Source organism: Variovorax sp. 10N412 (assembly GCF_056394985.1).
Window position 1 is genome coordinate 53,736 of the sequence record NZ_JBFTIO010000020.1, and the last position, 55,664, is coordinate 109,399.

Below are 55,664 nucleotides of genomic sequence, written 5' to 3' on the forward strand. Positions count from 1 at the left end.
GCCAGCCGCGCACGTTCGGATAGGTGGCGAGCGACACGCTGCCTTCAGGCGCATGCGCCACATAGGCGTAGTTCGCGATGTCGGCCAGCGTGGCGGCCGGCCCCGCGAGAAAGGCCTGCTGCTGCAGATGCAGCTCCATCACTGACAGCAGCGCATGCGAGCGCGCGACGGTTTCCGTGGGGTCGGTGGCCAGGCCGAACAGCGCCATGATGCGCGCCGCCGCCGGGCCGTACGCCAGCGGGCCGGCGGCCACCGAGAACCAGCGCTGCACGCGCGCCGCGCCCACCGCGTCGCGCGGCATCCAGCGCGCGGGGTCGCTCGCATAGCGTTCGTTGAGGTAGACCAGGATGGCGTTGGAGTCGGCCAGCGTGAGTTCGCCGTCGTCGATCACCGGCACCTGACCGAAGGGATTGCGCGCCAGGAACTCCGGCGCGCGGTGCTCGCCCTTGCGCATGTCGAGCTCGATGTTCTCGAACGGCAGCCCGAGCATCGTGAGGAACAGGCGCACGCGGTGCACGTGCCCTGAAATTGCAGAGCCGTAGAGCTTGATGGGCTGGGCGGGTCGAGCGGCGGCGGCATTCATGGAGGACCTTTCAGGAGTGAGGAGTGCCGGTGGGGGCGTTGTGCCGATTCTTCTCTCTTGCGCCCGATGAATGAATAGCCACTTCTGTATTTGACTGCTGCGTTTTCCGGTCTAATCGCCGCATGGATCGCTTCAAGGCCATGCAGACCTTCGTTCAGATCGCCGACCAGGGCAGCATGACCCGTGCCGCCGAGGCGCTGGGCACCTCGCTGCCCGCGGTGGTGCGCGCGCTGGCCGCGCTCGAGGCGCACTTGGGCGTGCGGCTGTTCCACCGCACCACGCGCCGGCTGTCGCTCACCGAAGAGGGCCGCCACTACCTGCCGAGCGCGCGCGACGTGCTGCTCGCGGCCGACGCCGCCGACCTCGCGCTGAGGGCCGAGGCCAGCGAGCCCGCGGGCCAGCTCACCATCACCGCGCCGGTGCTGTTCGGCCACATGTACGTGGCGCCCGCCATCGTGCGCTTCATGCAGCGCCACGAGAAGGTGCGTTGCAGCGTGCGGCTGTACGACCGCAGCGTGAACCTGCTCGAAGAAGGCATCGACGTGGGCATCCGCATCAGCCCGCTGGAAGACTCGTCGCTGGTGGCGCAGACGCTGGGCACCATCCGCCGCGTGGTGGCCGCGAGCCCGGCCTACCTGGCGCAGCACGGCGTGCCGCGGCATCCGCGCGACCTGGAAGGCGCGCCCTGCGTGCGCGGCCGGGTCGACATGCCGTCGCAGTGGGTGTTCCGCGAGGGCGGCAAGGCCATCGGCGTGACACCGAGCGTCCGGCTGGAGTTCAACCACAACGCGCCGGCCATCGAGGCGTGCGCGGCGGGCATGGGTTTCGGCACCTTCTTCTCGTACCAGGTGATGCCGCACGTGGCGCAGGGACGGCTCGCGCTGGTGCTTGAAGACTTCGAGCCGCCGCCGCGCCCGGTGAGCGTGATCTACCCGAACGCGCGGCTGCTGCCGGCGCGCACGCGGGCGTTCATCGCGTGGATGAAGACGGAGTTCAGCGGGCTCAGGCTCTAGCCGGGGCCAGCGGATGGCAGCAGGAAGGGCGCGAGCCAATCCGGTTGCGGCGGCTCGCGGCTGTCGTGCAGGCAGATTTCGGAATCCTGCTTCAGCAGCGGCCAGCCGTCGTGCGCGAGCTGGTCCGTCAATGCCTGCACGCGCGCGCTGAACTCGGCCCACGGCTCGCGGCTGCACAGCGTCACGAAGCAGGTGTCGGCGTCCTCGCGCAGGCTGTCGCGCGACAACTGCGCGCCATGCACCTCGCACAGGCGCCGCAGGTCGGCCATGTCGTGCAGCTGGCGCAGCTTGCCGCGCCACTCGAAATACCGGCCCGGGTGGCCGAAGCGTTCGGAGTCCTGCACCGGGGCGTCGACCTTCACATCGAGCACGGCCATGCCCGCATGCGCCAGCCACTGCGCCAGCGCCATCGCCTCGGCCCGGGCCTCCTCGAGATCGGCGCGCAGCCAGGCCGTGGCCGAAGGTTGCCGTTGCTGCACGCCGTGGTGGTGGTCAATCAGCAGCGGCCGCAGCCCGACCTGCTCGCACGTCGCGACAAAAAGGGGAATCTGGGAATCGTGCAGCGCGCCGCAGGTCAGGTGCAGCTCCAGCATGCCCTTCATCGCGCCACCGCCGGTTCGGGCAGCGGCTTGCCGTCGCACAGCGCGGCAGCGTCGAGGGCCATGCCGTGCACCGCCTCTTCGAGCCCGAGGTTCAGCACCGACATGAACTCCCCGTTGCCGCTGGCGAAGTTGGTGCGCGTGCCCATGCCGTGGTACTGCCGGCTCGCAGTCTTGCCTTCGGGCAGGCGGAAGCTCACCTGGAGCACGACGTGAGAGACGAGGTTCAGGCCCGCAGACCACGCGTGCGCCAGGCGCAGCGCCACGTCCGCGGTGACCTGCCCCGTGCCGCCGCTCGCGGCGGGTCCGCCGAGCACCGGCTGGAACCCGTAGCGGCGGGTCGACTGCAGCGCGCCGCGCGTCCACGCCGTGGCGTCGCCGCTGCGCAGCGACTGCACCGAGCGGGGCGTGGCATGCACCGTCGGCAGCATCACGGTGAGGTTGCCGGCGTTGGCCTTGTTGCTGCGCAGGTCCTCGACGGCCGGCAGGTACAGCGTGCAGCTGCGCACCAGCCGCTGCGATGCGACCGGCGCGCCGTCGGGCCGCTCGGCCGGTTCGGACGCGGGCTCGAACACCATGGGCAGCGGCTCGCTCTCGGTGACCGCACGCGACAGGCCCGGCAGGGCGCACAGCGCGGCCAGGGCCAAGGCGGTTCCTCGCCCGGCCGTCATGGCGCGGCGCTCCGCACCGAATACAGGGCGCCGTCCTGGTCGCGGAACAGCACGCGCCCGGGTTGTTCGTCGAAGCCGGCGCCGGCCAGCGTCACCCACGAGCCGTTGACGTTGAAGCGTGCGGACTTCACGCCGGCGGCACGGGCGCCGTCGATGTCCCTCGCCACGGCGTGCAGGGTCTGCGTCAGCGACTCGCGCATCACGCCGCGCAGCACCTGGCCGTCGTTGGCCGTGAGCCGGCGGATGACGGCGGCGCGCGCCGTGCCGCCGATGGGCGTCTGGAAGATGACCGCGGTGCGGTAGCTCGGCTCGCTGCGCCCGTCCTGCCACAGCAGGGCGGTGGTGCGCGTGGTGAAGGCGCCCAGGCCGGGCTCCAGCGCGTACTGCAGCAGCAGCACCATGTAGCCGGGACCGTCCCTGGTGGCGGCGATCCGGGCCTCGTGCTCGGCCTTTGGCGGCATGGCTGCCAGCACCTGCGAGGAGCGGACTTTCAGCGGGAACGCGGTCGGCTCGGCCAGCGCCGCATCCAGCGCCTTGCCGGCCTCCACGCGGTAGTCGTAGTCCAGCAGCGGCCCGACGATGGCCTGCACCTCGGCGCTCATGTCCTTCTGGCGCGACTGCTGCACCGACGAGTCGATGATCGCGCCGATGAGCCCGCCGCCCATGGCCGCGCTCACGCCGGGGGCCTGCGCGGAGAACATGAAGCTCTCCTGCGCGACGACCACGCGCACGTCGACCGCCTGGACCTTGCCGCGGTCCGCGGCGGCCAGGGGCCGATGAAAGGGGGCGCAGGCGCCGAGCAGCAGCAACACCGACAGCGCAAGCCAGAAACGCAGCATCGTTGGGCCTCCCGCCGCGAAATGCAAACTGGCGTCGATTGTGCCGCCGGCCGAGGGCCCAGGTTGCGCGACTTGTCCATCGATGCAAGCAAGGGGAACGGCTGTTGCGTGCCTGCGTCAGAATGGCCGCGTGCCGCCCTCCTCACCGTCTTCCCCTCCCCCGCTCTTTCACGTCAGCCACCTGCGCAAGCGCTATGGCGACACCACCGTGGTGGACGACCTGTCGTTCGAGATCGCACCGGGCGAATGCCTGGGCGTGATCGGCCCGAACGGCGCGGGCAAGACCACCACCATCCGCATGTGCCTGGGCCTCACCGCGCCCGACGGCGGCGAGATCTCCGCGCTGGGCCTGCAGATGCCGCGCGACGCGCTGGCCATCAAGGCGCAGCTGGGCGTGGTCACGCAGTTCGACACGCTGGACCCCGACTTCAGCTGCGCCGAGAACCTGGTGGTGTACGGCCGCTACTTCGGCTTCGCCAAGGCCCAGGTGCGTGAGCGCGTGCCGCAGCTGCTGGAGTTCGCGGCGCTCTCGCACAAGGCCGACGCGAAACCGGGCGAGCTGTCGGGCGGCATGCGCCGGCGCCTGTCGCTGGCGCGCGCGCTGGTCAACGACCCCAAGCTGCTGCTGCTCGACGAGCCCACCACCGGCCTCGACCCGCAGGCGCGCCACCTGATGTGGGAGCGGCTGCAGGTGCTGCTGCAGCAGGGCAAGTCGATCCTGCTGACCACGCACTTCATGGACGAGGCCGAGCGCCTGTGCTCGCGCCTGCTGGTGCTCGACCACGGCCGCAAGATCGCCGAGGGCCGGCCGCGCGACCTGATCGCCGAGCACCTGGAGCCCGACGTGGTCGAGGTGTACGGCAACGGCGCGGTGGCGCTGGCCGAGTCGCCCGCGCTGAAGGCGATGGCCGCACGGGTGGAGGTCAGCGGCGAGACCGTGTTCTTCTACACGCAGGATGCGCGGCGCCTGCTGGATGCGCTCACGCAGCACGGCGGGCTGCGCACCTTTCACCGGCCGGCGAACCTGGAAGACCTTTTTCTGAAACTCACGGGTCGGCAAATCCGCGAGGACGGTTAGACCATGAACACGACAACTCCCGCTATCACGCCTTCCACGCCTTCGGTGTGGCGCGCGCCCGAGCTCTCCATGCGCTGGTGGCCCGTGTTCCTGCGCAACCTGCTGGTGTGGCGCAAGCTGGCCATTCCGAGCCTGATCGGCAACATCGCCGAGCCGCTGATCTGGCTGGTGGCCTTCGGCTACGGCATGGGCGCGCTGGTGGGCCAGGTGGCGGTGGACGGCGTGAAGGTGCCCTACATCCTGTTCCTGGCCAGCGGCTCGATCTGCATGAGCGCCATGAACGCGGCCAGCTTCGAGGCGCTGTACTCGGCGTTCTCGCGCATGCATGTGCAAAAGACCTGGGACGGCATCATGAACGCGCCGGTGGGGCTGGACGACATCGTGCTGGCCGAGATGCTGTGGGCGGCGTTCAAGTCGATCTTCACCGTCACGGCCATCCTGTTCGTGATGCTCGGGCTGGGCATCAGCCACAGCCCCAAGCTCGTCGTCGCGTGGCTGGTGCTCATCGGCGCGGGCATCACCTTCTCGTCGATCGCGCTGATCTTCAACGCGCTGGCCAAGGGCTACGACTTTTTCACCTACTACTTCACGCTGTTCATGACGCCGATGATGTTCCTGAGCGGCGTGTTCTTTCCGCTGGAACAACTGCCGTCGGCCGTGAAGGCGGTGGCGGCATGGCTGCCGCTGACCAATGCGGTGGCGCTGGTGCGCCCGCTGTTCATGGACCAGTGGCCGGCCGACTGGTGGCTGCACGCGGGCGTGCTGGCGGTGTATGCGGTGGCGGCGTTCTGGCTCGCGCTGGCGCTCACGCGCAAGCGGTTCAGGGGCTGAAGGGCCGGCGAAACGGGCCGTCCCACCGGCGCGTCAGGGGCTGTAACCGGGGCGGCCGGCGCGGGTCTTCGGTGTAGACTGCCAGGTTTTTCGGACTGCGGTATCTGGCTGTATGGCGCAAGTTTCAGGGCGCACAGGATTCAACGGCTCGGCGCTCGTTCGCTTGCTTTCACGGCTCTCCGAAGTCGACGTTCGCGAACCCCGGCAAGTCACCGCCGACCGGCTGAGCCAATGGTTCGGCTGGACCGACGCCATCTCTCTTTCTGCCGCATTGAACGGCAACCCGGCGGCCTCGCCGTCCGGTACACGCGCGTCCTCCAACGCAGAAGAAAACGAATGTAACCGCGTGCGCGCCGCGCTCACGAGCGCCATCGCGCAGGACAGCACCTTCCTGCCGGCACCGGCCTCCACGCCGTTCACCAGGGCCACGCCGTCCAAGGACACCGCCATCGACACTCCGGCCGCACCGACCGCCCCCCTCGACTTCGCACCCTACCGGCAGCGCTACCTGGCCCGCCAACAGGCGATGGACGCGGCCGTGGGCCCGTTGCGCGGCCGGTTGCGCGCCAGGCTGGCGGGCACGTCCAGCGCCATGGCGCGGCTGGCCGGGGTGGACGTGGTCATGGAGCAGGTGCTCGGTGCGCAGGAGCGCAGCCTGCTGGCCACCGTGCCCACGCTGCTCGAAAAGCATTTCAAGCGCCTGCGCCAGGCCGCGCCCGACGGCTGGCTCGACGCCTTCCACCAGGACGCACGCGACGTGCTGCTGGCCGAACTGGACCTCCGATTTCAACCGGTCGACGGGCTGCTCGAAGCCCTTCGCACCAGGCACAAAGACCTTCCTCCATGAACAGATTCCTTCATCACGCGGTCCTTGCCGCAGGCCTGGCCATCGTGGTCTGGGCCGGCGCGGGCTACATCGGCTCGAACCCGCTGGCGCTGGGCGTCACGGTGCTCGTCGGCGCGTTCTACATCATGGGCGCGCTGGAGCTGCACCGCTTCCACCAGGCCACGTCCACGCTGACGAAGGCCGTGGCCGACCTGTCCGCGCCGCCGGCCCACCTGGGCGCGTGGCTGGCCCAGCTGCACCCTTCGCTGCAGAACGCGGTGCGCCTGCGCGTCGAAGGCGAGCGCGTGGGCCTGCCCGGCCCGGCGATGACGCCGTACCTCGCGGGCTTCCTCGTGCTGCTGGGCATGCTGGGCACCTTCCTGGGCATGGTCGTCACGCTCAAGGGCACGGGCATCGCGCTGGAAAGCTCGACCGACCTGCAGTCGATTCGCGCCTCGCTGTCCGCGCCCGTGAAGGGCCTCGGCCTGGCCTTCGGCACCTCGGTGGCGGGCGTGGCCGCATCGGCCATGCTGGGCTTTGCCTCCGCGCTGAGCCGGCGCGAACGCATGCAGGCCGGGCAGCTGCTCGACACGAAGATTGCGACCACGCTGCGCCCGTACTCGCAGGTTCACCAGCGCGAAGAGTCCTTCAAGCTGCTGCAGCGCCAGGCCGAGGCCATGCCCGAGCTGGTCGGCCAGCTGCAGGCCGTGATGGCGGCCATGGAGCGGCAGAGCCTGGCGCTCAACGAGCGCCTCGCCGTGGGGCAAGACAACTTCCACAGCAGGACCGAGGCCGCCTATGTCGGGCTGGCCGCGTCGGTCGACAAGTCGCTGCAGCACAGCCTGACCGAAAGCGCGCGCATCGCGAGCGCGGCGATCCAGCCGGTGGTCGAGGCCACCATGGCAGGCATCGCGCGCGAGACGGCCTCGCTGCACGACACGCTCGCGCAGACCGTTCAGCAGCAGCTCGACGGGCTTTCCACCCGCTTCGAGGCCACCACCGGCCGTGTGGCCGACACCTGGAAGCTCGCACTCGCCGAGCACCAGCGCACGACCGAGGTGCTGTCCAGCGATGTGCGCGGCGCGCACGACCGCCTGGCCGAGGCCTTCGGCGAGCGTTCGGCCGCGCTGGTCGATAGCGTGGCGGCGCGGCTCGAAGGCACCGTGGCCACCGTGTCCGACACCTGGGGCGGCGCACTCGCACAGCACCGGCTCGCGAGCGAGAAGCTGTCCGCCGACACGCAGCAGGCACTGACGGGCGCGGCCGCCACCTTCGCGCAGCACTCGGCCTCGCTGCTGGGCACGGTGGGCCAGGCGCACACCGACCTTCAGAGTGAACTTGCGTCGCGCGATGAACAGCGGCTCGCCGCATGGACACAGTCGCTGGCGTCGATGGCCGAAACGCTTCAAGAAGAGTGGCAGCAAGCCGGCGCCCGCACGCTGGGCCAGCAGCAGCAACTGCTGGACACCATGGCGCAGACCGCGCGCGACATGTCGGCCCAGACCGAAGCGCACGCGAAGAACACCACCGCGGAAATCGCGCAGCTGCTGCAGGCCGCCGCCGAGGCGCCCCGCGTCGCGGGCGAAGTGATGACCGAACTGCGCCAGAAACTCGCCGACAGCATGGACAGCTGGCAGGCCACGCTGGCCGAGCACCAGCGCACGACCGAGGCGCTGTCCGCCGATGTGCGCGGCGCGCACGACCGCCTGGCGCAGACCTTCGGCGAACGCTCGGGCGCGCTGGTCGACAGCGTTGCGGCGCGGCTCGAAAGCGCCATGGGCGGCGTGGGCCAGGCACACGCCGAACTGCAGACGAAGCTGGCCTCGCACGACGAGCAGCGCCTGTCCGCATGGACGCAATCGCTCGCGTCCATGGCGCAGGCGCTGCAGCACGAATGGCAGCAGGCCGGCGCGAACACGCTCGGCCAGCAACAGCAACTGCTGGAGACCATGGCGCAGACCGCACGCGAGATGTCGGCACAGAACGACGCGCATGCGAAGCGCACCACCGCCGAGATCGCCCAGTTGCTGCAGGCGGCTGCGGAGGCACCGCGCGTCGCGGCCGACGTGGTGGCCGAGCTGCGCCAGAAGCTGTCGGACAGCATGGCGCGCGACAACGTGATGCTGGAAGAACGCAGCCGCATCCTGGACACGCTGTCCACGCTGCTGGACGCCGTGAACCACGCCTCCACCGAGCAGCGTGCGGCGGTCGATTCGCTGGTGGCCGCGTCGGCCGACGTGCTGGAGCGCGTGGGCAGCCGCTTCACCGAGAAGATCGACGAGGAAACGCACAAGATGTCGGCCGTGGCCGCGCAGATCACGGGTGGCGCCGTCGAGGTGGCCAGCATGGGCGAGGCCTTCGGCTTCGCGGTGCAGCTGTTCAGCGAGTCGAACGACAAGATGGCCGCGCAGCTGCAACGCATCGAAGGCGCGCTGGGCAAGTCGATCTCGCGCAGCGACGAGCAGCTGGCCTACTACGTGGCGCAGGCGCGCGAGGTGATCGACCTGAGCATCATGTCGCAGAAGCAGATCGTCGAAGACCTGCAGCGCATCGCCGACCGGCAGGCCGCCGTGGGCAGCGAAGCGTGATGCACGACGAGCTCGACGGCGGCACCCACGGCGTGGACGGCGCAGGGCCCGGCGTGCCGGTGTGGGCGGTGTTCGGCGACCTGATGTCGGGGCTGCTGGGCGCGTTCGTGCTGATCCTGGTGTGCGCGCTGGGCATGCAGCTCGAACTGGCCAGCAAGCTGGAGACCGAGGTGCAGCAGCGCCAGGCCGAGGCCAAGCGCCGGCAGACGCTCGAAGAGGCGCTGGCGGGGCCGCTGGCCGCGGGCCGCGTGACGCTGAACAACGGGCGCATCGGCATCAGCGGCAACGTGCTGTTCGCCTTCAACTCCGCCGACCTGCAGCCCGAAGGCCGGCAACTGCTCAAGAGCCTGGCGGGCCCGCTGGCCGCGTACCTGCGCTCGCGCGACGAGATCCTGATGGTGAGCGGCTTCACCGACGACCGGCAGATGCGCGACAACGCACGCCAGTTCGCGGACAACTGGGAGCTGTCGGCACAGCGCGCGCTGACCGTGACGCGCGCGCTGATCGAATCCGGCGTGCCATCGTCGTCGATCTTTGCCGCGGCTTTCGGCGCCGAGCAGGCGGTGGCCTCGAACGCCGACGCCGACGGCCGCTCGAAGAACCGGCGCGTGGAGATGGCGCCGACGCCCCGGCCCTCGCGCTCCGGCACGGGCACGAAGGCCCGTGAATAAAGACGCCGCACCCGACGCAGGCGCGGCGCTGGCCGCGTGGCGCGAGCGTGGCGACGACCGATTCGACCCTGTGCGCTTTCGCTTCATCGAGGCGATGGCGCGCCGCGCTGACGCACACGATGGCGAAGCACGGCGCATGCTCGACGAGCGGATCGCCCGGCTGCTCGCGGCATATGGCGAGGCGCTCGACAAGCGGCCTGGCGCGATCGCCCCGCCGGAAGACGCATCGCTCGCCCGCAGCGCGTTCGCAGACCTCATCGACCACCTCGCGCAGCATGCGCCGCCCCCCGGCGAAGGCCTTGCCGCGCGCGGTGCCACGCCCGACCTGAAGGCCGTCACCTACTTCCGCAGCACCTGGTCCAAGCTCAGCGCCGACCGGCGCCTCACGCAGTCGCTGGCCAAGGTGCCGGACAACGCCGGCCCGCTGAACTCGCACCACCTGGTGCACCGCGCGCTCATCCTGATGCGCGAGCTGTCGCCGGAGTATCTGAACCGGTTCATGTCCTACGTCGATTGCCTGTTGTGGATCGACCAGGCCAATGGCAGCATGGCAGCCGCGGCGGCGGCGAGCGCGCCGCGCGCCGACCACCCGAAGAAAACCGGCCGAGAGAAAACAGGCCGCGGCAAGCCGGCCTGAACGCGGCGGCGCTGCCGCTGAAACCGACGCTTTCAATTTATATTGCACGCAATTCAATTGCTCACTACAATTCAACCCATGCGCTCCACCCCGGTCACCGCCGACGACATGCTCAAGCTGGACAGCCAGCTGTGCTTTGCGGTCTATTCCGCCTCGCTGGCCATGACGCGCCTGTACAAGCCGCTGCTCGAAAAGCTACAGCTCACCTACCCGCAATACCTCGTCATGCTCGCCCTCTGGGAGCAGGACGGCCACACCGTCTCCGCGCTCGGCGAGCGGCTGTCGCTCGACTCGGGCACGCTCACGCCGCTGCTCAAGCGCCTCGAAGCCAATGGCTACGTGAGCCGCGTGCGCGACGTGGCCGACGAGCGGCGCGTGCACATCACGCTCACCGCCGCGGGCCGCAAGCTGAAAGCCAAGGCCGCCAACGTGCCGGCCTGCCTTCTGGCCGCCACCGAATGCTCGGTGCCGGAACTCATTGCGCTTACGCAGCAGATCCAGACGCTGCGCGACCGCATCAAGAAAGCCGCGTAGCGCCTCCACGCGCGGCGAACGTTCACCCCGTCCCTTCACTTCATCAAAGGAAATCACCATGACCACCAAGCTCGACAAAGTGCTCTACACCGCAGAAGCCCACACCGTCGGCGGCCGTGACGGCGCAGGCAAGTCCAGCGACGGCGCCATCGACGTCAAGCTGAGCTCGCCCGGCTCCGGCAAGCCCGGCACCAACCCCGAACAGCTGTTCGCGGTCGGCTACGCCGCCTGCTTCATCGGTGCGATGAAGGCTGTCGGCCCGAAGATCGGCGTGAAGGTGCCGGAAGACGTCGCCATCGACTCCAGCGTTTCCCTCGGCCCGACGAACGGCGGCGCCGCCTACGGCATTTCCGTGAAGCTGGCGATCACGCTGCCGGGCCTGGATGCCGACGCCAAGCAGAAGCTGGTCGACACCGCGCACCAGGTGTGCCCGTACTCGAACGCGACCCGCGGCAACATCGACGTCGAACTCACCATCGCCTGAGTTCACGCTCGGTGCATGAAGGGCGGCCCGGCAACGGGCCGCCTTTTTTTGTGCCCGCCGATGTCTCACGGGTGACGCCGGAACGCGCCGCACGGTAGCGCCTTTCATCCAGCTTGGCTAACGTCGCGGGCACATCCACCGCCGGAGCTTCATCCATGAGCACGACCAGCCTCCTGATTCGCAAAGACCAGCTCGCCACCACGCGCCTGCACACCGCCGACGACGAAGCCCTGGCCGACGGCCAGGTGCGCGTGCGCATCGACAGCTTTGCGCTCACGTCGAACAACATCACCTACGCCGCCTTCGGTGATGCGATGAGCTACTGGCAGTTCTACCCGACCGGTGAAGAAGGCTGGGGCAGCATCCCCGTGTGGGGCTTCGCGAGCGTGGTGCAGTCGCTGCACCCGGGTGTGGCGGTGGGCGAGCGGCTGTACGGCTACTGGCCCATGGCCTCCAGCGCAGTGCTCAGCCCCGGACGGCTTTCGCCGGAACGCTTTGCCGACATGGCCGAGCACCGCGCGGCATTGCCGGCCGTCTACAACCAGTACTTCCGCTGCGCGAGCGATGCGCTCTACACGGCCGGCACCGAAGACATCCAGGCGCTGCTGCGCCCGCTGTTCATCACCTCGTGGCTCATCGACGACTTCATGGCCGACAACGACTTCTTCGGTGCGAAGACGATGCTGCTGTCGAGCGCTTCGAGCAAGACGGCCTACGGCACCGCATTCCAGCTGCACCAGCGCGAGGGCATCGAGGTGATCGGCCTCACGTCGCCCGCCAACGTTGCCTTCTGCGAAAGCCTGGGCTGCTACGACCGCGTGCTGACCTACGACGCACTGGACAGCATCGCGGCCGACACGCCCTGCGTGTACGTCGACTTCGCGGGCAACGGGGCGCTGCGCAACGCGATCCACGAACGCTTCGTCGACCTGAAATACAGCAGTTCCATCGGCGGCACGCACGTCGAGCAGCTCGCGGCCAAGGGCGCGGGCAAGGACCTGCCCGGCCCGCGCGCCACGCTGTTCTTCGCGCCGGCGCAGATCAAGAAGCGCACCGCCGAATGGGGCGCCGAAGAATTCGGCAAGCGCATGGTCGCGGCCTGGCACGCATTCATCGCCGAGGTCACGGACGCCAAAGGCCCTTGGCTGCACGCCGAACATCACCATGGCGGCGAGGCAGTGGTTGCCGCCTATGCGCAGGTGCTCGCGGGCAAGGGCGACCCGCGCAGCGGCCATGTCCTTTCTCTTTACAAACAACCTGTGGGCGCCTGAGACCGCGGGGCGCCGTGTGGCGACAATCGCCGCATGACCCTTTCCTCTGCAGCGCCCGCGAACACCCATCCTTACGAGAGCCTCACGCCCGACGTGGTGCTCGACGCGCTCGCGACGCTCGGCCTGTACGGCGACGGCCGGCTCACGGGCCTGAACTCCTATGAAAACCGGGTCTACCAGGTGTTTCTGGAAGACCGCAGCGCGGTGGTGGTCAAGTTCTACCGCCCCGGCCGCTGGAGCGAGGCAGAGATTCTCGAAGAGCACGGCTTCTCGCTCGAACTGGCTGCCGGCGAAGTGCCGGCCGTGCCGCCCTTGGCCTTTGACGGCAAGACCCTGCACCACCACGCCGGCTTCGCCTTCAGCGTGAGCCCGTACCGCGGCGGCCGCTCGCCGGAGCTCGACGACTTCGAGGTGCTCGAATGGGTGGGCCGCTTCCTGGCGCGCATCCACACCGTGGGCAGCGCGAAACCTTTCCAAGCCCGCCCCGCGCTCGACCTGCAGACCTTCGGCCTCGATTCGCGCGACTGGCTGCTGGAGAACGACAAGATCCCGCTGGACATGCAGCGCGACTGGGAAAAGACCTGCAACGAGGCGCTGGACATGGTGCGCGCCACGGCCCTTGCGCTGCAGCCGCCGGCCTCCGACTTCAAGCCGCGCAAGCTGCGCCTGCACGGCGACGTGCACCCCGGCAACATCCTGTGGACGCCCACCGACCGTCCCGGCGGCGGCCCGCACTTCGTCGACCTGGACGACGCGCGCACCGGCTTCGCCGTGCAGGACCTGTGGATGCTGCTGTCGGGCGACCGCGCGCAGCGCACCTCGCAGCTGTCGGGCCTGCTCGACGGCTACGAGCAGTTCCGCGAGTTCGACCGGCGCGAGCTGGCGCTGATCGAGCCGCTGCGCACGTTGCGGCTCATTCACTACAGCGCCTGGCTGGCGCGGCGCTGGGAAGACCCGATCTTTCCGATCAACTTCCCTTGGTTCGGCTCCAGCGACTACTGGAAGGGCCAGATCCTGGTGCTGGAAGACCAGTGCGAGCAGATGGCGGAAGAGCCGCTCTACGCCTGAAGCTTCGCGGCGGCCTCGATGCTGCCCGCCACGCCTTGCAGCAGCCGCTCGACCAGCACGTTCGCCGGCCCCGAGCGCCAGATGCCATAGGCCTCCGACTGCGCCACCTCCCGGTCGAGCGGGCGGAACACCGCGCCGCGCAGCGCCGAATGCCGCATCGCCTGCGGCACCAGCGCCACGCCCAGCCCCTGCGACACCAGCGACACCACCGCCAGCCAGTGGCGCACCTCGTGGCGCACCTCGGGCAAAAAGCCCGCGTCCGCGCAGATCGACAGGATGCGCTCGTGGTAGTCGGGTGAGGCCTCGCGCGAGAACAGCACGAAGGGCTGGTCGCGCAGGTCGGCCGGGGCCAGCACCCGCTTGCGCGCCAGCGCATGGCCCGCCGGCAGGCAGGCCACGAAGGGCTCGGACAGCAGCAGCCGGTGCTGCAGCTCCAGCGGCACGCGGCGCGTGTGGGCAAAGCCCAGGTCGAGCCGGTCGTTCAGCAGCTCCGCGATCTGCACGCCGGAGTTGAGTTCGCTCAGGGTGATGCGCACGGCCGGGTGCTTCGCCTGGAACGTGCGCAGCGCCTGCGGCAGGCCTCGGTACAGCATGGCGCCGACGAAGCCGATGCGCAGCCGCCCCGCCGAGCCCAGCGCCACGTCGCGCGCCTCGATGGCGGCTTCTTCGGCCTGCAGCAGCACGCGCCGCGCCGAGATGCGCAGCGCGTCGCCCGCGGGCGTGAGCCGCACCTCCTTGCTGTTGCGCTCGAACAGCCGCGCGCCCACCGACTCCTCGAGTTGCCGGATCGCCACCGACAGCGGCGGCTGCGAGATCGACAGGCGCCGCGCCGCCCGCCCGAAGTGAAGCTCTTCGGCGAGCACGGAGAAATAGCGCAGGTGCCGCAATTCCATGGATAGTCAGATCGAATAGAACAAGACCAAATCGATATTAGACACAGATCGTCGGGGCTTCAACAATGCGGTGAACCCAGGAGACAAAACGCATGTCCGAGAACGCCGCCGCCATCACCGGTGCCGCGCCAGCAGCCGCGCACGCCCATCCGATTCCCGACCGCCACGGCCAGAACCTGTTCAGCACCGACACCGAGCTGCACGCCCTGCTCGCGCTGTACCTGCCCGACGACCTGCGCCGGCACATGCAGCCGCACTTCGAGCGCCTGGGCGGCCTGGCGGGCGGCCTGCTCGACGAGCTGGCCGGCACTGCCGACCGCAACCCGCCCACGCTGAAGCAGCGCACGCGCACCGGGCTGGACGAGCAGAAGGTCGTCAAGCACCCGGCCTACGTGGAAATGGAGCGCCTCGCGCTCAGCGAGTTCGGCCTGGCGGCCATTTCGCACCGCGACGACACGCTGGGCTGGCAGGGCAAGATGCCGCCGCTCGTGAAATACGTGCTGACCTACCTGTTCGTGCAGGCCGAGTTCGGCCTGTGCTGCCCGGTGTCGATGACCGACTCGCTCACGCGCACGCTGAAGAAGTTCGGCACGCCCGAGCTGGTCGCCCGGTACCTGCCGCGCCTGACCTCGCTCGACTTCGACGAACTGGCCCAGGGCGCGATGTTCATGACCGAGCAGGCCGCCGGCTCCGACATTGCCGCCACCGCCACGCTCGCGCACCAGGAAGCCGATGGCAGCTGGCGCCTGACCGGTGACAAGTGGTTCTGCTCCAACCCCGACGCCGACTTTGCGATGGTGCTCGCGCGCGCCGACGATGGCCTGGCGGGCATGAAGGGCGTGTCGCTGTTCCTGCTGCCGCGCCGGCTGGACGACGGCAGCCTGAACCACTACCGCATCATTCGCTTGAAAGACAAGCTGGGCACGCGCTCGATGGCCAGCGGCGAGATTCGCCTCGAAGGCGCGGTCGCGTACCTCGTGGGCGAGGCCGGCCGCGGCTTCGTGCAGATGGCCGACATGGTCAACAACTCGCGCCTGTCGAACGGTGTGCGCGCCGCGGGCCTGATGCGCCGCGCGGTGGCCGAGGCGGAGTTCATCGCTTCGGAGCGCCGCGCCTTCGGCCGCACGCTGGAACAGATGCCGCTGATGCAGCGCCAGCTCGACAAGCTGCGCCTGCCGGCCGAACAGGCGCGCACGATGGTGTGCCAGACGGCGCTGGCGCTGGCCCGCTCCGATGCCGCCGAGCCCGATGCCTACGCGCTGCTGCGCATCCTCACGCCGCTCATCAAGTTCCGCGCCTGCCGCGATGCGCGCAAGGTGACGGGCGACGCGATGGAAGTGCGCGGCGGCTGCGGCTACATCGAGGAGTGGAGCGACGCGCGACTGGTGCGCGATGCGCACCTGGGCTCGATCTGGGAAGGCACCAGCAACATCGTGGCGCTGGACGTGATTCGCGCGGTGAAACGCGAAGGCTCGCTGCCGGTGCTGCGTGCACACTGCGAGAAGCTGCTCGACGACGCGGCGCTCGCGCCCGGCTTCACCCGGGCCTTGCGCGATGCGTTCGCACGCGCCGCGGCCCTGACCGAGACCGCCGCACGCGAAGGCGGCGACGTGCTCGCACGCCAGGCCGCCTCCGCGCTCTACCACTGCACCAGCGCCATCGCGATGGCCTGGGAGGCCGCACACAGCGGCTCCGCGCCGCGCCTGCGCTGGTCGCAGCTGGTGCTGCTGCACCGCGTGCTGCCGCGCGACCCGCTCTCGCCCGACGCCATGCCTGCCGACTGGAACGGCGCCCAGGTTCGACCCGCAAGCGCGCTCGCCTGAGCCGCCTGTCCATCCACAAAAACGGAGACATCCCTTGAAACGCTCGACCTTCCTCCTGGCCGCCTGCGCCGCCACCTTGCTCACCGCATTGCCAGCCGCACAAGCGGCCGATGCCTTCCCTTCCAAGCCGCTGACGCTGGTCATCCCCTTCCCGCCCGGCGGCCCCACCGACGCGATGGCGCGCACGCTGGCCGCCGAGATGAAAGACCGCCTGGGCCAACCCATGATCGTTGAGAACCGCGCGGGCGCGGGCGGCAACATCGGCGCCGAGTACGTGGCCCGTGCCGAGGCCGACGGCCACACGCTGATGTTCGGCACCTCGGGCCCGCTGGCCATCAACAAGAGCCTGTACCGCAAGATCAACTACGACCCGGTGAAAAGCTTCGCGCCCGTCATCCAGGTCGGCTACCTGCCCAACATCCTGGTGGTGAACCCGGCCCTGCCGGTGAAGAACGTGCCCGAACTCGTGGCCTATGCCAAGGCCAACCCGGGCAAGCTCAGCTATGCCTCGTCGGGCAACGGCGCGTCGTCGCACCTGGCGGGCGTGCTGTTCAACTCCGTGGCCGGCACCGACCTGCAGCACATTCCGTACAAGGGCACCGGCCCGGCGCTCAACGACCTGCTGGGCAACCAGGTGAGCATGACCTTCACCGACATCCTCACCGCGCTGCCGTACGTCAAGGCCGGCAAGCTGCGCGCGCTGGGCGTGGCCACCGTCGCGCGCTCGCAGGCGCTGCCCGACGTGCCGACCATTTCCGAGCAGGGCTACAAGGGCTACGACGTGAGCGTGTTCTTCGGCATCGTCGCGCCGGCCGGCACGCCTGCGGACCGCATCGCCAAGCTCAACCACGCGTTTGCGGAGGTGTTGAACTCGCCGAAGGTCAAGCAGATGTTCGCGTCCCAAGGTCTAGAGGCGTCGGCCGATACGTCGCCGCAAAAGCTCGGGCAGTTCATTGCCGCGGAGTCTGTGAAGTGGAAGGACGTGGTGCAGAAGTCTGGCGCGCAGCTCGACTGATTTGCGGCCGCTTACACGGAACACCGAAATGACCCAAGCCCAAGGCGCCCTCGCAGGCATCCGCGTCCTCGACATCTCCCGCATCCTCGGCGGCCCGTACTGCGGCCAGATCCTCGGCGACCACGGTGCCGACGTGCTCAAGGTCGAGCCGCCTCAAGGGGACGACACACGCACCTGGGGCCCGCCCTTCAAGGAGGGCGTGGCCTCGTACTACCACGGCCTGAACCGCAACAAGCGCGTGCAGCACCTCGACTTCTCGACCGAACAAGGCCGCGACGCACTGCTCGCGCTGGTGGCCGAGGCCGACGTGCTGATCGAGAACTTCAAGACCGGCACCATGGAACGCTGGGGCATCGGCTACGAGACGCTGTCGAAGCGCTTTCCGCGCCTCGTGTGGTGCCGCGTGTCGGGCTTCGGCGCCGACGGCCCGCTGGGTGCGCTGCCCGGCTACGACGCCGCCGTGCAGGCCATGACCGGCATCATGAGCATCAACGGCGAGGCCGACGGCGGACCGCTGCGCGTGGGCCTGCCGGTGGTCGACATGGTGACCGGGCTCAACGCGGTGATCGGCGTGCTGCTCGCGCTGCAGGAACGCAACCGCAGCGGCCGCGGGCAGTTCGTGGAGGCGGCGCTGTACGACAGCGGCCTGTCGCTGCTGCACCCGCATGCGGCCAACTGGTTCATGGACGGCACCGAGCCGCGCCGCACCGGCAACGCGCACCCCAACATCTACCCCTACGACGCGCTCGCCACCGGCACCGACCCCGTGTTCGTGGCCGTGGGCAACGACCGCCAGTTCGCCAGCCTGTGCCGCTGCATCGGCCTGCCCGAACTGTCGGACGATCCGCTCTACCGCACGGCCGGCTCCCGCTCCGTGCACCGCGACGGCCTCAAGCAACAGCTCGAGGCCGCGATGGCCGCGTTCGATGGCCGCGCGCTGGTCGACCAGCTCATGGCCGCCGGCGTGCCCGCCGCGCCGGTGCTGCCGGTGGACGCCGCGCTGCAGCATCCGCACACGCTGCACCGCGAGATGGTGGTCGAGATGCCGGGCGGCTACCGCGGCATCGGCGCGCCGGTGAAACTGAGCCGCACACCGGCAAGCTACCGGCATGCGCCGCTCACGCCGGGCGATGCGTTCCTGCCCCCGGACACCGCAGCGGAAGAATCAACGAAACATTGACGACCGGCCGCGCCCGATGCCGTAGTACGCGATGCCTGCGGACTCGGCCTGCGCCGCGTCGTAGAGGTTGCGGCCGTCGAAGAGGGCCGGCGTGCGCAGCGCCTGCGCAATGCGCGCGAAATCGGGCTGGCGGAACTCCGGCCACTCGGTGACCAGCGCCAGCGCATCGGCGCCCTGCAGCGCCTCGTGCGCCGTGGCGCACCAGCGCACGTCGCCGCGCTCGCCGACGATGCCGCGCGCGGCGGACATCGCCGCCGGGTCGTAGACCTGCACGCGCGCGCCGGCCGCCCACAGGCGCTCCAGCAGCACCAGGCTCGGCGCGTCGCGCATGTCGTCGGTGTCGGGCTTGAAGGCCAGCCCCCACACCGCGATCGTCTTGCCCGCGATGCGGCCTTCGAAGTGGTGCGCCATCAGCTCGAAGAGGCGTTCCTTCTGCGCGTGGTTCGTCGCCTCCACCGCCGAGAGGATGCGCAGCGTGTGTCCGTCGCGCTCGGCGATGCGCTTCAACGCCCGCACGTCCTTCGCGAGGCACGAGCCCCCGTAGCCCGCGCCCGCCTGCAGAAAGTCGGGCCCGATGCGCCGGTCCGCACCGATGCCGCGCCGCACGCTGTCGATGTCGGCACCCGCCTGCTCGGCCACGCGCGCCATCTCGTTCATGAAGCTGATGCGCGTGGCCAGCATCGCGTTGGCCGCGTACTTGGTGAGCTCGGCGGAGCGGCGGTCCATCACCAGCAACTGCTTCGGGTCGCGTATGAAAGGTGCGTAGAGCCGGGTCAGCAGGTCGACGGCCCACGGGTCCTGCGAGCCGATCACGATGCGGTCGGGCTGGCGGCAGTCGCGCACCGCCGAGCCTTCGCGCAGGAATTCTGGGTTCACCGCCACCGCGATGCGGTGGTGAGCGCCGCGTTGGGCGAGCTCGCCCGCCAGCACGGCCTCGACCTGGTCGGCCGTGCCCACGGGCAAGGTCGACTTGCACACGACCAGCGCCTCGCGGTCGCGCAGCCGCCCGATGCCGGCGGCCACGGCCATCACATGGCGCAGGTCGACGCGCCCCTGCGCATCGGCCGGCGTGGGGACCACGATGAAGATCACCTCGCCGTGCAGGCCGGCCGCGTGCGCGTCGGCGGTGAAGCGCAGCGTGCCAGCGGCCAGGCCGGCCGCCACCAGCGCATCCAGGTCCGGTTCGTGCAACGGCATCAGGCCGCGCTGCAGGCCCTCGACGCGCGCCAGGTCCGCGTCCGCGCACAGCACCTCGTGGCCCGCCTCGGCCAGGCTGGCGGCGAAGCTCAGGCCCACGTAGCCGGCGCCGAAGAGGCTGACTTTCATGGGCGCGCCCTTGATGTGGCGCAGTGGCCGCTGGCGCGGTTGTGCGATAAAAGCAGGATGGAAACCTTCAAAACCATGTCCGGACAGGAAAATTCGATGATGCCCCATCAAGTTGCCGCGCATTGCGCACTGGTCCTGGAAACCAACAACCTGCGCGGCGGAGCCGATGCCGAAGCCAAGGCAAGCACCAGCCTGCAGCGCCTGGTCGCCCTGCTGGCGAAGCAGAAGCTGCCGCTCACCGCGCTGGCGCAGGTGGTCGTCACGCACGACGGGCTGAGCCCCGCCACCTGCGAGGCCGTGAGCGCGCTCGCGGGCCGCCCGGTCGACTTCGTGCGCATCGACACCACCATCGGCTACTACGACGCCAAGAACGTCGGCTTCGAGGCCACCGATGCGCAGCGCTGCACCCACGTGGTGTTCGCCGACGCCGACTGCCTGCCCGACGACGACTGGCTGCTGCAGATGCTGCTGCCGTTCACGCAGGCCGATGCGCCCGCCGTGGTCGCCGGACGCACCAGCTACGCGGCCAACGTGGTGGGCACCGCGCTGACGACCATCGACTTCATGTACTTTCCCAATGCGGACCACGCCGGCGCCACGAGCAACTTCTATGCGAACAACGTGGCCTTCCGCCGCGAGGTGTTCGCGCAGCACAGCTACCAGGCGCTGGACGGCGTGTACCGCGCGCACTGCCAGGTGCTGGGCATGCGGCTGAAGGCGGCCGGCGTGCCCATTCACTACGCGGCCCGGGCCCACACCGAGCACCGCCTGCCCGACACGCGCGCCGAGGCGCTCAAGCTGCGCTGGATGCGTGGGCAGGACACCTATTCGCTCACGCCGCACCTGCTGCGCAGCTATGTGTCGCCGCGCTGGCAATGGCTGGCCCGGAGCGGGCCTATCGGGCCGCTGGCCGTGCTGTTCACGCGGCTGGGATTCAGCATGAAGGCGCTGAACCATCAAGACCTTCCACCGCTGCGCGGTGTGCGCTGGCTGGCGGGCGTGGCGCTCATCGTGGGCTTCTCGGCGGTCGACATGCTGGGCGCGTTCGCGCGCGGCATCGGCTGGCACACCACCGGGCGCACCCACGCGGACGCACAGGCGCTGTCCTATCACCGCCCCTGAGCGCTGCCTTTCTCCCGCAGAAGAACAACAAGACAAGACCATGCCGATCCGCTCTTCCTTCATCGCCCGGCGCGTCAACCGGCGCATTGCGCTGGGCCTCGCGCTCGCGGGCGCCTGCTCGCTGGCCGGCGCCGCCGACTTCACCGGCCGCGGCATCTTCCACTTCAGGTCCGACGCGGGCTGCCCCTTCGCCGCGCTGGCAGGCGCCGGCAACGACTGCAACCGCCTCGCGCTGGACGACCCCGACACCCGCGCCGCGCTCGACGGCGCGGCGCACACCATTCGCTTCACCAACACGCGCAGCTACGCCGAGAAGACCATCGTCGGCGACGTGCTGCTGCAGGGCTCCGGCCAGGCGCGCAGCGGCCAGCGCGTGCCGCTGACCTTCCATGCGCTGCTCAGCCGCTCGGGCACCGACTGGTCGGTGAGCAGCCATGCGCACTCGCCCATCGGCGACGAGTTCAGCGACATCCGCATCGACCCGTACCAGGTGGCGGTGAACGACGCCGGCGCCGAGCGGGTGGTGCTCACCGCCGACCAGGTCGTCGCCGCGCTCGCCAGGCCCTCGCTCACCGCGCGGCTGGCCAACGTGCTGGTGCAGGTGGACGACAACCGCACCGGCGGCGCGAAGGACGCCGACATCACCATCGGCCTGGGCCTGGGCAAGGCCTCGAAGTCGGTGGCGCGTGCGCGCTTCCGTGCGCCGGCCGCCAGCGGCCGCGCGCTGGCCGATGCGATGCAGCAAGGCAACTGGACGCTGGAGCTGCAGGCGCTGAGCGGCCAGATTCCGCGCCAGGTGGTGCAGCGCGACCTGTTCCTGTACGGGCTCGAGTCGCAGTCGCTGCTGCAGCCGCTGTTGCAGCGCGGCTTCCACAAGAACGAGAAGCTGGTGCTCGGCGCCGCCAACGGCAAGGGCTACGTGCGCTACGACGGGCAGCAGCGCGAGTTCGCGGGCGCCGACGCGGCCGCGCGCGCCTTCCTGCAGGACAGCTTCATCGGGCTGGTGCTGGGCTGGCAGCAACAGCAGCAGCCGCCCGTGCAGGCCGCGAGAGCGAAGGCCGAGAGAGCGAAGGCCGATGGACGCTGACCCTTCCATCGCCGCGCCGGGCTTCGACTGCCTCGTCCCGCCCGCGCTGCGCGGCTGGCCGGCGCTGCAGGCACGGCTGGTGCACCACGTGAAGCGTGCCGCGTTGCGCCAGCTGCACGCGAGCAACGCGGGCGAGATGCTGCTGCTGCGCTTCTACCTGGTGGGTGAAGAATCGTCCGAGCAGGCGCTGCAGCGCGAGCTGCGCATCGCCCCGCCCGACTGGCTGGTGCGCCAGCTCGACCAGCACCTGGCCGACGAGCAACTGCACGCGCGCCTGTTCGCGCAGGCCATCGTCGAGCGCGGCGGCCACGCACAGGCCGCCGCATCGCCCGAAGAGGCGCCGCGGCCCGACTGGCTGAGCCGGCGCAAGCTGGCGCGGTGGCAGGCGCTCATTCGCCGCCATGCGCCGCACTTCGCGCACGGCGGGCTGGTGCCGGCCTATGCCATCGGCCTGTCGGCCGAGCAGATGGCCTCGCGCATCCTGCAGCGGCATTGCGCGCTGATCGGCGGGCAGCATGCGCTGCACCCGCTGCTGACACGCGTGCTGGCCGACGAAGACCGCCACATCCGCCTGTGCAGCCACACGCTGCAGCGCTGCGTGGCGCCGCACGAGCAGGCGCGGCTCGCGCAGCTGATGCGCGAGGTGCGCGACACCGAGCGCGGCTTCGGCATCACCGGCGCGCTGGGCATGTGGCTCGCCGGCGCGGCCCTGCGCCTGCGCCCCGGCGCGGCGCGGCCGATGCACGCCTGAGCGATGCCCCCGCGCATCGTCTACCTCGCGACCGCGGACGCGCGCGGCCACCTGATGCGCGCGCAGTTGCTCACGCACGCGCTGCGCGCGGCCGGCGCGCAGGTGCAGGTACTCACCACCTCCGACGAGGGCGCGCGCTTTCTTGCCGGCTTCGGCATCGACGCGCCGGTGCTCTCGCGCCACTACGCGGTGCAGTTCGACACGCAGCAGAACATGCTGCGCCGCGAGACCGACCGCAACGTGGCGCACTACATGTTCCGCCCCGGGCGCATGCTGCGCGACGTGTGGCGGCTGCGCGCGCATTTCCGCGAGGCCGACCTGGTGGTGAACGACTCGTTCCACCCCGCATTGCTGCTGATGGGCTGGCTGCCGTTCTGGCGGCGCAAGGTGGTGCATGTGTATGGCGCCAGCCTGCGGCGCGCGCTGGAGACGAACTTCCAGGGGCGCATGCCGGGTCCGGTTGCCAAGGTGTTCGGCGGCATCGTGGCCTGGCAGATCGACCGCAGCCGCGCGCGCATCGAGCATGACTTCGCCTACGGCGAGCCGCAGCACGACGGCCGCGGCCGCCACCGGCTGGCCACGCCGGTGGCGGTGGTCGATGCGGTGGACCGCAGCGATGCGGCGCAGCACGTGGCGGCCGTCTACCTCAATCCGCATTTCGAAGACCCGGCGCTGGCCGACGGCCTGGAACAGGGCCTGGACGGCGCGGGCGTGTCGGCGCACCTGGTCGGCGAGGGCTATGCCCGGCGAGCGCACTGGCATGCGCGCGACGAGCACTGGATCGAGGCGGCCGCGCACAGCGCCTTCATCGTTTCCGCGCCGGGCATGGCGGCGCTGTCGATCGCGTCGGTCTACCGCAAGCCCATCCTGCTGCTGCTGACGGACCAGCCCGAGCAGGCGATGAACGCGGGGCGCGCGGCGCAGCTGGGTCTGACGCACCGCGTGGTGGTGTGGCGTGGCGATGCACGGAAGTTCGCGCGTGCCGTAGCTGCGGCGGCGGGCGAATTGCTGGCCTTGCCACAGAGCCCTTCGAATTCCAACGAAGGCAGGCAGGGGGCCATTGAACGGCTCCGGCATTGGACTGTGCTACTGATCCATCTTGCCGCGCAGTCGCGCACTCCGTGACACTGCGTTAACAGTCCGCGCCCGCCGCCAGCACGCAGTGGCTGAGGTCGGCCGCACGATAACGGGTGCTTTCGCAATCAACGCGCGAGCGTTCGTGAAATGGGTCACAGCGCGTCGACCAGGACTCGCCGACGCGCTCCTAAACTCGGCGCCGCTCCTTCCTGTGCCCCTGCGTGCCCGGCCTGATTTGCATCGCAGCCCTTGGGGTTTCAGGGGGGGTGCCAGGGAGGGTGGTCAAGCGCGGCAACGTCGATTGCCTACAAGCGCAGCTGCCCGTGTTCGCGCATTCACACACCGGTAGCCATGACAAGAATCAACCGACCCACGCGGCTTTGGAACAGCCTGCACCGCGTATGAACGATTGCAAGATCTGCGACCACAAAAGGGGCCTTTCGATCCTGCTGGTGCGGCCGAGCGCCATCGCGAGCGATGCGGAATTCGCACCCGCCGAAGCCGAGAGGCTGGAGACCCACGAACCCAGTGTCAAAGCGCTGGGTCTGCCGGCCTTGCAGAAATCGCGCTATGCCTTGCGCATGCTGCGGCGGGGCGGCTTCGTCCATGTCTTCTATACCAAGCAGGCCCCGCACATCCTGAACAGGTGGCAGGTCTACCGGGTGCAGGGCAACGGCGCGCTCATTCCGGAAAGCCAGGTCGCCTGGGCCGCGAGGCCGGATTTCGCCTGCCGCATGAGGGAGTCGCATCCGAACGACGTGCGCACCGTCTGCATCCAGTTTCCCAGGCACGGTCAGGCCGACACCGGCCCCGTGTGGATCGGTTTCAGCATGAACTGGTGGGACGATGCCATGCGAAAGAAGGTCGAGGGCCACCCTGCGGCGGCCGGCATGGTGCGCATCGACCCGATGGCCGACCTGGACGGTGTGCCCCACGCCTTCAAGGCCGACACCGAGCTCATCCACAAGCATGTGGCGGACTTCGCCCTGCGCTCGATGAGCCACGGCGGAATCAAGAAGGGCATCAACTTCACCGAAGGCGGTGTGGCCTCCGCCACGCCGTTCTACGGCGGCACGGACGACGAGACCTACCGAGGCGCAGCCAGGCTGGTCGCCGTCATGCAGAAGCAGGCGGCACAGCACGAACAGACCCGGGGCAAGGAGTTCGTGCTCGTCGTTCCCGACCCCGTGGGCCTGGCCGCGGACCTCAACGGCATCCGCATCGCCCGGGACAAGGCCAACCAGCAGAAATGGGCCAGCACCCCGGATTGGGTGCGCTCAGAGGCTTGCCATACCCTCCTTGAGGGTATGCGCAAGTCGATCACGCTCGCCGGTGTGATCCAGTCGCAGGAATGGGGCACCGCAGCGTCAGAGAAGCAGTGGCGCAGCATCAAGGACCGTGGTGTCCCCTATGAATGGACCCCGGACCCCCGTGGGGTCCATGCCGCAGACGGCAGCCGCGCGGGCCATATGAAGCCCATTGGCCCCGACGCCCGAACCATCGGTGAGCGACTGGACCGGCGCGGCGTGACGCTCGGTGCGCTGCATTGGAAAAAGATCACCGATCAACTGGACATGGGGCGCTACAAAGCCTGGCCCGCCAAACGCGCCGACATCGAAAAACAGCTTGCCGAGGCGCTGGCGCCTTACGAAGCGGACTGGCTGAAGGTGCTCGACAGCAATGCGCTGCGCGACTACTTCAAGCTTCATTTCAACGAAGACGCCAGCTCGGAAATGACAGCGCGCACGTCGCCTGGTTTCATTTATGCCGACGAGAGCCACATCGCCCACTTTCCGCAGCCTTACACCCACCAGCACACCGAACGCTGGACAGGGTTGATTCTCGACCCGGACATCGCAGAACCGCGCGCAATCGCATTGCGCGGGTTCTTCGGCAACCAGCGCAGCGTCATCCAGAAAGTGCGAGCCATCCTGATCGGCAACGCGGATCGCAGTGCAACGCCGGCCAAGGATGGGCAGGGCGAGATCGGCGATATCCGGGACAAGACCTACGACGTGCTCAAGGGTTTGATCACCCATGACATGGGCAAGCGTCTGAACTGGCTGCATCCGCGCCTGATGGCCCTGTCCGCCGGCGGCATGGCCGCCAGCGCAGCGGGTGTGTTCCAGTTGATGGCCATGGCTGCGGGCAGATCCCCCGCCCCCAAGTCGGGCAGCCTCAGGAAGTATGAGGCGATGCTGCCTGCGCTGAGCGCGGCACAACGACAACTGGAGCTTGTCTGTGAAAGCACGCGCCCGGGCGGGGACAAGTCGGCGCTGTCGACGGTGGTGTTGCTCAAGACCCGCGTCAGCAGCGACACGGCCATGCGCATCCTCAGCGGCTACGTCCCGAAAAAAAGTCCGACCATCATCGTCGCGCATGGCGACACGGTGGAACTGCAGGTGCTCACGGACGTGAAGACCGCGCTGGACGTTCGCGAAGGTCGGCTGAAGGCGGAGCACATTCCCGGCCAGCGGGTCGGTGTCGCGCCGACCGGTGGACCGGCGGCCCGAAGTCTGGAGGACCTGCAGCTACAGATGGCAAGGCTCCAGGTCAATCACGCGCTCACACCCGACGATGTGGCGGAGGTGATGCGGCGACAGTCCATGGTGAAAGAACTGAACCTCACCAGCATCGATGGGCGTTTGGCGGTGGGGGCCATGATCGTTCAGTTCCTGGGGCTGTACCAGGCGGTGCCGCAGATGCTGGCCGAACTCGGCAAGAGCCAGCGCGATCAGGGAAAGCTCGTGGAATCGACGTTGAGCGTGGTCGATGGCATGAGCGGATTCATTGGGGCAACGCTGGAGCGCATGGCGGCCGCGCACAAGGCGGCACTGGTCGTGAAAGACGGCGGTGAGCATCTGGTCGAGGCAAGCGGCAGGTTGGCGGCGTACCGCGTGGGGGCGGCTCTGTTCGGGATGCTGAGCGGGGCGATCATGGCGTATTCGATGAAACAGAAGGCAGACGGGGCTCGCAACGAGGAAGACGGGAAGTCATTTTTGGGGTACGCCCTGTCCTCAGCGATGGGTGGTGGCTTGGTTCTGACAGGCGGCATTGCTGCAGCAGATGCAACTACAAAGGGTGCGGTCACTCGTGCAATTGGTAAGCACGTGCTTTTGCGTCTGGCCGGCGTGGTGGCCACAGAGGCCGCTGTCGCCGGCGCGGCGGCGACGGTCGCCAGCATCGTGTCGGGGGTGGGGCTCGTTTTGTTGGCGGCTGGTGTTGCTGCCTACGTCTACGCCGTTGCGACAGAGCGCGACTCCTACATGCGTTGGGCAGGGCGCTGCTACTTCGGGAAGGACATGGTCAAGCGCTTTGAGAGCGCCAGCGCCGAGGAGAATTGGCTCTTGGCCATCGACTACGAAGCTGACACGCAAGAGGATGTCCGGCGCAAAGCGCAGCAGTACCCCGACCCTGGCCGAAGTTCACCGCCACCGAGCAACCCGATGGTTGATGGGCTGGGTGGAGGGCTGATGCTTTGATCGGCTTCAACACACGTGGAATCAGTACGGACGACGCCCGGCAAGCAAGCCTGATCTCCGGGCTGATTCATCGCTATGGAAAATCGATGCCCGGAGGCGGGCAGGCAGGTCATCAAGGGCGCTTGAGCGAGGTGTACCGCAATGCAGTCGAGTTGAACGGCGGCTCGTTGGTGAGCGCGGGTGGATGGGTGACTGCATACGGCTTGATCGCAGGCCTTCTCGGAACATATGTCGGAAACTGTCTCCTCGGGTTATCTCTGCCGCACGACACCGTAATGGACTACATCGGGGACTTTGTTTCTCAGTTGGCGGGGTGGTCGATCTTCTTCATCGGCATCTACTTCGAGATGTTCAGCCCAAGCGAGACGCCGATCTATCTCGATCGCCTTCAGCGCAAGGTCTACTACGTGCATCAGGGCAAGCGAAAGCGTTTTCTCTTTTTCGGCCCCACGAGCGTTGAGGCGCGCGCTGCCGATTGGTCCCTCGTCGACTGCGAACTGCACGCGCTGATGGGCGGTGGCGCCAACAGCGTGCGACGCACGTACCACCTTCTGTTTCTCGTCCGAGCCAGCAAAGCAGACCCCACCATCGTCGATTCCTTCGTGCTGCCCAATGTCGAGTTTCCGGGCGCCATGTGGGAGTACATCCGGGGCTACATGGAACTGGGCATGCCGCCGTTGAAGGCGGGAGAGGTTCCGCCCACCAAGGGCGCCAAAGGCATCAAGGGATTCGACATGGTCGAGGCGCTGCGTCAGCGGCGCATCGACTACTGGCGCGACTGGAAGGAGTTTCCCTGGACGCAGTTCTGGCAACACCTCGTGCTGCCGCTCTTCATCGTGTACTTCGTCGTCAACCGCTTCGTGGTCTGGACCGCGCAAACAGTGATCTGGCCGAACGACATCCTGAGCGCACTGGGTGCGCCGGTCACGGCAGCTGACCTCGACGCCAATGCCGCGCACTCGCTGCGTGCGGCAGCGCCTTGATCACTTGAGGGCGATGCTTTGATCGGTTTCAACACACGTGGAATCAGTACCGACGATGCCCGGCAAGCAAGCCTGATCTCCGGGCTGATTCATCGCTACAGCAAATCGATGCTTGGAGGTGGGCAGGCAGGTCATCAAGGGCGCTTGAGCGAGGTGTACCGCAATGCCGTCGAACTGAACGGCGGCTCTTTGGTCAGCTCGGGTGGATGGGTGACCGCTTACGGGTTGATAGGTGGACTGATAGGCACGTACTGGATATGGCCCCTTACACAGGCTTTTGAAGTGAGGACGATTTCGGATTACTTCTGGAATTACCTGCCCATTTCGCCGATGTGGCCCATCTTCTTCATCGGCATCTACTTCGAGATGTTCAGCCCAAGCGAAACGCCGATCTATCTCGACCGCTTGCAGCGCAAGGTCTACTACGTGCATCAAGGCAAGCGAAAGCGTTTTCTCTTGTTCGGCCCCACGAGCGTGGAGGCGCGCGCTGCCGATTGGTCCCTCGTCGACTGCGAACTGCACGCGCTGATGGGCGGCGGCGCCAACAGCGTTCGACGCACCTATCACCTCCTGTTTCTCGTCCGAGCCAGCAAAGCCGACCCCACCATCGTCGATTCGTTCGTGCTGCCGAATGTCGAGTTTCCAGGCGCCATGTGGGAGTACATCCGGGGCTACATGGAACTGGGCATGCCGCCGTTGAAGGCGGGAGAGGTTCCGCCCACCAAGGGCGCCAGAGGCATCAAAGGCTTCGACATGGTCGAGGCGCTGCGTCAGCGGCGCATCGATTACTGGCGCGACTGGAAGGAGTTTCCCTGGACGCAGTTCTGGCAACACCTCGTGCTGCCGCTCTTCATCGTGTACTTCATCGTCAACCGCTTCGTGGTCTGGACCGCGCAAACAGTGATCTGGCCGAACGACATCCTGGACGCATTGGGTGCGCCGGTCACCGCAGCTGATCTCGACGCCGATGTACTGCACGCACTGCGCGCGGCAGCGCCTTCGTCAGGAAGAGCTTCAACGTCGCCAGAAGCGGTATAGCCTCCGCCAACCGTTGTACGACTGCGCGCACGGCGTATGCGGTCAGTTCAAAGAGTGCTCTGAACGCGCACGCCGATGAGTACCTTGCGCAGCGAAAAAAGAGAAGCAGCGGGACCGAAGCGGGAGACATTCGCGGAGCAAGGAGCCCGCCGACGTGAGCGCGCCCTGAAGGAACGGTACACAGCACACAGAGTGCTACCCCGCAACCCCGCGCGCCGAATCGATCAACGCTCTAAAGGCGCGCGTCATCGCGCGCACCGGATGCATCCCAGACCACGGCTTCGCAGTCGCCTTCGGCGGCGCCGAGACCACGCCACGGCCCATGCGCAGCGACACCTGCAGCTTCCTGATCGTGAGCGCCGGCCGGGTCACGCCGCGCATCAGCAGGCCGCCGCGCACGGTTCCCGCGGCCACCGCGAACTGCACCACCAGGCACTTGCGCCCCGCCGAGGGGTCGACCTCGAACACCAGGCTGCGCCGCCGCGCGCCGGTGCCGCGCTGGCCCTGCAGCACCCTGCCATCGAACATGGCGTGCACGCTGGTGGCCTTGGCGTTGCTGCGGTAGTCGATGCGCACCTCCAGGCGGCAGGGCTGCTGGTGCGCCTGCGCGGGCGGGTGCAGCGAAGGCAGCGGAATCACCAGGCAAGCCAGCTCGCCCTCGCTGCGCGCACCTTCTCCGTCGAAACCCGCCCAGCCGTGGCTGAGCCAGCCCATCGCGGGGCTGCCGGGGTGGAACAGGTAGGGGCGGCCGGTCTGCAGTTCGGCCGTCTCGCACAGGCCCTGCGAGGCATCGTCGAGGCCCCAGCGGGTGAGAAAGGCCTTGTCGAGGGCGGCCGCCGGCCAGGCCGGCAGGCCGGGGGCCGAGGGCACACCGCCGGCGCTGCACACCGCCGCCATGCAGTCCACCGAGCCCAGCGCCGCGCCCATCGGTATCCAGCCCGAGCAGCCCCGCGGCAGCTGCGCCGGTGCGTTGCGGTCGGCGCGGATCAGCGCATGCGCGGGCTTGCGGAAGTAGCGCGCCTCGGTCAGCACGCTCGACGACAGGCTCGCGGCGAAGTGCACGTTGCTGGCCGACAGCAGCGCGTAGGTGTTCTCGCGCGTCCAGGCGACGTTGGGAATGGCGCGCGCAATGGGCGCCAGGTCGTGCAGCGCGCTCTCGTAGGGGTGCGGCTTGACGACCAGCAGGTCGACGCTGCCCGCCAGCTCGCGCAGCGGCGCGATCACGCTGGCCGGGTGCATGGTGCGCCCGCCGCTCACCAGCGACAGGTCGACCAGGCTCTGGCCGAAGAACAGCCCCACGCGCAGGCGCGGGTCGAACAGCGCGGTCGCGCCGTGCCGTGCGAAACGCCCCTTGAGCGCGCTCGCATGGTTCCAGAACAGCTCCTCGTCCACACGGCGCGCCAGCAGCGCGGCCTCGATGACCGGGTCGTTGGTGCGCGCGCAGAAGTGCAGGTGCTCGGTGAAGCGGCGCGGATCGATCTCGATGTCCAGGTAGCTCGCGCCGCCGCGGTCGATGCAGTGCTGCAGCGCGGGCGTCAGGCCCCAGCCGATGACCAGGCACCCGGGCTCGAACGCCGGCAGGCCCTCGCGCCCGGCCAGCGGCACCAGGTCGGCGGTGCAGGCACGCGCCCAGCCGGCCGGCGTGCAGGGCAGCTCCAGCCGATGCATGAGGCGCGCCACGTCGATGCGCCCGCCTTCGGACAACGGCGCGATCTCGCCCATCGGCAGGTCGAGGCGGCCCAGCGCGGCGTCGAAGAAGGCACGCAGGAATCGCCGGTTGGCGACGTGGTACTGCAGCCCGTTGACGGGCGAGCGGAAAAAGTCGTCCGCAAAAACGACATGGTGAAAACGGCGTGTGGTCATCGGTCTCGGGAGGACCGGGCTGCCCGTTGCAGACCGTCCCTCCGGCCTTTCCTGAGCGATGCGCCAATCTAGGCAGCCACTCTTAGCCTCACGTGAGAAAGGTCCGGCACGCGCGCAAAGTTGCCGTAAAGGCCAGGGGTCGGTTCGCCCTAGTCGAGCGTGAGGTTCAGCTCGCGAATCAACGGATGCCAGCGCGCCGACTCGCCCTGCAGCAGCGCGGCGAACTGGCTGGGCGCATCGCCCACGGGCTCCACGCCGAACTCGGCCAGCTTGCGCTGCACGGCCGGGTTGTGGATGGCATCGGCCACCGACTGCTGCAGCCGCGTGACCAGCTCGCCCGGCGTGCTGGCGGGCACCACCAGGCCCATGAGCGCGGCCGCCTCCACCCGGGGCATGCCGAGCTCGGCGAAGCTGGGCACGCCCGGCAACTCTTTCAGGCGCTGGGGGTGCGCCACCGCCAGTGCGCGCAGCTTGCCGCTCTGGATGAAGCGGCGCGACGCGGCCAGGTCGCACATCATCACGGGCAGCTGGCCGCCGGCCACGTCGGCCAGCGCAGGCGCGGCGCCGCGGTAGGGCACATGCACCATCTCCAGCCCGGCCTCGCGTTCGAGCAGTGCCATCGCCAGGTGCTGCGGGCTGCCGGTGCCGGCCGAGGCGAAGCTCACCTTGCCGGGGAAGGCGCGCGCGTCCTCGATGAAGGCCCGCGCGTCCTTCTGGCCGCTGGACGGGCCGACCAGCAGCACCATGGGCAGCCGGCCCAGCAGGGTCACGGGCGCGAAGTCGCGCGAGGGGTTGTAGCTGAGGTTGCGGTACAGCGCGGGGTTGAACACCAGCATGCCGTTGTCGGCCGACAGCAGCGTGTAGCCGTCGGCGGCCGCGCGGGCGGCCTCGATGGCGCCCAGCGCGGTGTTGCCGCCGGCGCGGTTCTCGATGAGCACGGGCTGCCCCGCGTCGATGGCCAGCTGCGTGGCGATGGTGCGCGCGACGATGTCGGCACCGGCACCGGCGGGGTACGGCACGATCCATCGGATGGGCTTGGCGGGGTAGCCGAACTGGGCCTTCGCCGCGCGGGGCAGCGCCGTGGCAGCCAGCGCGGCCAGGGCCAGGAGTCGCAGCAGCAGCGGTCGGCGGGTCATGGTGCGTCGGTCTCCGAAGGAGATTCAGGCGCCATGTTAGGCCGGGTTGCCTGTTCGCGTCGGGCGGCCGCGCTCAGGGCGCGACGGGGTTGCCCGGCGTGCCGGCTTCGCGGGCCGGCACCGCGGCTGCGGCTGCGGCCGGCGTGCGGTAGCTGACGTTCACCGCGGGCGCCTGGGGCTCCGGCGGCGGACGCGTGATCTTGACGAGGGGCGCCCTGGCCGGGACCGGGGCATGCGCCGCCGGCAAGGCGGCAGGCGCCGGGGCCACGGTGGCAATCGGCGTGAAGGGGTCGGCGGGCGTGGAATAGCGCACCAGGGCCGGCGCCGCCGGAGCGACGACAGTGGCAGGGGTCGCCGATGCCACAGCGCCGGTCGGCACTGCGGGTGCGGCCTTCGGGTCGTAGAGCACCGCGCCCTTGCTGACCCCCGTCGCTACCGGCCCCACGCCGACCCCGACACCGGCCGAGCCCGACACCTGCCCGCCGTTGTTCACCGCCACGCCTGCGCCGAGCGGGCCGAAGCCGGTGTTGAGCCCCACCGAGAAATTGCCGTCCTTCGTGGCGCCGAGCCCCAGAGAGAGCCCCGGCACCAGCGGAATGCCGACGTGATAGTGCGAGCAGCCGCCCACCATGAGGAGCAGCAGCGCCGCGGGAATTGCGGCAGCTGTTGTCCGGACGGTGCGCGGCCGGGCGATCACACCAGCAGCGCGTTGACGCGCCTCACATAAGCCGCGGGGTCGGCCGGCAGGCCGCCTTCGGCCAGCAGCGCCTGGTCGAACAGGATGTTCGCCAGGTCGTCGAAATGCGCGGAGCTTTCGAGCTTCTTCACCAACGGATGCTCGGCGTTCACCTCGAGCACCGGCTTGAGCTCGGGCGCGGGCTGGCCGGCCTGCTTGAGAATGCGCGCGAGCTGCGTGCTCATGCCGCCGTCCTGCACCACCAGGCAGGCGGGCGAGTCGACCAGGCGGGTGGTCACGCGCACGTCGTCGGCCTTGTCCTTGAGCGCGGCCTTCAGCCGCTCGAGCAGGGGCTTGAACGACTCGGCGGCTTCCTCGGCGGCCTTCTTCTCGGCTTCGTCCTGCAGCTTGCCCAGGTCGACCGCGCCCTTGGCCACGCTCTGCAGCGGCGTGCCGTCGAACTCGTTGAGGTAGTTCAGCGCCCACTCGTCGACGCGGTCGGTCATGAGCAGCACCTCGATGCCCTTCTTCTTGAAGACCTCGAGCTGCGGGCTGTTCTTCGCGCCGGCCAGGGTGTCGGCCGTGATGTAGTAGATCGCGTCCTGGCCTTCCTTCATGCGCGCCTTGTAGTCGGCGAAGCTCACGCTCACCGTGTCGGTGGTCGTGGAGGCGTAGCGCAGCAGCTTGGCGATGCGGTCGCGGTTGCCCATGTCCTCGCCCAGGCCTTCCTTGAGCACCGCGCCGAACTCGGCGTAGAACTTCGCGTACTTGCCCGATTCGTCGGCGGCCGCGGCGGCCGCTTCAGCGGCGGTGGGCGCGTTCTTGTCGACCACGTCGGTCACTGCGCCGGTCGGCTCCGGCGCGGGCACCGATTCGCCCGAGCCCACGTCGATCAGGCCTTCGCCGCTCTCGGGGCCGGTCTTCTGCTTCTTCGCCAGGTCTTCGAGCATGCCGAGCACGCGCTTGGTGCTGCCCTCGCGGATCGCCTTCACGTCGCGGCTTTCCTGCAGCAGCTCGCGGCTCACGTTCAGCGGCAGGTCGGCCGAGTCGATCACGCCCTTCACGAAGCGCAGGTAGCTGGGCATCAGCGCCTCGGCGTCGTCCATGATGAAGACGCGCTTGACGTACAGCTTCACGCCCGCGCTCTTCTCGCGGTTCCACAGGTCGAAGGGCGCCTTGGCCGGGATGTACAGCAGCTGCGTGTACTCGGTGCTGCCTTCCACGCGGTTGTGGCTCCAGGCGAGCGGGGCCTCGTAGTCGTGGCTGATGCTCTTGTAGAACTCCTCGTACTGCTCGGTGGTGATGTCCTTCTTGGGGCGGCTCCACAGGGCGTTGGCCTTGTTGATGGTTTCCCATTCGCCGGTCTTCACCATGTCGCCGGGCTGGTCGTTCTCGCCTTCCTTCCACTCTTCCTTTTCCATCAGGATAGGCAGCGAGATGTGGTCGGAGTACTTGCCCACGACCTGCTTGATCTTCCAGGCGTTGAGGTACTCGTCGGCGTCGTCGCGCAGGTGCAGCGTGATGCTGGTGCCGCGCGCGGCGCGCGTGATGTCGGCCACGTCGAAGTCGCCGGCGCCGCCGCTGGCCCAGCGCACGCCCTGCTCCGGCGGCACGCCCGCACGGCGCGACTCGACCGTGATGCGGTCGGCCACGATGAAGCCCGAGTAGAAGCCCACGCCGAACTGGCCGATGAGCTGCGCGTCGGCCTTCTGGTCGCCGCTGAGCTTGCTCATGAAGTCCTTGGTACCGCTCTTGGCGATGGTGCCGAGGTTGTCGATCGCTTCCTGGCGCGACAGGCCGATGCCCTTGTCGGTGATGGTGAGCGTGCGCGCGGCCTTGTCGAACGAGATGCGCACGTCGAGCTCGGGCTGGTCTTCGTACAGGTCGGGCTGGTCCAGCGCCTCGAAGCGCAGCTTGTCGCACGCGTCGGACGCGTTCGAGATCAGCTCGCGAAGAAAGATTTCCTTGTTGGAATAAAGCGCGTGCGTGACGAGGTGCAGCAGTTGCGCGACTTCGGCCTGGAAGGGGAGTTTGGTGTTGGAGGAATCAGCCATGGAGAAAAGAAATATCGAATCCAAAAAATTCTAAGCCGGCAGGCGCCTGCCGTGTGACGTTGCGCCTGCTTCTCAAGTGGGGAGGTCCTTCGACTTCATCAAGTCTGCGATGAGGTCGAAAGGCCCATTTTGCGCATTCCTGAAGAACAAAAACCAACGTTCCGCCGAAGTAGAAACCCGCGTTGTCATCAAAAGTTACCGTAGATAACATTTTTGGAAATATCCTGTTCTTGGCTCCACAACACGGCGGCAGCGCCCCGGGAAAACAGGGATGTCGTTTGATGATTCGAGAGGCATTGCGTACCGCGGTCGGTCCCGCCGGCGCACGCCGACGCCCGGCCTGGGCCCCCGTGTGGATCGGATGCGCTGCGGCGCTGGCAGGGCTGCCGTGCGCTCACGGGCAGAGCGCATCACCCCCGAAGAGCAGCAGCAGCATGGCGGCCCCGGCCGGCCCCGACATGGCTGACGCGCGCATCGAACCCGTCGACCGCGCAGAGGTGGAGCAGGCGCGTCTGCGGGCGCTCATGGAGTCCGCGCCCAAGGCTTACGAAGACCGCTTCATGAACGCCACCGACCCCGTGACGAACGAGGTCGATGCCGAGCCCGAGCAGCCGCAGGGCTTTCGGGCCTGGCTGGTGGAAAGCCGCATCGGCCTGGGCGACGCCACCAGCACCGGCTACCGCCGCCAGCGCGCCACCGAGTTCGGCCAGCGCCTCGAGTACCGCCGCGAAACGCTCAACTACGGCGAGTTCGTGCTGCAGGCCGACGCGCGCCACCTGAGTGGCGACAGCTTCCTGGGCGGCGGAGGCATCGGCTCGCTGGGCTATGCGCGAGATCCCACCAGCGCGCGCTTCACGTTGCGCAACCTCGGCTTTCCGCTGACCACGCAGACCTTTGCCGACAGCGCGGTGGGTGACATCTACAGCGAGCTCACCGAAGGGCTGGCGCGCAACTACCGGCTCTCGCTGGGCTCGACCACCGTGCGGGGCGCATCGACACGCATCTTCAACGCCGACCTGGACGTGCGCGCGGGCTTCGGCGAGCGCGGCAACCTCACGGGCGGCCCGTTTCCCGGCTTCGAAAAGAGCCAGGGCACGCTCGGCTGGCTCGGGCTCACCAAGCGCCTGGGCGACCCGTGGTTCACCTCGTTCCAGCTCGAACAGGCGCGCGGCATCCCGGCCTACTACTTCGACCCGGTCACGGCGCAAGGCTTCGGGCGCAAGGACGTCGACAGCTGGGCCACCTCGATCGGCTACGGCGGCCAGCTGCTGCGCGACGGCGACCTGCGCGCGCGCGCCACGCTGGTGGGCAGCCGCACCACCTCGCCGACGCCGGGCGTGGCCACGGGCGCTTCGCAGGGCCTGTTCGTGGAGGCCAGCGCGCACCGGCGCCTACCGGCACGAGCTGGGCGCGTACGCGGCGCGGCCCGACCTGTACTTCGGCGACTACCCGCTGGCCACCGGCACGCGCGGCGCGTACTGGCGCATCGACCGCAGCGACAACCGCCTGAACTGGGGCGCCGGGCTGGACTTCGAGCGCGCCGCGCCGAACGACAGCTTCAACCTCTTCGGCTACCGCCGGGCCGGCGCGAGCGGCAACTTCCAGTACCTGGTGGACCGCAACACCTCGTTCGGCGGCAGCGTGAGCCTGACGCAGACACGCTACGAGCGCGAAGGCACGGGCACCGCGGCCGCGACCTCGGGCCAGGGCGACCGTTTTCGCAGCCTGTACGCCAACGCCTTCTACCAGACGCGTTTCTTCGACTGGCCGCGCAGCCGCTTCAACCTGGCGGTGCGGCGCAACGAGGCCATCGTGCTCGGCGACGGCACGGCCACCGGGCAGGAGCTGCAGTGGGAGCAGGACTGGATCAGCGGGCGCTACGAGACCATGCGCCCCGAACTCACCACCACGCTGGGCTACGCACGCGACCAGAGCAGCGGCGACGTGCGCCATTACCCCACGGCGGGCGCGCAATTCCGCTTCTGGGTGGCCAGCGGCTTCAGCGTGACGGGCAACCTGCGCTACACCTCGCAGCACGGCGGCCTGTACACCAGCCGCGGGCTGTCGGGCACGGTCGGCGCCGAGAAAGACCTGGCGCCCGGCTGGCGCGCGGGCATTTCCGCCAGCCTGAACCAGGCGCGCGCCACCACGGTGCCGGTGGCGCTGAACACACCGGCGCTCTTTCGCACCACCGACAAGACGGTGTACGTCTACCTGCGCTGGGAAGGCTCCGCCGGCACGGCCTACCAGGCCGCGGGCGCTCGCAACGGCAGCGCCGGCGGCGGCAGCGTGGCCGGGCGCGTGTTCTTCGATGCCGACAACGACGGGGAGGCGCAGATCGGCGAAGGCGGCGTCGCCAACGTCGAGGTGCTGCTCGACGGCCGCTACCGCGCCACCACCGACCGCGACGGCCGGTTCGAATTTCCGCTGGTGACCACCGGGCGCCACCAGCTCACCCTCACGCCCGAGACCGTGCCGCTGCCCTGGGGGCCGGCACGCGACGCGGGCGCGAGCGTCGACGTTCCGCTGCGTGGCCAGGCCAGCACCTCGATCCCCGTGATCAAGGTGGGGCAGTGACCACCTTTTTTGTTTGTTCCACCGCAACGCAAAGGAAACCGAGATGAGACACCACCCGAGATTGCTCACCCTGGCCGCAGGCGCGGCCCTGGCGCTGGCCGCCGGCATGGCACTGGCCGAGAGCCAGTACGGCTACGGCACCGGCGTGCCCACCGTGACGGCCCAGGCCCGCCTCAACCTGAGCGTGACGGTGCCCAGGCTGATCCTGCTGCGCGTGGGCGCCCAAGCGGGCAGCGGCGACACGCTGAACTGGACCGCGCCGATCACCTGGGCCACCGCGCCCACCATCACGGCCGGCAACAACCAGGCGGCCAACTGGGACGGCACCGCGCCCACGCTCGGCACCGTGACCAACCCGGCGGCGGTGCCGGTGTCGGCGTGGACCAACAGCAGCGGCGGCGGCTCGCTCACCTACACGGCGGCCGACTTCGCGCCCACCGGCGGCCCCTTGCTCACCAACATCGGCGTGAGCTCCGGCGCGGGCCTGGCGCACCCCGGCGGCGCGACGCTGGTGGCCACCGGCGCGGCGGCGAGCACCTTCGTGCCGTCCACCGTCGCCACCGGCACCTGGACCTTCTCGCTGACCGGCACGGCCCTCACCTGGACGCCGGGCACCTACACGACCGTCATCACCTACACCGCCACCAGTGTCTGAACCGCTGCGCGCGGCGGTGGCCCTCGCGCTCCTCGCCGGCATGGCGCCGCGCGCGGACGCAGTCTTCACCTACGCACCCACCGCTTCCCCCTACGGCATCACGCTGCAGGTGGGCTCGGCCGCGGCCATCGACGAGGTGGTGTTCAACGCGACCGGCACCAACGCGGGCCTGGCGACGGGCACCGCCATTGCAGGCTCGCAGTCGATCACCATCCGCATCAGCCCGGCGCGCCCGGCCAGGCTGCTGGCCGAGACGCGGCCGGTGACGCTCACCGCCACCGTGCCGGCGGGGCTCACCTGCACCACCTCGGCCACTTGCGGCGCCAACGTCATTCCGTTCAGCGACATCAGCTGGGTGTCGACCAACGCGACCAGCCCCGCCGAGGGCGACATCCAGAACGGCAGCTTCGCGGCCGGCTCGACGCAGACGCTCGCCAGCTTCAATGGGGCAACGGCCACCGTGCTGCTGGTCAACAGCGACACCCGCTTCATGTCGAACACGCTGACCTTCAAGTACGCCAACACCACGGTGTACCCGGCCGGCAGCTACAGCGGCACGGTGCGCTTCACCGCCACCATGCTTTGACCATGCAAGCCGCCGCTTCGTGCGCACGCCGCTCGGTGACAGCCGGCCTGCTGGCCTGGCTGGCCGGCGTGCCGGGCGCAGCCCATGCGCGGGTCGAGCGGCTGGACGACTCGACCTCGCCGAGCGCGCAGGTGCGCGCACCGGCGGACGACTCACCCATCGTCGCGCCCGGTGCGACCGCCTCGCCCATCGCGCGCATCGCCTTCGGGCGGGTGCACTACCGGCTGGCCACCGCGCGCTACGTGGGCCGCCAGGCGCGCATCTACTACGTGCTGCCGATGGCGGTGCCGGGCCTGCTCTCGCCCGCCGGCCTGGAGGTCAGCTGGCGCACCAACGGCCTGTTCGCCAGCGGCAGCGGCCGGCCCGGCGACCGCGTGCCGGTGTGGAACGGCGTGGTGCGCGACGCGTGGATGACCGAGGCGCTCGACCTGGTGTGGCAGCTCGACGTGCGCCAGGTGCGGCTCTCGCGCGGCATGCCGCTGGGCTTCGAGGCTTATTTCGAAATAGAGACATTGCCATGACACGACTGCTTTCGACGGGACATTCCCACGGCGCTTGCTTCGCTTCCTTCGCTTCCTACGCGCTGGCCGCCTTCGTCGCGCTGTGCGCGGCGCCGCCCGCAGGGGCCGCACCGTTCGAGATCGCGATCATGCCGTCGCGCTTCGAGCTGTCCGCCAAGAGCGGCGCACGGCTGGGCCAGTCGCTGGACATCCACAACGTGGGCGCCGCCGCCACCGAAGTGTCGGTGCGCACGATCGACTGGAGCTACTCGCCCGAGGGCGAGATCTCGTACCTCGACCCGCTGCAGCCCGGCAGTTGCCGGCCCTGGGTGCTGCTGGAACGCAAGACGGTGAAGGTGCCCGCGCGCGGCAAGGCGTCGTTCCGCTTCCAGATCGAGCCGCCGGCCGATGCGCCGCGCGGCGAATGCCGCTTCATGCTGGCCATCGAGGGCGTGGAGCCGGCTTACCGCGCCGCCATCGGGCAGGGCGGCGCCAGCCTGAGCCTGCCGGTCACCGGGCGCATCGCGGTGGCGGTGTACGTGCTGCTCAACGGTGCCGAGCCCAAGCTGGCGCTCAGCCAGGTCGGCACGCGCGACGTGCACGGCCAGCGCACGCCGTACGTCACGGTGAGCAACACCGGCGACGCGCACGGCCGCCTGGACGGCAGCCTGGACGCAACCGACGCCGCCGGCAAGCGCTTCGAGCTGGTGCCCGAGGGCACGCCGGTGCTGCCGGGACAGACGCGCCAGCTTCCGCTGACGCCCAAGCCCGAAGGCGACGGCAAGGCGGCCGCGCCGGTGTACCCGCTGAAGGCCGCCGGCACGCTCGACTGGGAGAAAGGCGGCTTCAAGGTGAACGCGGAGTTCCGCTGATGCGGCGCGCCGACCCGCCTCGCCGGGTCTGCCCGGTTTGCGTGATGGCCCTCTGCGCTGCAGCGGCCGCCGGAGCCGGCCCGGCACACGCCGACACGGCCACCACCCTCGGCCTCGGCACGCCGGCTTTCGTCGACCTGAAGTTCACCGTCAACATCGACAAGTTCGTGTTCTTCCGGCTGGGCACCGGCGCCTGGCCCACGACCAGCGGCACCGTCGACAGCGCGGCTTTCACGCTCACACCCACCATTCCCGGCGGGCCGACCACGCCGGTCGCAGGCAACAACACGGCGGCCAACTGGAGCGGCGCGGCGCCGGCCTTCGCGGTGGCGCCCGCGGCAGGCGTCAAGCTGGCGGTGGAGGTGCGCAGCAACGGCGGCCAGGTCAGCCTGCGTGCCACCGCGAGCACGCCGCTCACCAGCACCACCAGCGCGAACACCATTCCCATGTCGGAGATCACGGTGGCCAGCGACAACGCCACGCTGCCCGCGCCGGCGATTCCCAACGCCGGGACGGGCGCGGCCGTGAACGTGACGCCCACCGCCTTCGGCACCCTGGTGACGCAGCGCGCCGCGAACTGGACCTTCTCGTACGCCAACCTCACGAGCCGCCCGGCCGGGGTCTACCTCGGGCAGGTCACGTTCACCGCCAGTTCGCCCTGAAACCCGCCGAACCGCCCTGAACGCCTTTGCCCGCGCCAAGTCAGCTGGCGCTGGGATCGATCCCCAAAGCTCCGGCGTGGATCTTTCCCTCACCCTTCAGGAGCTTTGCATGAACAAGAACCCCCGGATGACCTGGATCGCAGCCTGCCTCGGCCTGGCTGCGCTGGGCGCCCAGATGCAGGCCCAGGCCCAGGTGCCCGCCGGTGCGCCCGCCGGCACCACCGTGCAATGCAAGGACGACAGCTACGCCTCGCCCGACACCAAGTCGGGCGCCTGCCGCGGCCACAAGGGCATCAAGACCTGGTACGGCAAGGCCGCCGCCCCGGCCGCACCCGCCGCGGCGGTGCCCGCGGTGGAGACGCAGTCGGCCAGCGTCGACAAGACCGGCGTGGCCCCCACCACCGGCACGGCCACCCGCACGCCCGGCGCGCCCGACCTCACGAAGATGGCGGCCGCGCCCGGCGGCGGCGCGGGCAAGGTGTGGGCCAACGACGAGACCAAGGTCTACCACTGCATGGGCGACCGCTACTACGGCAAGACCAAGAAGGGCGAGTACCTGAGCGAGGCCGACGCCAAGACCAAGGGCATGCACGCCTCCCACAACAAGCCCTGCACGTCCTGAAGACTACTTCCAGGAACACCGCGGAACCGGCTTCGCCGGGCCGCAGGTGTTGCCCCCGGTAGGGGGAAGGAGCAGCGACACGAAGTGCGCGAAGCCTGGGGGCGAGCCAAATGCTCCGGCTTTGCCGGGCCGCAGGTGTTGCCCCCGGTAGGGGAAAGGAGCAGCGACACGAAGTGCGCGAAGCCTGGGGGCGAGCCCTACTTCGGCTGGGATTCGACTTCGCGCGTCCAACGGTCGATGAGGCGCTTGCGCTCGTCCGCCTTGCCGTACTTCTCGAAGTCGTACTTGATGAGCTTCACGTCGGCCATCGACGGAATGCGCGGGTCGGGCTTGAAGGTCTTGTTGGCCGGCGACTGCAGGCTGCCGGCCTTGGCGCCGATGGACTGGCCCGCGGGGCTCATGAGCCAGTCGTAATAGCGCTTCGCGTTCTCCTTGTTGCGCGCGCCCTTCACCAGCGCGATGCCGCCGACCTCGTAGCCCGTGCCCTCGCAGGGCGCGGCGGTCTTCACGGGAAATTTGTCGTGGCGCCACTTCTCGAAGCCGAAGATGAAGCTCACACCGATGGCCACCTCGCCCTTGGCCACGTTGGGCGCCTGCGCCTGGCCGCTGCGGGTGTAGCTGGTGACGTTCCTGTTCAGCTTCTTGAGGTAGTCGAAGGCCGCGTCCTCGCCCATCTGCTGCACCAGGCCCGCGATGATGGTGTACGCCGTGCCGCTGGACGCCGGGTGCGAGATCTCGATCTCGCCCTTGTACTCGGGCTTGATGAGATCGGCCCAGCACTTCGGCTCGGGCAGCTTCTTTTTCTTCAGCAGATCGGTGTTGAAGCCGAAGCCCATCGCGCTCGTGTAGAAGCCGCCCACCATGTTCTGCGACAGCGCGTACTGGCGCACCGCCCAGTCGTGCAGGTCGTTGATGTAGGCCGGCCGGTAGGGCTCCAGCAGGCCCTGCTCGGCGGCCTGCAGGAACGGGTCGCCGGTGCCGCCCCACCAGATGTCGGTCTTGGGGTTGGCGGCCTCGGCGCGCAGTTGGGCGCCGATTTCGCCAGTGCCCTTGTGGGCCTGCAGCACCCGAATGCCCGTCTCGCGCGTGAAGGCCGCGGCGGCCGCTTCGCACCAGCCCGCGTCCGTGCTGCACAGCGCGTTGACGGTGCCCTGCGCGGCGGCGTTCGATGCCGAAAGAAGTACCACCGCAGCCATGCAGGCGGCGGTGGCGATGTGCCGAATGGCGAAGCTTGGCATGCGCGGCTCTCCTCGTTGCTGGAGGCCGCAGGATAGCGCCCGGTGGGGCGCGCCGCCAGCAACGCCGTCAGCTGCCGCTGCCGGACTTCACCATCGGCAGCGAGGTCGACTGCCCGATCGGCTCGGTGCCGGTCGGGTGCGAAGCCGCATAGGCGCCGGCCTGGATGTCGGCCACGGGCAGCGTCGAGTTCATCGCGGGCGCGCTGGTCGACTGGCCCATGGGTTCGGTACCCGTCGGGCGGGCTGCGGCCATGGCGCCGGCCTGCACCTCGGGCCGTTCGGGCGAGTTCATCTGCAGCGGATGAAAGTCGGAGCCGTCCATGGTTTCGGCCGACGCCTGGACCGTGCCCAAGGCCGCCAGCGCAGCGAAGGAACCGACGGCAAGAAGCTTGAAGGAAGTGCGCATGATGTGTGTTCTCCTGGGTTTCAGGTTGTCTCGGGTCGCGTGCCATCGAGCGAACTGCGCGCGGCAGGACCTGAACGCACTCTAGGCACGCAGACTGATGGGATGGTGAGCGAAGACTTAGCTGCGAGTGAGTGGCGCAACCCCGTTCTTGCCCACTCTACGTTGGCAAGGACGGCAGGTGCACACGCGCCATCAGCCCCGGCCCGTCGTCACGGTTGCGCAGCTCGATGCGCAAGCCGTGCCGCTCGGCGGCGGTGCGGGCAATCGCCAGGCCCAGCCCGCTGCCGCCGGCCACCGAACCCGGCACGCGAAAGAAGCGGTCGAACACGCGGCCGATGACGGCTTGCGGAATACCGGGGCCGTTGTCGAGCACGTCGACCACCGCATGCCCGTCGACCTGGCGCAGCTTCACGTCGACCACGCCGCCCTCGGGCGCATAGCGCAGCGCGTTGTCGAGCAGGTTGTCGAACACGCTGCGCAACTCGGCCGCGGGGGCGAACACCACGGCGGTGATGCGGCCTTCGCCTTCGAAGCCGATGTCCACGCGCCGCGCATCCGCCAGCACCATCAACTGGCTCACGCTCTCGCGCAGCAGCACCTCGATGTCGACACGCTCGCGCGCATTGCCGCTTTGCGGCGCGTCCTGGCGCGACAGGTGCAGCAGCTGCTCGATCAGGTGCTGCGCGCGCGTGACGCCGGCCTCGAGCTGGTTGAAGCGTTCTGTGGCTTCGCCGGCCGGCACGTGCGCGCGCAGGTTCTCGATCTGCAGGCCGATGGCGGCCATGGGCGTGCGCAGCTCGTGCGCGGCGTCCTGCACGAAACGCCGCTGCGTGGCGAAGGCGCTGCGCACGCGCGACAGCAGGTTGTTGAAGGCGCCCACCAGCGGCGCGATCTCGTCGGGCACGCGCGCCAACGACAGCTCGGTCGGGCTGCGCTCGTCCTGCGAGGCGACGTCGCGCGCCACCGCGCGCAGCGAGCGCGAGGCCGCCGACACGATGATCCACAGGATCAGCAACGCCAGCGGCAGCAGCAGCGTGATCGGCAGGCCTTCGAGCAGCGCGCGGCGCAGTGCGCGGCGGCGCCGGTAGTCCTCGTTCTGCAGCACCTGCACGCGCGGCTGGTCGGCGCGCGGACCCGGCTCGGCGGTGAACACGCGCCAGCTGGCACCGGCGCGCGATCCCGTGGTCACGTCGCTGAAGCCCGGCCCCGGCTGCAGCGGCACCGACAGCGCGGGCCACGACGTGGCGCGCAAGGTGCGGCCGTCGGCGCTCCAGATCTGCACGATGAAGCTGCCGCGCGAGAACGCGGCCTCGCCGTCCATCGGACGCGGCAGCTTCTGCGGATCGCTGCCCGCATACGACTCGGCCACCAGCCGCATCTGGTCGTCCAGCGCGTTGTGCACCAGGTTGCCGTAGGCCACGAAGGAGAACCACGCCGTGAGCACGGCCGCGCCCAGGTGCAGCGTGATGAGCCACAGCAGCAGTTGCGTGCGCAGCGAACCCGGCCGCCACCAGCGGCCGCCGCCGCGCACCGCACGGGTCATGCGGCCACGCGCCAGCCGAGGCCGCGTACGTTGCGGATGGCATCGGCGCCGAGCTTGCGGCGCATGCCGTGGATGAGCACGTCGATGGCGTTGCTGGTCACTTCCTCGCCCCAGCCGTAGATGCGGTTCTCGAGCTGCTCGCGCGACAGGATGGCGCCGGGCCGCTCCAGCAGCGCATGCAGCAGCGCGAACTCGCGCGCGGTGAGCGCCTCGCGCGCGCCGTTGACCAGCACCTCGCGCGTGGTGAGGTCGAGCTGCAGCGCACCGCCGCCGACCAGCGAATGCGCCGCACCGTCGCGCCGGCGCACCACGGCGCGCATGCGCGCGAGCAGTTCGCGGAACTCGAAGGGCTTGAGCAGGTAGTCGTCGGCGCCCAGGTCGAGGCTGTGGATGCGGTCGTCCAGGCCGTCGCGCGCGGTGAGCACCAGCACGGGGGTGGCATCGCCGCGCTCGCGGGCCCGCCGAAGCACCTCGGTGCCGTCCTGCCTGGGCAGGCCGAGGTCGAGCAGCACGCAGGTGTAGCCGCCGTCGCCCAGCGCGCTTTGCGCCAGCTCGCCGTCGCGCACCCAGTCGGCGGACCAGCCCGCGCCTTCGAGCGCCTGCTTCAGGCTGCGCCCGATCATTTCATCGTCTTCCACCAACAGTACGCGCATCGCGGCGACTCCTTCGGCCGCAAGGTAGCACGCGAACGGGATGATCGGAAGTGCCTGCGCCGGGCGCAGCGTAATGACCCAAACTTAAGGCAGGCTGAGCCGGCTCAGAACTTCTCGTGCGGTCCCAGGTAGCGCCATTGCCCCACCGGCAGGTTGCCCAGCATCACCTTGCCGATGCGCACCCGCTTCAGGCCCACCACCTTCAGCCCGACCAGCTCGCACATGCGGCGGATCTGGCGCTTCTTGCCTTCGGTGAGCACGAAGCGCAGCTGCTCGGGGTTCTGCCATTCGACCCGCGCCGGCTTGAGCGCCTGGCCGTCCAGGCTCAGGCCGTGGCGCAGCCGGGCCAGCATGGCTGGCGGAAACACCGCCTGCACGTTGGTGGTGATGGGGTCGTCGTCGTCCATGCGCACCAGCTGGCCGGTGGGCGCGGGCTGGCCCAGGCCGTGGTAGGCCACGCGCACCAGGTATTCCTTCTCCATCACCGAGTCTTCGCCGATGAGCTGGCGCGCGATGCGCCCGTCCTGCGTCATCACCAGCAGGCCGATGGAATCGATGTCGAGCCGGCCGCACGGCGCCAGGCCGCGCAGCTGGTGCGGGTGGAAGAAGAAGCGCGTGTTGTCTTCCGCCCAGCGGTTCTGCGGCGTGAACAGCGAGACCGCCGGCTCGTGCCCGTCCTCGGCCTGCGCGCTCACGTAGCCGATGGGCTTGTTGATCAGGATGGTGACCTGGTTGGCCTGCTGGCCCTTGGCCGCCTTGTCGATCTCGACGCGGTCCGAAGGCGTGACCTTCACGCCCATCTCGGCCGGCTTGCCGTTCACCTTCACCCAGCCGTTGGCGATCCACTCGTCGGCCTCGCGGCGCGAACACATGCCGAGCTCGGCCATGCGCTTGTTGAGGCGCACGGGCGCGTGGGGGGAATTGGAAGGCTCGGTCATCGGCAGGGCTTGATCTGTGTGCGGCACCGATGCTATCCTGAACACAGGCGAGAGTTGATCTCGCCCTTTTTGGGGGATTCCCAAGTGAACACACCAAGCACTCAGACTGCACGCAAGTTTCAATACGCCATCGTCATTGGGCGTTTCCAACCCGTCCATTTCGGACACCAAAGACTCATCGAAGAAGGTCTTCGCGCCGCCGAGCGGGTCATCGTGGTGGTCGGCTCCGACCGCAAGCCCCGCAGCGTCAAGAACCCCTTCACCTTCGACGAACGCGAACGCATGGTGCGCGCCTGCCTGCGCGGCACCGAGCAGATGCGCGTGAGCGTGGTCGGCGTGGGCGACTCGCCCTACAACGACCAGCTCTGGATCGCATCGATCCAGTCCGCCGTCGAGCGGCTCATCGTGCAGGACGGCCACGTGCCGGCCAAGGCCAGGGTGGCGCTGGTGGGCCACCTCAAGGACGCATCGAGCTACTACCTCAAGCTCTTCCCGCACTGGGAATTCGTCGGCCACCAGAACGTGGAAAGCCTCAACGCCACCGACGTGCGCAGCCTCTACTTCGACCCCGAGAACCGCGGCCAGCTGGCGCGCGCCGACCTGCCCGACGGCACGGCCGCCTTTCTCGACCAGTTCACCCGCACCGCCGACTACGCCGAGCTCTGCGAAGAGCGCGCCTTCCTGGCCGACTACCGCGACAAGTACCGCTATGCGGGCAGCAGCTTTCCGCCCATCTACACCACGGTGGACGCCATCGTGGTCGAGGCCGGCCACATCCTGCTGGTGCAGCGCAAGTTCCATCCCGGCAAGGGCACCTGGGCGCTGCCCGGCGGCTTCGTCGGCCAGCACGAGCGGCTGCAGGACGCGGCCATCCGCGAGCTGAAGGAAGAAACCCGCCTGAAGGTGCCCGTGCCCGTGCTCAACGGCAGCATGAAGGCCAGCCATGTGTTCGACGCGCCCGACCGCTCGCAGCGCGGACGCACCATCACGCACGGCTTTTTCTTCGAGCTGGCGCACAACCAGTGGGCGGGGCTGTCGGACGTGCGCGCCGACGACGACGCGGCCGAGGTGCGCTGGGTGCCGATCACCGAATTTCTCGACATGCAGGACCGCATCTACGAAGACCACTTCTTCATTGCGAACCATTTTCTGGGTGGTCTGGGCAAGAACTGAACGGCCCCGACTTTTTAGCAAGCACGGCCCCGGTTGACGGGCGCCACAGTGAAAGGAGCTTTCACACATGAACCGCAATCTCACCTCTTCACCCCTGGGCAACAACCTGCTGCTTCGCACCGACTCCTACAAGGTGTCGCACTGGATGCAGTACCCCCCCGGCACGCAAACGGTGTACAGCTACATCGAGTCGCGCGGCGGCATCTTCAGCCACTCGCTGTTCTTCGGACTGCAGGCCTACCTGCGCGAATACCTGCAGACGCCGGTGACGCTCGAAGACGTCGAAGAGGCCGCCGCGCTCATGGCGGTGCACGGCGAGCCCTTCAACCGCGAAGGCTGGCTGCGGCTGATCGAGAAGCACGGCGGGCTGATGCCGGTGCGCATCCGCGCGGTGCCCGAGGGCAGCGTGACGCCGGTGCACAACGTGCTCGCGACCATCGAGAACACCGACCCCGAGTTCTTCTGGGTCACGAGCTTTCTCGAGACGGAGCTGCTGCGCGCCATCTGGTACCCGACCACGGTGGCCACGCTGTCGGCCGCGGCCCGCACCACGCTCCTGCGCTACCTGGAAGCGACCTGCGACGACCCGCAAGGGCAGATCGCGTTCAGGCTGCACGACTTCGGCGCGCGCGGCGTGTCGAGCCTGGAATCGGCGGCGCTCGGCGGCATGGCCCACCTGGTCAACTTCATGGGCACCGACACGCTGGCCGCATTGGTCGCGGCGCGCCGTTACTACGACTGCGACGTGGCGGGCTTCTCGATTCCCGCGGCCGAGCACAGCACCATCACGGGCTGGGGCCGCGACCATGAAGCCGATGCCTACAGCAACATGATCGACCAGTTCGGCAAGCCGGGCGCCACGTTTGCGGTGGTGAGCGACAGCTACGACATCTTCAATGCCTGCGCGCGCATCTGGGGCGGCGAGCTGAAGGCGAAGGTGGTGGCCTCGGGGTCGACGCTGGTGGTGCGGCCCGACTCGGGCGACCCGGCGGAAACGACGCTGAAGGTGGCGCGGATCCTGGCCGATCGTTTCGGCACGACGACGAACGCGAAGGGCTTCCGGGTGCTGAACAACGTGCGCATCATCCAGGGCGACGGCGTGAACCTGGATTCGCTGCGGTTGTGCCTGTCGAACTTTTTCCACAACGGGTTCTCGACGGAGAACATCTCCTTCGGCATGGGCGGCGGGCTGCTGCAGCAGGTCAACCGGGACACCATGCAGTGGGCAATGAAGTGCTCGGCCATGCAGGTGAACGGCGAGTGGCGCGACGTGTACAAGTCGCCGGTGGGCGATGTGAGCAAGGCGTCGAAGAAGGGGCGGCTGGCGCTGGTGCGCGGTGCGGGCGGGGTCGAGACCACGGTGCGTGAAGAAACGCTGTCGGCGGGGCAAGTCGACCTTCTTCAGACGGTGTTCGAGAACGGGCGCATTGTCGAGAACACCAGCTTCGAGGCCATTCGGGCAAGGGCTGCGGAAGGGGTGAATCAGTTCGTCACCTCGCGCGCGCCGCTCTGAGGCCCACACAGCTGTCCGGGGCGGGTGCACAGGCCGCCGGGTACTCCCCTGCGCGAATGTCCCCCGGGGCTGCGCCCCTCCTCCTTTATTTCGCTGCGGGGAGCACCCGACGCCCTGTCCACCTGGGCACGCTGCCGGTTTGCGGCCGATCAACCACCGCTGCTGACAACGCTCACGTCGATGGGGTGCCTTGCGCAGCGAAATAAAGGGGGAGGCCGCAGGCCGGAGGACATTCGCGGAGCAAGGTACCCCGTCGGCGTGAGCGCACCCAGGATCAGCACGGCGTGAGTGCCACATGCCATGGCCATAATCCCCGCAACTCCCGGAATTCATGACCAAACTCCTGATCCTCAGCGTGAGCGCCGGCAACGGCCACGTGCGTGCAGCACAGGCGCTTGCCGCCACCGCCCAGACCCTTTCCCCGCCCTGCACGGCGGTCCACATCGACGCCATGGCCCACGTGGCCGGCGGCTTTCGCAAGGTCTACACGGACTGGTACATCCAGCTCGTGAACCGCGCACCCGACCTCTGGTCGTACCTGCACCAGCGCACCGACAGCACACCGCACCACGCGCCCTCGCAGCGCCTGCGCCGTGGCATCGAGCGCCTCAGCACCGGGGCGCTGGTGAAGGAAATTCGCCGCGAGCAACCCGATGCCGTCATCTGCACGCACTTCCTGCCGGCCGAACTGCTGATGCGCGAACGCAACCGCGGGCGCATCGACTACCCGGTGTGGCTGCAGATCACCGACTACGACCTGCATAACATGTGGCTGGTGCCGGGCATGACGGGCTACCTCGCGGCAACCGAGGAGGTCGCGTTTCGCCTGCGGGCGCGCGGCATTCCGGCGGACCGCATCCATGTGACGGGCATCCCGGTGATGCCCGCGTTCTCCGAGCCCGAGGTGCCGGCACTGGCGCGCAACGCCTGCGTGGCGGAACTCGGCCTCGACCCCGCTCGGCCGGTGCTGCTGATGGCCTCGGGCGGCGCGGGCGTGGGCGACCTGGCCAGCATGGTCGAACGTGTGCTCGGCCTGGGCAGCGACGGCAACTTCCAGGTGATCGCGGTGGCGGGCCGCAACGTGGAGACCCACGGCAGGCTCGAAGCGCTGGCCCGGCGCTACCCGGGCCGCGTGGTGGCCATCGGCTTCACCAACGAGATGCACAAGCTCATGGCCGCGGCGGACCTCGTCGTGACCAAGCCCGGCGGGCTCACGGTGTCGGAATGCCTGGCACTGGGCAAGCCGATGCTGCTGATCTCGCCCATTCCAGGGCAGGAAGAACACAACGCCGGCTTCCTGATGGAAGAAGGCGCGGCCTGGCTCGCCTACGACGCCATCGGCCTGGACTACAAGGTCGCGCGGCTGATGGCCGACCCGGCCAAGCTCGCGGCCATGGCCGCGCGCAGCCGCGCGCTGGGCAAGCCGCAGGCCGCGCGCGCGGTGCTGCAGCATGTGCTGGGCGCCACGACGGGGACCGCAGCATGAACGGCACCGTCGAAGAGACCGGCGTCGGCCGCACGCTCGGCTACCTCGCCTGGGTGGTCGTCATGGCCTTCTTCTTCGCCAACGCCGAGATCCAGATCGAAGGCGGCGCGGGCTGGGCCACCTCGCTGCCGACCTGGCGCATCGAGAACAGCATCTGGCTCGACCTGTTCTGGGGCGGCCGCGCCATGACGGGCTACCACGCGTGGGTGTTCACCTTCATGGCGCTGGTGTTCTTTTCGCCATTGGCCTTCAACGGCCGCTGGACGTGGCGCAACGTGGGGCTGGCGGTGGCGGGCCTCATCGTGTTCTGGGTCTGCGAAGACTTCCTGTGGTTCCTCATCAACCCGGCCTTCGGCTGGGCGCGCTTCAACCCGGTCGATGCCTTCTGGCACAAGCACTGGCTGTGGGGCGCGCCGGTCGACTACTGGGGCGGGCTCGCGGTGGCGCTGCTGATATTGGCCGTGCGGCACTGGCGGCGCAAGCCATGAGCAAGGCACGCAAGCCGGACGACACCCACGCCGTCGCGCCGCGCCCCGGCCACTGGGCCGACGCGCTGGACGAACTGCAGGTCGAGAACCTGCACCGCATCACGCCCACGCTGTACCGCAGCGCGCAGCCGCGGCGTGCCGACATGGCGGCGCTGCAGCAGCTCGGCATTCGCACCGTGGTGAGCCTGCGTTCGTTCAACGACGACAAGAAGGTGTTCGCCGGTTCCGGCATCCGCTTGGTGCGCGTGCCGATCAACACCTGGTCCATCGACGACGCCAAGGTGCTGCGCGCGCTCACGGCCATTCGCGAGGCGCAGAAGCACGGCCCGGTGCTCATCCACTGCATGCACGGCGCCGACCGCACCGGCGTGGTGGCGGCGGTGTACCGCATGGCGGTGCAGGACTGGGACAAGGAGAGCGCACGCCACGAGATGCTGCGCGGCGGCTACGGCTACCACACGCTGTGGCGCAACATTCCGCGCTACATCGAGCGGCTCGACCCCGTCAAGATGCGCCATGCGCTGGCCCATGCCCCGGCGATCCCGGTGGTGTCCTGAAGGCGCCTGCGGTTTTCGCACCCCGCTCCTATACTGGCCGCCCCGTGGCCACAGGCCATCTTCGAACCCCTGCAAAGGCTTCCTCCATGGCACTGCAAATCCGCTCCCTCGTTCGCGCCAACGGCGAACTCGAACTCTCGCTGCACGACGACCCCATTCCCGAACCGCAGGCCCACGAAGTGGTGATCCGCGTGGAGGCGTCGCCGCTGAATCCGTCCGACCTGGGCCTGTTGTTCGGCGCGGCCGACATGGGCACCGCCAAGGCCTCGGGCACGCCCGATCGCCCGGTCGTGACCGCCACCGTGCCCGAACGCGCCCGGCCCGCCATGGCCGCGCGGCTCGACGAGTCGATGCCCGTGGGCAACGAGGGCGCGGGCGTGGTGGTCAAGGCCGGTGCGTCGCCGGCCGCGCAGGCGCTGCTGGGCAAGACCGTGGCGGCCATCGGCGGCGCGATGTACTCGCAGTACCGCTGCCTCGCCGCCGCGCAATGCATGGTGTTGCCCGAGGGCACGACGCCGGCCGAAGGCGCGTCGTGCTTCGTCAACCCGCTCACGTCGCTGAGCATGGTGGAAACGATGCGCATGGAGGGCCACAAGGCGCTGGTGCACACGGCGGCCGCGTCCAACCTGGGGCAGATGCTCAACAAGATCTGCCAGAAGGACGGCATCGCGCTGGTGAACATCGTGCGCAAGCAGGAGCAGGAAGACCTGCTGCGCGGACTGGGCGCGAAGTACGTGTGCAACGCGAGCTCGCCCACGTTCCTTGAAGACTTGACGCAGGCGCTGGTAGAGACCGGCGCAACCCTGGCCTTCGACGCGACCGGCGGCGGCAAGCTGGCAGGGCAGATCCTCGGCTGCATGGAAGCCGCCATCAACCGCACCGCCAAGGAATACAGCCGCTACGGCTCGGCCACGCACAAGCAGGTGTACATCTACGGCGGCCTGGACCGCAGCCCCACGGAGTTCGTGCGCAACTTCGGCATGGCGTGGGGCATGGGCGGGTGGTTGCTGTTCCCGTTCCTCGGCAAGCTCGGCGATGAAGGCACGCAACGCTTGAAGGCGCGCGTCGTGGCTGAATTGAAGACGACGTTCGCGAGCAAGTACACGCGCGAGGTGTCGCTGGTCGAGATGCTGCAGCTCGACGCGATCGGGGTGTATGGCAAGCAGGCGACGGGGGAGAAGTTCTTGCTGAATCCGAACAAGGGCATTGCGGCCTGAATTCCTTCTTCGGTCTTTGAAGAGGGCTCCCGGCAGGCGGCACGGCACGACACCGCAGGCCGTCTGCCCTCGCCCCAACCCTCTCCCGCCAGCGGGAGAGGGAGCAAGACAGGGAGCGGGCTCCACCGCCGCTCCCCTTACAAACTACACCACCAGCCGATACCCCACAGCCGTTTCCGTCAACAGATGCCGCGGCTGCGCCGGGTCTGCTTCGAGCTTCTGCCGCAGATGCCCCATGTAGATGCGCAGGTAGTGGCTCTGGTCCGTGTGCGACGGCCCCCACACCTCGCGCAGCAGCTGGCGCTGCGTGAGCACGCGGCCCGCGTTGGTGGCCAGCACCGACAGCAGGCGGTATTCGGTCGGCGTGAGATGCACCTCGGCGCCTGCGCGGCGCACGATGCGCGCGGAACGGTCCAGCTCGATCTCGCCGAAACGGAACAGCGCCTCGGGCGGCTCTTCGCTGCCGCCGCCTGCGGCACGCGGGCGCCGCAGGTTGGCCCGCACGCGCGCCAGCAGCTCGCCGGTGCCGAAGGGCTTGGTGAGGTAGTCGTCGGCGCCCGCGTCGAGCGCGGCGATCTTGTCGGCCTCGTCGGTGCGGGCCGAGAGCACGATGATCGGCACGGCCGACCAGCCGCGCACATCGCGGATCAGCGACACGCCGTCGCCGTCCGGCAGGCCGAGGTCCAGCACCAGCAGGTCGGGCTGGCGCGTGCCGGCCGCGGCCAGGCCGTCGCGCAGCGTGCCGGCCTCGTGCACCACCCAGCCTTCGGCTTCGAGCGCGCCGCGCACGAACCGGCGGATCTGCGGCTCGTCTTCGATCACGATGGCGGTGGGCGATGGCATGAGGCTGGGTTCAGAGTTGCGCTTCGGCCGACTCGGGCGGCTCGCGGCGGGGCAAGGTGACCGTGAATTCTGCACCGCCGCCGAGCGCGTTGCCGGCGGCGATGTCGCCGCCGTGTGCGCTCACCACCGCCTTGCAGATCGCCAGGCCCAGGCCCACGCCGGGCGTGGCGGACTCGGCCTCGCCGCGCGTGAACTTGTCGAACAGCTTCTGTTCATGTCCGAGCAACGCGGCCGGCAATCCGGGCCCATGGTCGCGCACCGTCAGCACCAGCGTGCCCGGCTCGGCCCGCGCACCGACCACGATGGGCGCAGCGCCGTACTTGGTGGCGTTCTCCAGCAGGTTGACCAGCACGCGCTCGATCAGCACCGCATCGAACTCGACCAGCGGCAGTTCGGGGTCGAGCGCGGTCTGCACGACGATGCTGCCGAGCGAGGTGCGCGCCGCGCGAATGGCCGAGCCCACCACCTCTTCCACCGACTGCCAGTCGCGCCGCAGGTTCACCGCGCCGCCCGCAATGCCGCTTTCGAGCCGCGCCATGTCGAGCAGGTTGTTCACCAGCGCATGCAGTTCGTGCGCCTGCGCGACGATGGCGCGCGCGGCGTTGCCGTGCTCCTCGGGCGGCAGGGTCTGCAGCGATTCGGCCAGGGCGATGAGCGCGGTGAGCGGCGTGCGCACGTCGTGCGAGATGGCGCCGAGCAACGCGTTGCGCAGGCGCTCCGACTCCATCTCGACCACCGCCTGCTGCGCCACCTCGACGTAGTGCACGCGCTCCAGCGCGATGGCGATCTGCCGCGCCAGCGTGTCGAGCTGCTGCGCCTGCTCGGGAATGAGCAGCCAGCGCGGTTGCGCGGGCGACAGCGCGAGCACGCCGCGCACGCGCATCGGCGCCTGCAGCGGCACGTAGTGCCAGGGCTGCGCGGCCAGCGTGGCGGTCGCCAGGCCGGCGGGCTGGCCGTGGCGGAAGGCCCAGTCGGCCACCTGCGGATCGAAGCCCTCGGGCGGCTCGGTGGGCAGCAGCAGCTGGTCGGCCGCGTCGGTCACCAGCACCAGCGCATGGCCGCCGAAGTGGCCTTGCACAGCGGCGCCGCCGAGCGCGACCACCTGCGAGCTTTCGAGCGCGGCGGAGAGCTCGCGCGTGAGCTCGAACAGCGAGCGCGCGCGCCGCTCGCGGCTGGTCGACACGCCCGCCGCGAAGCGCAGGCCCGCCGTGAGCTGGCCCACCAGCAGGCCGACGCCCAGCATGATCGCGAAGGTCAGCACGTACTGCACGTCGCTGACGGCGAAGGACATGCGCGGCGGCACGAAGAAATAGTCGAAGGCCGCCACGTTGAGCAGCGCGGCCAGGGCCGCAGGCCCGCGCCCGAAGCGCATGGCCACGCCCACCACGCCGAGCAGGAACAGCATGACGATGTTCGACAGCTCCAGCACGCCGGCCAGCGGCGTGCAGACCAGCGTGAGCGCGATGCTGGTGGCGGCGGCCCATGCGTAGGCGGGCCAGTAGGTCGGCGCCTTCTCGTGGTCGTCGCTGTCGATGCGCGCGCCCTCCAGGGGTGCGCGCGACAGCCGGCGCGAGCTGTCGACCCGCGCGACCTCCATGATGTCGAGCGCGGGTGCGTGCTTCGCGATCGCGCCCGACAAGGGTTGCGCCGCCGTGGGCCACCAGCGCCGCCAGCCCGTGGCCGGCTCGGAGCGGCCCAGCACCAGCGTTGCGCAGTTGAGCCGGCGCGCCTGTTCGGCCAGCTGCTCCGCGACGTCGGCGCCGGTGAGCACGGCGGTGGCCGCGCCCAGCTCTTCCGCCAGCTTGAGCACGGCCAGGATGCGGTCGCGCTCCGCCGCGGCAAGCCGCTGCAGCCGGGGCGTCTCGACGTACGCGGCATGCCAGCGCACGTTGAGCTGGCCCGCCAGCCGCGCCGCAGTGCGCACCGTTTGCGCGGC

The 55,664-nt window shown here is 69.2% G+C and carries 52 protein-coding genes (2 of these 52 cut by a window edge); 34 read left to right on the forward strand and 18 right to left on the reverse strand.

The annotated features are described in order from the left end of the window. Positions 1-583 carry the 5' portion of a glutathione S-transferase family protein gene (locus AC1DJH_RS29415; protein ID WP_478188102.1) on the reverse strand. The gene continues 74 nt to the left of window position 1, outside the view, so only the first 583 of its 657 coding nucleotides appear in the window; the start codon lies at positions 581-583; the stop codon falls past the left edge of the window. A gap of 122 nt (positions 584-705) precedes the next feature. Here AC1DJH_RS29415 and AC1DJH_RS29420 point away from each other — a divergent pair, with 122 nt between their 5' ends. Then, complete coding sequence (locus AC1DJH_RS29420; RefSeq protein ID WP_478188103.1) at positions 706-1,596, forward strand: LysR family transcriptional regulator; 891 nt, start codon at positions 706-708, stop codon at positions 1,594-1,596. Here the strand turns inward: AC1DJH_RS29420 and AC1DJH_RS29425 are convergent. From AC1DJH_RS29425 to AC1DJH_RS29435, 3 genes are read right to left on the reverse strand one after another with little or no spacing between them, the layout of a single operon-like run. After that, positions 1,593-2,198 carry a hypothetical protein gene (locus AC1DJH_RS29425; RefSeq protein ID WP_478188104.1) on the reverse strand — a complete coding sequence of 202 codons (606 nt, stop codon included), beginning with the start codon at positions 2,196-2,198 and terminating at the stop codon, positions 1,593-1,595. The two genes, AC1DJH_RS29420 and AC1DJH_RS29425, sit on opposite strands and share 4 nt — an antisense overlap. Further along, positions 2,195-2,842, reverse strand: a complete 648-nt coding sequence (locus tag AC1DJH_RS29430) for a hypothetical protein (protein WP_478188105.1) — start codon at positions 2,840-2,842, stop codon at positions 2,195-2,197. The genes AC1DJH_RS29425 and AC1DJH_RS29430 overlap by 4 nt, the downstream gene beginning before the upstream one ends. A 20-nt stretch (positions 2,843-2,862) precedes the next feature. Continuing rightward, positions 2,863-3,705 (reverse strand): hypothetical protein, encoded by an 843-nt coding sequence (locus AC1DJH_RS29435; RefSeq protein WP_478188106.1) that lies wholly within the window; start codon positions 3,703-3,705, stop codon positions 2,863-2,865. 82 nt (positions 3,706-3,787) lie between these two features. On the opposite strand from AC1DJH_RS29435, the gene AC1DJH_RS29440 reads away from it, so the two are divergent. The 10 genes from AC1DJH_RS29440 (at position 3,788) to AC1DJH_RS29485 (ending at position 13,693) form a co-directional block, all read left to right on the forward strand. Further along, complete coding sequence (locus tag AC1DJH_RS29440; protein WP_478188107.1) at positions 3,788-4,783, forward strand: ATP-binding cassette domain-containing protein; 996 nt, start codon at positions 3,788-3,790, stop codon at positions 4,781-4,783. A gap of 3 nt (positions 4,784-4,786) precedes the next feature. After that, positions 4,787-5,614 (forward strand): ABC transporter permease, encoded by an 828-nt coding sequence (locus AC1DJH_RS29445; RefSeq protein WP_478188108.1) that lies wholly within the window; start codon positions 4,787-4,789, stop codon positions 5,612-5,614. A gap of 112 nt (positions 5,615-5,726) precedes the next feature. After that, complete coding sequence (locus AC1DJH_RS29450; RefSeq protein ID WP_478188109.1) at positions 5,727-6,461, forward strand: DUF3348 domain-containing protein; 735 nt, start codon at positions 5,727-5,729, stop codon at positions 6,459-6,461. Next, complete coding sequence (locus AC1DJH_RS29455) at positions 6,458-9,028, forward strand: DUF802 domain-containing protein (protein ID WP_478188110.1); 2,571 nt, start codon at positions 6,458-6,460, stop codon at positions 9,026-9,028. The genes AC1DJH_RS29450 and AC1DJH_RS29455 overlap by 4 nt, the downstream gene beginning before the upstream one ends. Beyond that, the gene (locus AC1DJH_RS29460) at positions 9,028-9,699 is read left to right on the forward strand and encodes an OmpA family protein (protein WP_478188111.1); all 672 of its coding nucleotides are present in this window, start codon (positions 9,028-9,030) and stop codon (positions 9,697-9,699) included. Before AC1DJH_RS29455 ends, AC1DJH_RS29460 begins: the two co-directional genes overlap by 1 nt. Then, positions 9,692-10,336 carry a DUF2894 domain-containing protein gene (locus AC1DJH_RS29465; RefSeq protein WP_478188112.1) on the forward strand — a complete coding sequence of 215 codons (645 nt, stop codon included), beginning with the start codon at positions 9,692-9,694 and terminating at the stop codon, positions 10,334-10,336. Before AC1DJH_RS29460 ends, AC1DJH_RS29465 begins: the two co-directional genes overlap by 8 nt. 78 nt (positions 10,337-10,414) lie before the next feature. Then, entirely contained in the window at positions 10,415-10,870 is a 456-nt protein-coding gene (locus AC1DJH_RS29470) for a MarR family winged helix-turn-helix transcriptional regulator (protein ID WP_478188113.1), read from the forward strand. Between the two features lie 58 nt (positions 10,871-10,928). Then, positions 10,929-11,354: an organic hydroperoxide resistance protein gene (locus AC1DJH_RS29475; protein WP_435437611.1), complete on the forward strand. Its 426-nt coding sequence runs from the start codon at positions 10,929-10,931 to the stop codon at positions 11,352-11,354. 155 nt (positions 11,355-11,509) lie between these two features. Further along, the gene (locus AC1DJH_RS29480; RefSeq protein WP_478188114.1) at positions 11,510-12,625 is read left to right on the forward strand and encodes a DUF2855 family protein; all 1,116 of its coding nucleotides are present in this window, start codon (positions 11,510-11,512) and stop codon (positions 12,623-12,625) included. Between the two features lie 33 nt (positions 12,626-12,658). Further along, positions 12,659-13,693 carry a serine/threonine protein kinase gene (locus tag AC1DJH_RS29485; protein WP_478188115.1) on the forward strand — a complete coding sequence of 345 codons (1,035 nt, stop codon included), beginning with the start codon at positions 12,659-12,661 and terminating at the stop codon, positions 13,691-13,693. Here AC1DJH_RS29485 and AC1DJH_RS29490 read toward each other — a convergent pair. Next, positions 13,684-14,586: a LysR family transcriptional regulator gene (locus AC1DJH_RS29490; RefSeq protein WP_478188116.1), complete on the reverse strand. Its 903-nt coding sequence runs from the start codon at positions 14,584-14,586 to the stop codon at positions 13,684-13,686. The genes AC1DJH_RS29485 and AC1DJH_RS29490 overlap by 10 nt on opposite strands. A gap of 92 nt (positions 14,587-14,678) precedes the next feature. Here AC1DJH_RS29490 and AC1DJH_RS29495 point away from each other — a divergent pair, with 92 nt between their 5' ends. From AC1DJH_RS29495 to AC1DJH_RS29505, 3 genes are read left to right on the forward strand one after another with little or no spacing between them, the layout of a single operon-like run. Then, entirely contained in the window at positions 14,679-16,409 is a 1,731-nt protein-coding gene (locus AC1DJH_RS29495) for an acyl-CoA dehydrogenase family protein (protein WP_478188117.1), read from the forward strand. Between the two features lie 34 nt (positions 16,410-16,443). Then, positions 16,444-17,424 (forward strand): Bug family tripartite tricarboxylate transporter substrate binding protein, encoded by a 981-nt coding sequence (locus tag AC1DJH_RS29500; protein WP_472121565.1) that lies wholly within the window; start codon positions 16,444-16,446, stop codon positions 17,422-17,424. A 28-nt stretch (positions 17,425-17,452) separates the two neighbouring features. Continuing rightward, the gene (locus AC1DJH_RS29505; protein WP_478188118.1) at positions 17,453-18,604 is read left to right on the forward strand and encodes a CaiB/BaiF CoA transferase family protein; all 1,152 of its coding nucleotides are present in this window, start codon (positions 17,453-17,455) and stop codon (positions 18,602-18,604) included. On the opposite strand, the gene AC1DJH_RS29510 is transcribed toward AC1DJH_RS29505, so the two are convergent. After that, positions 18,590-19,930: a UDP-glucose dehydrogenase family protein gene (locus tag AC1DJH_RS29510; protein WP_478188119.1), complete on the reverse strand. Its 1,341-nt coding sequence runs from the start codon at positions 19,928-19,930 to the stop codon at positions 18,590-18,592. The genes AC1DJH_RS29505 and AC1DJH_RS29510 overlap by 15 nt on opposite strands. Positions 19,931-20,026: 96 nt before the next feature. Here AC1DJH_RS29510 and AC1DJH_RS29515 point away from each other — a divergent pair, with 96 nt between their 5' ends. The 7 genes from AC1DJH_RS29515 (at position 20,027) to AC1DJH_RS29545 (ending at position 29,470) form a co-directional block, all read left to right on the forward strand. Beyond that, positions 20,027-21,052, forward strand: coding sequence for a glycosyltransferase family 2 protein (locus tag AC1DJH_RS29515; RefSeq protein ID WP_478188120.1), 1,026 nt, complete (start codon positions 20,027-20,029; stop codon positions 21,050-21,052). Between the two features lie 40 nt (positions 21,053-21,092). Beyond that, positions 21,093-22,139, forward strand: a complete 1,047-nt coding sequence (locus AC1DJH_RS29520) for a hypothetical protein (RefSeq protein ID WP_478188121.1) — start codon at positions 21,093-21,095, stop codon at positions 22,137-22,139. Further along, complete coding sequence (locus AC1DJH_RS29525) at positions 22,129-22,890, forward strand: hypothetical protein (protein ID WP_478188122.1); 762 nt, start codon at positions 22,129-22,131, stop codon at positions 22,888-22,890. Before AC1DJH_RS29520 ends, AC1DJH_RS29525 begins: the two co-directional genes overlap by 11 nt. Before the next feature lie 3 nt (positions 22,891-22,893). Continuing rightward, complete coding sequence (locus tag AC1DJH_RS29530; protein ID WP_478188123.1) at positions 22,894-24,015, forward strand: glycosyltransferase family protein; 1,122 nt, start codon at positions 22,894-22,896, stop codon at positions 24,013-24,015. A 353-nt stretch (positions 24,016-24,368) separates the two neighbouring features. Then, positions 24,369-27,449 (forward strand): T6SS effector BTH_I2691 family protein, encoded by a 3,081-nt coding sequence (locus AC1DJH_RS29535; protein WP_478188124.1) that lies wholly within the window; start codon positions 24,369-24,371, stop codon positions 27,447-27,449. Next, on the forward strand, positions 27,446-28,432 hold the full coding sequence (locus tag AC1DJH_RS29540) for a DUF6708 domain-containing protein (protein ID WP_478188125.1): 987 nt from the start codon (positions 27,446-27,448) through the stop codon (positions 28,430-28,432). Before AC1DJH_RS29535 ends, AC1DJH_RS29540 begins: the two co-directional genes overlap by 4 nt. A gap of 18 nt (positions 28,433-28,450) precedes the next feature. Continuing rightward, entirely contained in the window at positions 28,451-29,470 is a 1,020-nt protein-coding gene (locus AC1DJH_RS29545) for a DUF6708 domain-containing protein (protein ID WP_478188126.1), read from the forward strand. 195 nt (positions 29,471-29,665) lie between these two features. Here the strand turns inward: AC1DJH_RS29545 and AC1DJH_RS29550 are convergent, their stop codons facing one another. From AC1DJH_RS29550 to AC1DJH_RS29570, 5 genes are all read right to left on the reverse strand, one after another. Beyond that, a complete protein-coding gene (locus AC1DJH_RS29550; protein ID WP_478188127.1) occupies positions 29,666-31,333 on the reverse strand; it encodes a hypothetical protein in 1,668 nt (555 codons plus the stop codon). Positions 31,334-31,482: 149 nt separating this feature from the next. Next, a complete protein-coding gene (locus tag AC1DJH_RS29555; protein WP_472121601.1) occupies positions 31,483-32,469 on the reverse strand; it encodes a Bug family tripartite tricarboxylate transporter substrate binding protein in 987 nt (328 codons plus the stop codon). A gap of 73 nt (positions 32,470-32,542) precedes the next feature. Then, positions 32,543-33,100 (reverse strand): hypothetical protein, encoded by a 558-nt coding sequence (locus AC1DJH_RS29560; RefSeq protein WP_478188128.1) that lies wholly within the window; start codon positions 33,098-33,100, stop codon positions 32,543-32,545. Positions 33,101-33,162: 62 nt separating this feature from the next. After that, positions 33,163-35,199: a molecular chaperone HtpG gene (gene htpG, locus AC1DJH_RS29565; RefSeq protein ID WP_478188129.1), complete on the reverse strand. Its 2,037-nt coding sequence runs from the start codon at positions 35,197-35,199 to the stop codon at positions 33,163-33,165. A gap of 410 nt (positions 35,200-35,609) precedes the next feature. Further along, positions 35,610-36,407, reverse strand: a complete 798-nt coding sequence (locus AC1DJH_RS29570; protein ID WP_478188130.1) for a hypothetical protein — start codon at positions 36,405-36,407, stop codon at positions 35,610-35,612. 403 nt (positions 36,408-36,810) lie between these two features. Here AC1DJH_RS29570 and AC1DJH_RS29575 point away from each other — a divergent pair, with 403 nt between their 5' ends. From AC1DJH_RS29575 to AC1DJH_RS29605, 7 genes are all read left to right on the forward strand, one after another. Then, positions 36,811-37,776: a hypothetical protein gene (locus AC1DJH_RS29575; protein ID WP_478188131.1), complete on the forward strand. Its 966-nt coding sequence runs from the start codon at positions 36,811-36,813 to the stop codon at positions 37,774-37,776. A 43-nt stretch (positions 37,777-37,819) separates the two neighbouring features. Beyond that, positions 37,820-38,431 (forward strand): hypothetical protein, encoded by a 612-nt coding sequence (locus AC1DJH_RS29580; protein WP_435488026.1) that lies wholly within the window; start codon positions 37,820-37,822, stop codon positions 38,429-38,431. After that, entirely contained in the window at positions 38,424-39,017 is a 594-nt protein-coding gene (locus AC1DJH_RS29585) for a hypothetical protein (protein WP_435488025.1), read from the forward strand. Before AC1DJH_RS29580 ends, AC1DJH_RS29585 begins: the two co-directional genes overlap by 8 nt. A 2-nt stretch (positions 39,018-39,019) precedes the next feature. After that, on the forward strand, positions 39,020-39,538 hold the full coding sequence (locus AC1DJH_RS29590) for a hypothetical protein (RefSeq protein ID WP_435488024.1): 519 nt from the start codon (positions 39,020-39,022) through the stop codon (positions 39,536-39,538). Continuing rightward, positions 39,535-40,389 carry a COG1470 family protein gene (locus AC1DJH_RS29595; protein WP_435488023.1) on the forward strand — a complete coding sequence of 285 codons (855 nt, stop codon included), beginning with the start codon at positions 39,535-39,537 and terminating at the stop codon, positions 40,387-40,389. The genes AC1DJH_RS29590 and AC1DJH_RS29595 overlap by 4 nt, the downstream gene beginning before the upstream one ends. A 44-nt stretch (positions 40,390-40,433) precedes the next feature. After that, the gene (locus AC1DJH_RS29600) at positions 40,434-41,051 is read left to right on the forward strand and encodes a hypothetical protein (protein ID WP_478188132.1); all 618 of its coding nucleotides are present in this window, start codon (positions 40,434-40,436) and stop codon (positions 41,049-41,051) included. A gap of 127 nt (positions 41,052-41,178) precedes the next feature. Continuing rightward, positions 41,179-41,673, forward strand: coding sequence for a DUF3761 domain-containing protein (locus tag AC1DJH_RS29605; RefSeq protein WP_478188144.1), 495 nt, complete (start codon positions 41,179-41,181; stop codon positions 41,671-41,673). Positions 41,674-41,870: 197 nt separating this feature from the next. On the opposite strand, the gene AC1DJH_RS29610 is transcribed toward AC1DJH_RS29605, so the two are convergent. The 5 genes from AC1DJH_RS29610 to AC1DJH_RS29630 all read right to left on the reverse strand — a co-directional run bounded on the left by AC1DJH_RS29610 (position 41,871) and on the right by AC1DJH_RS29630 (position 46,451). Further along, positions 41,871-42,911, reverse strand: coding sequence for an ABC transporter substrate-binding protein (locus tag AC1DJH_RS29610; protein ID WP_478188133.1), 1,041 nt, complete (start codon positions 42,909-42,911; stop codon positions 41,871-41,873). A 67-nt stretch (positions 42,912-42,978) separates the two neighbouring features. After that, entirely contained in the window at positions 42,979-43,317 is a 339-nt protein-coding gene (locus AC1DJH_RS29615) for a hypothetical protein (RefSeq protein ID WP_435437587.1), read from the reverse strand. Between the two features lie 157 nt (positions 43,318-43,474). Next, positions 43,475-44,860, reverse strand: a complete 1,386-nt coding sequence (locus tag AC1DJH_RS29620; RefSeq protein ID WP_478188134.1) for a sensor histidine kinase — start codon at positions 44,858-44,860, stop codon at positions 43,475-43,477. Beyond that, positions 44,857-45,513, reverse strand: a complete 657-nt coding sequence (locus tag AC1DJH_RS29625) for a response regulator (protein WP_435437585.1) — start codon at positions 45,511-45,513, stop codon at positions 44,857-44,859. The genes AC1DJH_RS29620 and AC1DJH_RS29625 overlap by 4 nt, the downstream gene beginning before the upstream one ends. A gap of 104 nt (positions 45,514-45,617) precedes the next feature. After that, positions 45,618-46,451 (reverse strand): pseudouridine synthase, encoded by an 834-nt coding sequence (locus AC1DJH_RS29630; RefSeq protein ID WP_472121631.1) that lies wholly within the window; start codon positions 46,449-46,451, stop codon positions 45,618-45,620. An 84-nt stretch (positions 46,452-46,535) separates the two neighbouring features. On the opposite strand from AC1DJH_RS29630, the gene AC1DJH_RS29635 reads away from it, so the two are divergent. From AC1DJH_RS29635 to AC1DJH_RS29660, 6 genes are all read left to right on the forward strand, one after another. Further along, complete coding sequence (locus tag AC1DJH_RS29635) at positions 46,536-47,624, forward strand: bifunctional nicotinamide-nucleotide adenylyltransferase/Nudix hydroxylase (RefSeq protein ID WP_472121633.1); 1,089 nt, start codon at positions 46,536-46,538, stop codon at positions 47,622-47,624. 67 nt (positions 47,625-47,691) lie between these two features. After that, a complete protein-coding gene (locus tag AC1DJH_RS29640; RefSeq protein WP_478188135.1) occupies positions 47,692-49,137 on the forward strand; it encodes a nicotinate phosphoribosyltransferase in 1,446 nt (481 codons plus the stop codon). Positions 49,138-49,468: 331 nt separating this feature from the next. Next, positions 49,469-50,623: an MGDG synthase family glycosyltransferase gene (locus tag AC1DJH_RS29645; protein ID WP_478188136.1), complete on the forward strand. Its 1,155-nt coding sequence runs from the start codon at positions 49,469-49,471 to the stop codon at positions 50,621-50,623. After that, a complete protein-coding gene (locus AC1DJH_RS29650) occupies positions 50,620-51,111 on the forward strand; it encodes a hypothetical protein (protein WP_478188137.1) in 492 nt (163 codons plus the stop codon). Before AC1DJH_RS29645 ends, AC1DJH_RS29650 begins: the two co-directional genes overlap by 4 nt. Then, on the forward strand, positions 51,108-51,668 hold the full coding sequence (locus tag AC1DJH_RS29655) for a dual specificity protein phosphatase family protein (RefSeq protein ID WP_478188138.1): 561 nt from the start codon (positions 51,108-51,110) through the stop codon (positions 51,666-51,668). Before AC1DJH_RS29650 ends, AC1DJH_RS29655 begins: the two co-directional genes overlap by 4 nt. Positions 51,669-51,754: 86 nt before the next feature. Continuing rightward, the gene (locus AC1DJH_RS29660; RefSeq protein WP_478188139.1) at positions 51,755-52,885 is read left to right on the forward strand and encodes a zinc-binding dehydrogenase; all 1,131 of its coding nucleotides are present in this window, start codon (positions 51,755-51,757) and stop codon (positions 52,883-52,885) included. A 144-nt stretch (positions 52,886-53,029) separates the two neighbouring features. On the opposite strand, the gene kdpE is transcribed toward AC1DJH_RS29660, so the two are convergent. Next, entirely contained in the window at positions 53,030-53,728 is a 699-nt protein-coding gene (kdpE, locus tag AC1DJH_RS29665) for a two-component system response regulator KdpE (RefSeq protein WP_478188140.1), read from the reverse strand. 10 nt (positions 53,729-53,738) lie between these two features. Continuing rightward, on the reverse strand, positions 53,739-55,664 hold the 3' portion of the coding sequence (locus AC1DJH_RS29670) for a DUF4118 domain-containing protein (RefSeq protein WP_478188141.1). It continues 825 nt past the right edge of the window; the window shows 1,926 of its 2,751 coding nt (coding positions 826-2,751); its start codon lies beyond the right edge, outside the window; it ends in the stop codon at positions 53,739-53,741.

Bases quoted from the DNA above. Each gene is read 5' to 3' on its own strand.
- AC1DJH_RS29520 (WP_478188121.1), top strand. From the start codon at position 21,093: ATGCCGATCCGCTCTTCCTTCATCGCCCGGCGCGTCAACCGGCGCATT.
- AC1DJH_RS29580 (WP_435488026.1), top strand. From the start codon at position 37,820: ATGAGACACCACCCGAGATTGCTCACCCTGGCCGCAGGCGCGGCCCTG.
- AC1DJH_RS29560 (WP_478188128.1), bottom strand. From the start codon at position 33,100: ATGGTGGGCGGCTGCTCGCACTATCACGTCGGCATTCCGCTGGTGCCG.
- AC1DJH_RS29610 (WP_478188133.1), bottom strand. From the start codon at position 42,911: ATGCCAAGCTTCGCCATTCGGCACATCGCCACCGCCGCCTGCATGGCT.
- AC1DJH_RS29455 (WP_478188110.1), top strand. From the start codon at position 6,458: ATGAACAGATTCCTTCATCACGCGGTCCTTGCCGCAGGCCTGGCCATC.
- kdpE (WP_478188140.1), bottom strand. From the start codon at position 53,728: ATGCCATCGCCCACCGCCATCGTGATCGAAGACGAGCCGCAGATCCGC.
- AC1DJH_RS29530 (WP_478188123.1), top strand. From the start codon at position 22,894: ATGCCCCCGCGCATCGTCTACCTCGCGACCGCGGACGCGCGCGGCCAC.
- AC1DJH_RS29630 (WP_472121631.1), bottom strand. From the start codon at position 46,451: ATGACCGAGCCTTCCAATTCCCCCCACGCGCCCGTGCGCCTCAACAAG.
- AC1DJH_RS29600 (WP_478188132.1), top strand. From the start codon at position 40,434: ATGGCCCTCTGCGCTGCAGCGGCCGCCGGAGCCGGCCCGGCACACGCC.
- AC1DJH_RS29480 (WP_478188114.1), top strand. From the start codon at position 11,510: ATGAGCACGACCAGCCTCCTGATTCGCAAAGACCAGCTCGCCACCACG.
- AC1DJH_RS29510 (WP_478188119.1), bottom strand. From the start codon at position 19,930: ATGAAAGTCAGCCTCTTCGGCGCCGGCTACGTGGGCCTGAGCTTCGCC.
- AC1DJH_RS29605 (WP_478188144.1), top strand. From the start codon at position 41,179: ATGACCTGGATCGCAGCCTGCCTCGGCCTGGCTGCGCTGGGCGCCCAG.
- AC1DJH_RS29550 (WP_478188127.1), bottom strand. From the start codon at position 31,333: ATGACCACACGCCGTTTTCACCATGTCGTTTTTGCGGACGACTTTTTC.
- AC1DJH_RS29515 (WP_478188120.1), top strand. From the start codon at position 20,027: ATGATGCCCCATCAAGTTGCCGCGCATTGCGCACTGGTCCTGGAAACC.
- AC1DJH_RS29485 (WP_478188115.1), top strand. From the start codon at position 12,659: ATGACCCTTTCCTCTGCAGCGCCCGCGAACACCCATCCTTACGAGAGC.
- AC1DJH_RS29425 (WP_478188104.1), bottom strand. From the start codon at position 2,198: ATGAAGGGCATGCTGGAGCTGCACCTGACCTGCGGCGCGCTGCACGAT.
- AC1DJH_RS29595 (WP_435488023.1), top strand. From the start codon at position 39,535: ATGACACGACTGCTTTCGACGGGACATTCCCACGGCGCTTGCTTCGCT.
- AC1DJH_RS29645 (WP_478188136.1), top strand. From the start codon at position 49,469: ATGACCAAACTCCTGATCCTCAGCGTGAGCGCCGGCAACGGCCACGTG.
- htpG (WP_478188129.1), bottom strand. From the start codon at position 35,199: ATGGCTGATTCCTCCAACACCAAACTCCCCTTCCAGGCCGAAGTCGCG.
- AC1DJH_RS29555 (WP_472121601.1), bottom strand. From the start codon at position 32,469: ATGACCCGCCGACCGCTGCTGCTGCGACTCCTGGCCCTGGCCGCGCTG.
- AC1DJH_RS29495 (WP_478188117.1), top strand. From the start codon at position 14,679: ATGTCCGAGAACGCCGCCGCCATCACCGGTGCCGCGCCAGCAGCCGCG.
- AC1DJH_RS29450 (WP_478188109.1), top strand. From the start codon at position 5,727: ATGGCGCAAGTTTCAGGGCGCACAGGATTCAACGGCTCGGCGCTCGTT.
- AC1DJH_RS29470 (WP_478188113.1), top strand. From the start codon at position 10,415: ATGCGCTCCACCCCGGTCACCGCCGACGACATGCTCAAGCTGGACAGC.
- AC1DJH_RS29590 (WP_435488024.1), top strand. From the start codon at position 39,020: ATGCAAGCCGCCGCTTCGTGCGCACGCCGCTCGGTGACAGCCGGCCTG.
- AC1DJH_RS29445 (WP_478188108.1), top strand. From the start codon at position 4,787: ATGAACACGACAACTCCCGCTATCACGCCTTCCACGCCTTCGGTGTGG.
- AC1DJH_RS29640 (WP_478188135.1), top strand. From the start codon at position 47,692: ATGAACCGCAATCTCACCTCTTCACCCCTGGGCAACAACCTGCTGCTT.
- AC1DJH_RS29655 (WP_478188138.1), top strand. From the start codon at position 51,108: ATGAGCAAGGCACGCAAGCCGGACGACACCCACGCCGTCGCGCCGCGC.
- AC1DJH_RS29490 (WP_478188116.1), bottom strand. From the start codon at position 14,586: ATGGAATTGCGGCACCTGCGCTATTTCTCCGTGCTCGCCGAAGAGCTT.
- AC1DJH_RS29505 (WP_478188118.1), top strand. From the start codon at position 17,453: ATGACCCAAGCCCAAGGCGCCCTCGCAGGCATCCGCGTCCTCGACATC.
- AC1DJH_RS29420 (WP_478188103.1), top strand. From the start codon at position 706: ATGGATCGCTTCAAGGCCATGCAGACCTTCGTTCAGATCGCCGACCAG.
- AC1DJH_RS29460 (WP_478188111.1), top strand. From the start codon at position 9,028: ATGCACGACGAGCTCGACGGCGGCACCCACGGCGTGGACGGCGCAGGG.
- AC1DJH_RS29660 (WP_478188139.1), top strand. From the start codon at position 51,755: ATGGCACTGCAAATCCGCTCCCTCGTTCGCGCCAACGGCGAACTCGAA.
- AC1DJH_RS29535 (WP_478188124.1), top strand. From the start codon at position 24,369: ATGAACGATTGCAAGATCTGCGACCACAAAAGGGGCCTTTCGATCCTG.
- AC1DJH_RS29625 (WP_435437585.1), bottom strand. From the start codon at position 45,513: ATGCGCGTACTGTTGGTGGAAGACGATGAAATGATCGGGCGCAGCCTG.
- AC1DJH_RS29525 (WP_478188122.1), top strand. From the start codon at position 22,129: ATGGACGCTGACCCTTCCATCGCCGCGCCGGGCTTCGACTGCCTCGTC.
- AC1DJH_RS29440 (WP_478188107.1), top strand. From the start codon at position 3,788: ATGCAAGCAAGGGGAACGGCTGTTGCGTGCCTGCGTCAGAATGGCCGC.
- AC1DJH_RS29620 (WP_478188134.1), bottom strand. From the start codon at position 44,860: ATGACCCGTGCGGTGCGCGGCGGCGGCCGCTGGTGGCGGCCGGGTTCG.
- AC1DJH_RS29650 (WP_478188137.1), top strand. From the start codon at position 50,620: ATGAACGGCACCGTCGAAGAGACCGGCGTCGGCCGCACGCTCGGCTAC.
- AC1DJH_RS29475 (WP_435437611.1), top strand. From the start codon at position 10,929: ATGACCACCAAGCTCGACAAAGTGCTCTACACCGCAGAAGCCCACACC.
- AC1DJH_RS29435 (WP_478188106.1), bottom strand. From the start codon at position 3,705: ATGCTGCGTTTCTGGCTTGCGCTGTCGGTGTTGCTGCTGCTCGGCGCC.
- AC1DJH_RS29615 (WP_435437587.1), bottom strand. From the start codon at position 43,317: ATGCGCACTTCCTTCAAGCTTCTTGCCGTCGGTTCCTTCGCTGCGCTG.